Annotated in this window: 51 protein-coding genes and 1 tRNA gene (1 of these 52 running past the window's edge); 30 read left to right on the plus strand and 22 right to left on the minus strand. The window is 74.3% G+C overall.

What is annotated here, in order from left to right:
* Positions 1–1496 carry the 3' portion of a hypothetical protein gene (locus HDA33_RS11790; RefSeq protein ID WP_246416956.1) on the plus strand. Its footprint begins 97 nt before the window's first position, so 1496 of the gene's 1593 nt are visible here — the last part of the coding sequence; its start codon lies beyond the left edge, outside the window; it ends in the stop codon at positions 1494–1496.
* Between the two features lie 117 nt (positions 1497–1613).
* On the opposite strand, the gene HDA33_RS11795 is transcribed toward HDA33_RS11790, so the two are convergent.
* A complete protein-coding gene (locus HDA33_RS11795) occupies positions 1614–3527 on the minus strand; it encodes an FAD-binding monooxygenase (RefSeq protein WP_184173437.1) in 1914 nt (637 codons plus the stop codon).
* Positions 3528–3724: 197 nt separating this feature from the next.
* Here HDA33_RS11795 and HDA33_RS11800 point away from each other — a divergent pair, with 197 nt between their 5' ends.
* The 9 genes from HDA33_RS11800 to pcaC all read left to right on the plus strand — a co-directional run bounded on the left by HDA33_RS11800 (position 3725) and on the right by pcaC (position 12115).
* Positions 3725–4459, plus strand: coding sequence for an IclR family transcriptional regulator (locus tag HDA33_RS11800; RefSeq protein WP_184173439.1), 735 nt, complete (start codon positions 3725–3727; stop codon positions 4457–4459).
* Between the two features lie 68 nt (positions 4460–4527).
* Positions 4528–5658 carry a histidinol-phosphate transaminase gene (locus HDA33_RS11805; protein ID WP_184173441.1) on the plus strand — a complete coding sequence of 377 codons (1131 nt, stop codon included), beginning with the start codon at positions 4528–4530 and terminating at the stop codon, positions 5656–5658.
* A gap of 9 nt (positions 5659–5667) precedes the next feature.
* Positions 5668–6468 carry an IclR family transcriptional regulator gene (locus HDA33_RS11810; RefSeq protein WP_158494023.1) on the plus strand — a complete coding sequence of 267 codons (801 nt, stop codon included), beginning with the start codon at positions 5668–5670 and terminating at the stop codon, positions 6466–6468.
* Positions 6469–6595: 127 nt separating this feature from the next.
* On the plus strand, positions 6596–7804 hold the full coding sequence (locus tag HDA33_RS11815; protein WP_184173443.1) for a 4-hydroxybenzoate 3-monooxygenase: 1209 nt from the start codon (positions 6596–6598) through the stop codon (positions 7802–7804).
* 134 nt (positions 7805–7938) lie between these two features.
* On the plus strand, positions 7939–8664 hold the full coding sequence (gene pcaH, locus HDA33_RS11820) for a protocatechuate 3,4-dioxygenase subunit beta (RefSeq protein ID WP_476703399.1): 726 nt from the start codon (positions 7939–7941) through the stop codon (positions 8662–8664).
* A complete protein-coding gene (gene pcaG, locus HDA33_RS11825) occupies positions 8664–9311 on the plus strand; it encodes a protocatechuate 3,4-dioxygenase subunit alpha (protein ID WP_184173444.1) in 648 nt (215 codons plus the stop codon). Before pcaH ends, pcaG begins: the two co-directional genes overlap by 1 nt.
* Before the next feature lie 8 nt (positions 9312–9319).
* A complete protein-coding gene (locus HDA33_RS11830) occupies positions 9320–10738 on the plus strand; it encodes a lyase family protein (protein ID WP_338104353.1) in 1419 nt (472 codons plus the stop codon).
* A gap of 88 nt (positions 10739–10826) precedes the next feature.
* Positions 10827–11642 (plus strand): alpha/beta fold hydrolase, encoded by an 816-nt coding sequence (locus HDA33_RS11835; protein WP_184173448.1) that lies wholly within the window; start codon positions 10827–10829, stop codon positions 11640–11642.
* Positions 11643–11704: 62 nt separating this feature from the next.
* Complete coding sequence (gene pcaC / locus HDA33_RS11840) at positions 11705–12115, plus strand: 4-carboxymuconolactone decarboxylase (protein WP_184173959.1); 411 nt, start codon at positions 11705–11707, stop codon at positions 12113–12115.
* Positions 12116–12173: 58 nt separating this feature from the next.
* Here pcaC and HDA33_RS11845 read toward each other — a convergent pair whose 3' ends face one another.
* Both HDA33_RS11845 and HDA33_RS11850 read right to left on the minus strand, forming a co-directional pair.
* On the minus strand, positions 12174–12713 hold the full coding sequence (locus HDA33_RS11845) for an HPP family protein (protein WP_246416957.1): 540 nt from the start codon (positions 12711–12713) through the stop codon (positions 12174–12176).
* A gap of 98 nt (positions 12714–12811) precedes the next feature.
* Entirely contained in the window at positions 12812–13642 is an 831-nt protein-coding gene (locus tag HDA33_RS11850) for an IclR family transcriptional regulator domain-containing protein (protein WP_184173450.1), read from the minus strand.
* Positions 13643–13773: 131 nt separating this feature from the next.
* On the opposite strand from HDA33_RS11850, the gene HDA33_RS11855 reads away from it, so the two are divergent.
* Genes HDA33_RS11855 through HDA33_RS11865 form a run of 3 tightly spaced genes read left to right on the plus strand, consistent with a single transcriptional unit; the run spans position 13774 to position 16546 of the window.
* Positions 13774–15051 (plus strand): thiolase family protein, encoded by a 1278-nt coding sequence (locus HDA33_RS11855; protein WP_184173452.1) that lies wholly within the window; start codon positions 13774–13776, stop codon positions 15049–15051.
* 50 nt (positions 15052–15101) lie between these two features.
* Positions 15102–15866: a 3-oxoacid CoA-transferase subunit A gene (locus HDA33_RS11860; RefSeq protein ID WP_184173454.1), complete on the plus strand. Its 765-nt coding sequence runs from the start codon at positions 15102–15104 to the stop codon at positions 15864–15866.
* A gap of 8 nt (positions 15867–15874) precedes the next feature.
* Positions 15875–16546 (plus strand): 3-oxoacid CoA-transferase subunit B, encoded by a 672-nt coding sequence (locus tag HDA33_RS11865; protein ID WP_184173456.1) that lies wholly within the window; start codon positions 15875–15877, stop codon positions 16544–16546.
* 178 nt (positions 16547–16724) lie between these two features.
* Here HDA33_RS11865 and HDA33_RS11870 read toward each other — a convergent pair whose 3' ends face one another.
* A complete protein-coding gene (locus HDA33_RS11870) occupies positions 16725–18845 on the minus strand; it encodes a LysM peptidoglycan-binding domain-containing protein (RefSeq protein WP_184173458.1) in 2121 nt (706 codons plus the stop codon).
* Positions 18846–19229: 384 nt separating this feature from the next.
* Between HDA33_RS11870 and HDA33_RS11875 the strand changes: the two genes are divergently transcribed.
* Both HDA33_RS11875 and HDA33_RS11880 read left to right on the plus strand, forming a co-directional pair.
* Positions 19230–19559 carry a bifunctional 3-phenylpropionate/cinnamic acid dioxygenase ferredoxin subunit gene (locus HDA33_RS11875; RefSeq protein WP_017489161.1) on the plus strand — a complete coding sequence of 110 codons (330 nt, stop codon included), beginning with the start codon at positions 19230–19232 and terminating at the stop codon, positions 19557–19559.
* The gene (locus tag HDA33_RS11880; protein ID WP_184173460.1) at positions 19556–20845 is read left to right on the plus strand and encodes an NAD(P)/FAD-dependent oxidoreductase; all 1290 of its coding nucleotides are present in this window, start codon (positions 19556–19558) and stop codon (positions 20843–20845) included. The genes HDA33_RS11875 and HDA33_RS11880 overlap by 4 nt, the downstream gene beginning before the upstream one ends.
* A 174-nt stretch (positions 20846–21019) precedes the next feature.
* Here the strand turns inward: HDA33_RS11880 and HDA33_RS11885 are convergent, their stop codons facing one another.
* The 3 genes from HDA33_RS11885 to hpaH form a co-directional block, all read right to left on the minus strand.
* Positions 21020–22564, minus strand: a complete 1545-nt coding sequence (locus HDA33_RS11885) for a protein adenylyltransferase SelO (protein WP_184173462.1) — start codon at positions 22562–22564, stop codon at positions 21020–21022.
* Positions 22565–22649: 85 nt separating this feature from the next.
* The gene (locus tag HDA33_RS11890; protein ID WP_184173481.1) at positions 22650–23507 is read right to left on the minus strand and encodes an HpcH/HpaI aldolase family protein; all 858 of its coding nucleotides are present in this window, start codon (positions 23505–23507) and stop codon (positions 22650–22652) included.
* Between the two features lie 11 nt (positions 23508–23518).
* A complete protein-coding gene (gene hpaH / locus HDA33_RS11895; protein WP_158492627.1) occupies positions 23519–24304 on the minus strand; it encodes a 2-oxo-hept-4-ene-1,7-dioate hydratase in 786 nt (261 codons plus the stop codon).
* Between the two features lie 197 nt (positions 24305–24501).
* On the opposite strand from hpaH, the gene HDA33_RS11900 reads away from it, so the two are divergent.
* Positions 24502–25137, plus strand: a complete 636-nt coding sequence (locus HDA33_RS11900) for an NADPH-dependent F420 reductase (RefSeq protein WP_017489466.1) — start codon at positions 24502–24504, stop codon at positions 25135–25137.
* Between the two features lie 72 nt (positions 25138–25209).
* Here the strand turns inward: HDA33_RS11900 and HDA33_RS11905 are convergent, their stop codons facing one another.
* The 8 genes from HDA33_RS11905 to HDA33_RS11940 all read right to left on the minus strand — a co-directional run bounded on the left by HDA33_RS11905 (position 25210) and on the right by HDA33_RS11940 (position 33955).
* On the minus strand, positions 25210–25443 hold the full coding sequence (locus HDA33_RS11905) for a hypothetical protein (protein WP_184173483.1): 234 nt from the start codon (positions 25441–25443) through the stop codon (positions 25210–25212).
* 46 nt (positions 25444–25489) lie between these two features.
* On the minus strand, positions 25490–25861 hold the full coding sequence (locus HDA33_RS11910) for a cupin domain-containing protein (RefSeq protein ID WP_184173485.1): 372 nt from the start codon (positions 25859–25861) through the stop codon (positions 25490–25492).
* A gap of 91 nt (positions 25862–25952) precedes the next feature.
* Entirely contained in the window at positions 25953–27119 is a 1167-nt protein-coding gene (hpaD, locus tag HDA33_RS11915; protein WP_184173487.1) for a 3,4-dihydroxyphenylacetate 2,3-dioxygenase, read from the minus strand.
* A 470-nt stretch (positions 27120–27589) separates the two neighbouring features.
* The gene (hpaE, locus tag HDA33_RS11920; RefSeq protein WP_184173489.1) at positions 27590–29125 is read right to left on the minus strand and encodes a 5-carboxymethyl-2-hydroxymuconate semialdehyde dehydrogenase; all 1536 of its coding nucleotides are present in this window, start codon (positions 29123–29125) and stop codon (positions 27590–27592) included.
* A complete protein-coding gene (locus tag HDA33_RS11925; protein WP_184173491.1) occupies positions 29122–29820 on the minus strand; it encodes a GntR family transcriptional regulator in 699 nt (232 codons plus the stop codon). Before HDA33_RS11925 ends, hpaE begins: the two co-directional genes overlap by 4 nt.
* A 2-nt stretch (positions 29821–29822) precedes the next feature.
* On the minus strand, positions 29823–31463 hold the full coding sequence (locus HDA33_RS11930; RefSeq protein ID WP_184173493.1) for a fumarylacetoacetate hydrolase family protein: 1641 nt from the start codon (positions 31461–31463) through the stop codon (positions 29823–29825).
* A gap of 159 nt (positions 31464–31622) precedes the next feature.
* Positions 31623–32837, minus strand: coding sequence for an aminotransferase-like domain-containing protein (locus HDA33_RS11935; protein ID WP_184173495.1), 1215 nt, complete (start codon positions 32835–32837; stop codon positions 31623–31625).
* A gap of 89 nt (positions 32838–32926) precedes the next feature.
* A complete protein-coding gene (locus tag HDA33_RS11940) occupies positions 32927–33955 on the minus strand; it encodes a hypothetical protein (RefSeq protein WP_246416958.1) in 1029 nt (342 codons plus the stop codon).
* Positions 33956–34107: 152 nt separating this feature from the next.
* On the opposite strand from HDA33_RS11940, the gene HDA33_RS11945 reads away from it, so the two are divergent.
* The 4 genes from HDA33_RS11945 (at position 34108) to pdxT (ending at position 37176) form a co-directional block, all read left to right on the plus strand.
* Positions 34108–34953, plus strand: a complete 846-nt coding sequence (locus HDA33_RS11945; RefSeq protein ID WP_184173496.1) for an HpcH/HpaI aldolase/citrate lyase family protein — start codon at positions 34108–34110, stop codon at positions 34951–34953.
* A 51-nt stretch (positions 34954–35004) separates the two neighbouring features.
* Complete coding sequence (locus tag HDA33_RS11950) at positions 35005–35490, plus strand: DedA family protein (RefSeq protein WP_041102620.1); 486 nt, start codon at positions 35005–35007, stop codon at positions 35488–35490.
* Positions 35491–35605: 115 nt separating this feature from the next.
* Positions 35606–36550, plus strand: coding sequence for a pyridoxal 5'-phosphate synthase lyase subunit PdxS (gene pdxS, locus HDA33_RS11955; RefSeq protein ID WP_036313496.1), 945 nt, complete (start codon positions 35606–35608; stop codon positions 36548–36550).
* On the plus strand, positions 36547–37176 hold the full coding sequence (gene pdxT / locus HDA33_RS11960) for a pyridoxal 5'-phosphate synthase glutaminase subunit PdxT (RefSeq protein WP_184173498.1): 630 nt from the start codon (positions 36547–36549) through the stop codon (positions 37174–37176). The genes pdxS and pdxT overlap by 4 nt, the downstream gene beginning before the upstream one ends.
* 24 nt (positions 37177–37200) lie before the next feature.
* Here pdxT and ald read toward each other — a convergent pair whose 3' ends face one another.
* Complete coding sequence (ald, locus tag HDA33_RS11965; protein WP_017489380.1) at positions 37201–38343, minus strand: alanine dehydrogenase; 1143 nt, start codon at positions 38341–38343, stop codon at positions 37201–37203.
* Between the two features lie 141 nt (positions 38344–38484).
* Here ald and HDA33_RS11970 point away from each other — a divergent pair, with 141 nt between their 5' ends.
* A complete protein-coding gene (locus HDA33_RS11970) occupies positions 38485–38922 on the plus strand; it encodes an Lrp/AsnC family transcriptional regulator (RefSeq protein WP_184173963.1) in 438 nt (145 codons plus the stop codon).
* Positions 38923–38989: 67 nt separating this feature from the next.
* Entirely contained in the window at positions 38990–39487 is a 498-nt protein-coding gene (locus tag HDA33_RS11975) for a DUF456 domain-containing protein (RefSeq protein ID WP_184173500.1), read from the plus strand.
* Positions 39488–39529: 42 nt separating this feature from the next.
* Here the strand turns inward: HDA33_RS11975 and HDA33_RS11980 are convergent, their stop codons facing one another.
* Both HDA33_RS11980 and HDA33_RS11985 read right to left on the minus strand, forming a co-directional pair.
* Positions 39530–40300: a FadR/GntR family transcriptional regulator gene (locus HDA33_RS11980; RefSeq protein ID WP_158492643.1), complete on the minus strand. Its 771-nt coding sequence runs from the start codon at positions 40298–40300 to the stop codon at positions 39530–39532.
* Between the two features lie 260 nt (positions 40301–40560).
* The gene (locus HDA33_RS11985; RefSeq protein WP_184173965.1) at positions 40561–42225 is read right to left on the minus strand and encodes an L-lactate permease; all 1665 of its coding nucleotides are present in this window, start codon (positions 42223–42225) and stop codon (positions 40561–40563) included.
* 265 nt (positions 42226–42490) lie between these two features.
* Between HDA33_RS11985 and HDA33_RS11990 the strand changes: the two genes are divergently transcribed.
* Genes HDA33_RS11990 through HDA33_RS12000 form a run of 3 tightly spaced genes read left to right on the plus strand, consistent with a single transcriptional unit; the run spans position 42491 to position 45626 of the window.
* Entirely contained in the window at positions 42491–43345 is an 855-nt protein-coding gene (locus tag HDA33_RS11990) for a (Fe-S)-binding protein (protein ID WP_017487979.1), read from the plus strand.
* Positions 43342–44928 (plus strand): LutB/LldF family L-lactate oxidation iron-sulfur protein, encoded by a 1587-nt coding sequence (locus HDA33_RS11995; protein WP_184173502.1) that lies wholly within the window; start codon positions 43342–43344, stop codon positions 44926–44928. The genes HDA33_RS11990 and HDA33_RS11995 overlap by 4 nt, the downstream gene beginning before the upstream one ends.
* A complete protein-coding gene (locus HDA33_RS12000; protein WP_221433001.1) occupies positions 44925–45626 on the plus strand; it encodes a LutC/YkgG family protein in 702 nt (233 codons plus the stop codon). The genes HDA33_RS11995 and HDA33_RS12000 overlap by 4 nt, the downstream gene beginning before the upstream one ends.
* A 111-nt stretch (positions 45627–45737) precedes the next feature.
* Here the strand turns inward: HDA33_RS12000 and HDA33_RS12575 are convergent, their stop codons facing one another.
* The 3 genes from HDA33_RS12575 to HDA33_RS12010 all read right to left on the minus strand — a co-directional run bounded on the left by HDA33_RS12575 (position 45738) and on the right by HDA33_RS12010 (position 48961).
* Complete coding sequence (locus HDA33_RS12575; RefSeq protein ID WP_017487981.1) at positions 45738–45866, minus strand: putative transporter small subunit; 129 nt, start codon at positions 45864–45866, stop codon at positions 45738–45740.
* A gap of 34 nt (positions 45867–45900) precedes the next feature.
* Complete coding sequence (locus HDA33_RS12005) at positions 45901–47607, minus strand: sodium:solute symporter family protein (protein WP_184173504.1); 1707 nt, start codon at positions 47605–47607, stop codon at positions 45901–45903.
* Between the two features lie 319 nt (positions 47608–47926).
* Entirely contained in the window at positions 47927–48961 is a 1035-nt protein-coding gene (locus tag HDA33_RS12010) for an aminoglycoside phosphotransferase family protein (protein WP_221433002.1), read from the minus strand.
* Positions 48962–48992: 31 nt separating this feature from the next.
* Here HDA33_RS12010 and HDA33_RS12015 point away from each other — a divergent pair, with 31 nt between their 5' ends.
* The 5 genes from HDA33_RS12015 to HDA33_RS12035 all read left to right on the plus strand — a co-directional run bounded on the left by HDA33_RS12015 (position 48993) and on the right by HDA33_RS12035 (position 52876).
* On the plus strand, positions 48993–49454 hold the full coding sequence (locus HDA33_RS12015; RefSeq protein ID WP_184173508.1) for a VanZ family protein: 462 nt from the start codon (positions 48993–48995) through the stop codon (positions 49452–49454).
* 36 nt (positions 49455–49490) lie between these two features.
* A tRNA-Ala gene (locus HDA33_RS12020) sits at positions 49491–49563 on the plus strand.
* An 80-nt stretch (positions 49564–49643) separates the two neighbouring features.
* Positions 49644–50045: a nuclear transport factor 2 family protein gene (locus HDA33_RS12025; protein ID WP_184173510.1), complete on the plus strand. Its 402-nt coding sequence runs from the start codon at positions 49644–49646 to the stop codon at positions 50043–50045.
* Positions 50046–50609: 564 nt separating this feature from the next.
* Positions 50610–51665 (plus strand): glycosyltransferase, encoded by a 1056-nt coding sequence (locus tag HDA33_RS12030; protein WP_184173512.1) that lies wholly within the window; start codon positions 50610–50612, stop codon positions 51663–51665.
* Positions 51662–52876 (plus strand): glycosyl transferase, encoded by a 1215-nt coding sequence (locus HDA33_RS12035; protein ID WP_246416959.1) that lies wholly within the window; start codon positions 51662–51664, stop codon positions 52874–52876. Before HDA33_RS12030 ends, HDA33_RS12035 begins: the two co-directional genes overlap by 4 nt.
* 132 nt (positions 52877–53008) lie before the next feature.
* Here the strand turns inward: HDA33_RS12035 and HDA33_RS12040 are convergent, their stop codons facing one another.
* Positions 53009–54997, minus strand: coding sequence for a glycosyltransferase (locus HDA33_RS12040; protein ID WP_184173514.1), 1989 nt, complete (start codon positions 54995–54997; stop codon positions 53009–53011).
* Between the last annotated feature and the right edge of the window lie 123 nt (positions 54998–55120).

Consider the following 55120-nt stretch of genomic DNA (forward strand, 5'->3'; position numbering starts at 1 on the left):
TGGCGGCGGGGCACGACCGCGCGGCCGGCGAGGCCCTCCGGGTGGCCGGCACCGCCGAGTCCGCCGGGGCCGGGCTGGTGCGCGCCCCGCGGGTGAGCCCCGCCGCGGCCGTGCTGCAGGCCCGGCTGTGGGAGGGGCTCGAGCGGGTGCGGGCCCTCTCGGACCGCTGCGCCCGGATGGACCGGGACCTGCGGGCGGCCGCCGTCCGCTACGAGGAGGCCGAGCGGGCCGCCGCCGGCATCGTCGCGGCCGAGGACGTGGGTCTGGGTGCACTGCCCCTGGAGGCGTGGCGTCGCGGCCGCGACGGTCTCACCACGCGGGAGGCGGAGCGGCTCGGCGAGGTCGCCGTGCAGGCCGTGCCGGAGGCCGTGGCCTCCGCCGTGCTCACGGCGGCGGGGTTCCCCGCGCTGGCCGCCCTGGCGCGCATCGACCTGAAGAAGCTGTCCTGGTGGCAGCGGAAGACGCTGAAGAGACCCGTCTCGCGGGGGGCCTCGCGGCTGGTGGAGGAGGCATCCGAGGGCACCGAGCTGCTGCGGGTCTCCCCGGACGAGGCCTGGACGGCCGTGGGGGCGGTCGCCCGGGCGCTGAGCATCGCCGCGGACCGGGAGGTCGCCGTGGCCGGACCGCCCGAGGACCGCCCGGACGCGCCGGCGCGCCTGGACGGCTCGGCCGCGGACCTGCTGGGGTTGATCCCGCGCGGCGGCGTCGAGGGGGAGCTGACGGTCACGCGGGTCGAGCGGGAGCGCGGCGGCCCGGCCTGGGTGGTGGGGCTGCCGGGGACCCAGGGCGGGTTCGCGCCGGACCACGCCTCTCGGAACCCGTGGGACGCCTCCGGGCTCGCGGACGCCCTCACCGCCGACTCCGCCGCCACGGCCCCCGCGGTGCGGGCCGCGCTCGAGGCCGCGGGCGTCCCGCACGGCGCGCCCCTGGTGCTCGCCGGCTACTCCCAGGGCGGCGTTCACGCGGTGAACCTGGCCGGGGACGCCGGGTTCACGGCCGCCTACCCCGTGGCCGGGGTGGTGACGGTGGCGGCCCCCTCGGGCAACGCCGCGCGGACCGGCGGCGCCGCCGTGCTCGAGTTCTCCTCGGACGCGGACCTGGCCACGGCCGTCGACGGCGCGCCCGTGCCCGCCTCCCGGCACCGGGCCGAGGTGGTCTTCCACCCGGGCGGGCAGGGCTGGGGCCCGCCCCCGGCACCGGGGGAGGAGCCCGGAGCGGCGCCGGCCGGCGGCTTCCGCACCGCGGGCCCGGACGCCGTGGGCGAGGACCTCACGGCCGCCCACGACTTCGACGGTCACCTCGCGATGGTCCGCCAGTTCGAGGCCGCCGACCCCGCGGCCCGCGCCGAGGTCGCCGGCCTCTCGGCCACGCTCGCCGGGCTCAGCGCGGGCGCCGTCGCCTCGAGCCGCAGCGTGCGGCTGCGCCGGGCGCCGGCCCCGCGGGAAGCCGCCGGGTCGACCTCGCCCGTGGCCCCGGGCGGGCCGGGACGGCGCTGAGCCACCGTGGCGGGGGCGCGGAGCGGCGTCGCCCCCGGACGACGAGAGCCGCCGGGGGCCCGAGCGTGATGCTCGGACCCCCGGCGGCTCGGTGCGGGCCCGCCGCCCCTGACGGGGTCAGGAGGCGTCGAGCAGCACGCCCGCGAAGAACTCGTTCAGGCGCTCCACCTCGTCCAGGCCGAAGACGCCGGAGACGTAGTGGTCCGGGCGGACCACCACCACGGCGCCGTCGCGGCTGATGCCGCGGGCCTCGAAGATGTCCTCGCCGTGCTTGGGCTGGCACGTGGCGAAGATGTTGTTCAGGTCCAGCAGGCGCAGGTCGCCCGACGTCGGGCGGAACACGGCCGGCACGTCCGGGTGCGCGAACTCGGTCTGCTTCTGCTGGTAGACCACCTTGACGTCGAAGCGCGCGTCCTGCGGGCCGTCGGCGGGGGTGTGGCGGTTGCGGAAGGAGTGCGGGTCCTCCTCGACGGCCTTCGCCCAGGCGGCGACCTTCGAGTCGGCCGAGCGGGGGGAGGCGGCGTCGGCGAAGACGTACACGCGCCAGCGGCCGTCCGCGCGGTGCAGGTGGCCCAGGTGCTTGACGTTGGTGTCGCACGAGCGCTCCACCAGCGCGGACTTGAAGCGCTTGCCGATCGGGAAGCCCGCGGCCAGGGACTGGCCCGTGGCGTCCGTGGTCAGGATCGAGGGCTTGTACTCCGTCATGAAGCCGGCGGGGAACTCGGCGGTCTTCGTGTAGAAGTCGGCCACCTCGTTGGGGTCGCCCAGCTCGGAGGTGGGCTTCGCCATGAGCGTCGACCACTCCTTGTCGAAGTCGATCAGGTTCTTGGCGATCTCCTTGCGCTCCTCCGCGTAGGTGGGCACCAGCTCGGCCGGGGCCACGCCGGAGAGCACCTGGCCCAGCTTCCAGCCGAGGTTCCAGCCGTCCTGCATGGACACGTTCATGCCCTGGCCGGCCTTCGCGGAGTGGGTGTGACAGGCGTCGCCGAGCAGGAACACGTTGGGGTGGGCCACGCGCTCGCGGTTGTCGAAGCCCGAGGTGAGGCGGTGGCCCACCTCGTACACCGAATGCCAGGCGACCTCCTTCACGTCCAGCGTGTAGGGGCGCAGGATCAGCTGGGCCCGGCGGATGATCTCCTCGATCGGGGTCTGGCGCACCTTGTGGTCGTCGTCCGCCGGGACCTCGCCGAGGTCCACGTACATGCGGAACAGGTGGCCGCCCTCGCGGGGGATCAGGAGGATCGAGCCGGTGCTCGAGTGGATGGCGCACTTGGTGCGGATGTCCGGGAAGTCGGAGACGGCCAGCGCGTCCATCACGCCCCAGGCGTGGTTGGAGGCGCCGCCGGAGAGGGAGTGGCCGATCGCCTTGCGCACGCGGGAGCCGGCGCCGTCGGCGCCGACCACGTACTTCGCGCGGACCTGGCGGGTCTCGCCGGACTCCGGGTCGGCCAGCGGCTCGCCCTGGGCGTCCACGGTGCGGCGCAGCGTCACGAGCACGGGGTACTCGCCGTCGTTCGTGTCCTCGAGGGTCTCGAATGCCCAGCCGTAGTCCGGCCGTGCGCGGGTGGGGGAGTTCTTCATGTACTCGGCGAACCAGTCCAGGATGCGGGCCTGGTTCACGATCAGGTGCGGGAACTCGGAGACGCCCGCCGGGTCGTCCTCGGCCAGCGAGGTGCGCACGATCGTGTCCGCGTCGTCCTCGGCCGGGTTCCAGAACGCCATGGAGGTCAGGTCGAAGGCCTCGTCGATGATCTCGCTCGCGAAGCCGAAGGCCTGGAAGGTCTCGACGGAGCGGGCCTGGATGCCGTCCGCCTGGCCGATCTCGAGGCGGTGGGGGCGGCGCTCGATGATGCGGGTGTGGACGTCCGGGAACATGGCGAGCTGGGCGGCGGCGATCATGCCGGCCGGCCCGGTGCCCACGATCAGCACGTCCATCTCGTCCGGCAGCTCGGCGGGGCGGTCGAGGCCGATGCCGGCGGCGGGCTGGACGCGCGGGTCCGTGGAGACGTAGCCGTGGTGGTGGAAGAGCATGGGGTCCTTTCGCTGCGGGGGAGTCGCGGCGCGACGCGTGCTGCCCCATGTGGTGTTCTTTGAGAGAACACGGTGTTCCCAGGGGGAACTTGATGTGACAGACTGTACGACGACGTGACCCCGTTCACAACAGGTGGGCGTGTCCGTGACGCGCCCCGCGCGTCGCGCTTTCCAGGCGGACGAGGAAGAGGTGCGGCATGGCAGAGGACGACGGCAGCCCCGCGCCCGCCCGGGAGGGCGCGCCCTCCCAGACACTCTCCCGCGCGCTCGCCCTGCTCGAGGCGGTGGTCGAGGCCGCCGAGCCGCCCACCATCGCCGACCTCGCCGACGGTCTCGGCGTCCATCGCTCGGTCGCCTACCGCATGCTGCGTACCTTCGAGGCCCACGGCCTGCTGCGCCGCGACCCCCTCGGCCGCGTCCACAGCGCCCCCGGCCTGGCCGTCCTCGCGCGCCGCGTGGAGCAGGACCTGCGCACCGCCGCCATGCCGCACCTGTCCGCCGTCTCGGCCGACCTGGGCATGACCGCCTTCCTGGTGGTGGGGGACGGCTCCACCTGCCTCACCCTGGCCACGGTGGAGCCGCCCCGCGGCAACCTCGTCACCCAGCGCCCCGGCACCCGGCACCCGCTGGGCATCGGCGCGCCGGGCATGGCGGTGGCCCTCGCCCTGCCGGAGCAGGAGTGGGAGCAGCGGCGGGACGACGCCGCCCCGGAGCGCCCGGAGCTGGGCGAGGCCCGGGAGCGGGGCTGGGCGGTCAGCCGCGACGAGGTCATCACGGGGGTCTCCTCGGTGGCGGTGCCGCTGAGCGTGCCGGGGCAGCTGCCGGCCGCCCTCGCCGTCGTCTACGCCACGCGCCCCGAGGACCCGGAGCGCCTGGGCGGGCGCCTGAAGGAGGCGGCCCAGGCCGTGGCCGCCTCGCTCGGCGCGGCCTGAGCCGCGCCCCCTCCCGCCCCGGTCCGGCCGCCGCGCCCGCGCGTGCGGCCGCGACTACCCTGTGACGCATGACTGATGACGCCCAGCCCACGCCCGCCGCGGTCGCGCCGCACAAGAAGGTGGGCATGCTCCCGCCCTATGCCGCCGGCAAGCCGCCCGTGGCGGTCCCGGGCCTGCGCCCCTACAAGCTGTCCTCCAACGAGAACCCGCACGCGCCGGTGGCCGGCGTCATCGAGCGGGTGCGCGGGGTCGTGACCGGCCCCGAGGACGCGCCCAGCACGCTCTGCCGCTACCCGGACACCCTGTCCACGGGGCTGCGCGAGGCCCTGGCCGCGCACTTGGACGTCCCGGCGGACGACGTCGTCACCGGCGCCGGCTCCCTCGGCGCCCTCTCCCAGGTCATCACCGCCTTCGCCGGCCACGGCGAGGCCGGCCGCGGCGACGAGGTGATCTTCGCCTGGCGCAGCTTCGAGGCCTACCCGATCGTGGTGCGCACCGCCGGCGCCGTGGACGTGCAGGTGCCCCTCACCGCGGACCACCGCCACGACCTGCCGGCCATGCTGGCCGCGATCACGGACCGCACCCGCGTGATCCTGCTGTGCACCCCCAACAACCCGACCGGCCCGGTGCTCACCACCGCCGAGGTCGAGGGCTTCCTGGCCGAGGTGCCCGAGCACGTGCTCGTGGTCATCGACGAGGCCTACGTGGAGTTCGTCCGGGACGAGGACGCCGTGCGCGGCCTGGACATGTACCGCAAGCACGCCAACGTGGTGGTGCTGCGCACCTTCTCCAAGGCCCACGGCCTGGCGAACCTGCGCGTGGGCTACTCGGTGTCCCGCCCGGAGATCACGAAGGCCCTGCGCACCGTGGCCACCCCGTTCGCCGTGTCCACCGTGGCCGAGGAGGCCGCGATCGCCTCCCTCGAGCACCTCGACGAGGTCCTGGAGGGCGTGCAGCTCGTGGTGGACGAGCGCGAGCGCGTGGCCGCCGCCCTGGCCGAGGCCGGCTGGGACGTGCCCGCCTCCCAGGCCAACTTCGTGTGGCTGCCGCTGGGCGAGCGCACCGCCGACTTCGCCGCGGCCGCCCAGGCCAAGGCCCTGTCCGTGCGCGCGTTCGCGGGCGAGGGCGTGCGCGTGAGCATCGGCGAGCAGGAGGCCAACGACCGTTTCCTCGAGGTGGCCCGCGACTTCCTGAAGTGAGCCGGTGACGTGAGCGGCACCCTGGACCGGCTGATCCGGATCCTCAGCTCCTTCGACGCCGAGCGGCCGGCCATGACCGTGGCCGCGCTGGCCCGGCGCGCCGACCTGCCCCTGCCCACCGCCTACCGGTGGGTGGAGCGGCTGGTCGGCGCCGAGCTGCTGCAGAAGGACGACGACGGCCTCGTGCGGCCCGGCCTGCGCCTGTGGGAGATGGCCTCCCGCAGCGCCCCGAGCATGTCCCTGGCGCGGACGGCCATGCCGTTCCTGGTGGACGTGCAGTCGGTGCTGCGCCAGAACACGCAGCTGGCCGTGCTGGACGACGAGGGCGTGCTCGTGCTCGAGCGGCTCTCCTCGCAGGGGGCCGTGGTGAACCAGGCCGCCGTGGCGGGGCGGCTGCCCCCGTTCACCACCTCGCTGGGGCTCGTGCTGCTGGCACACTCCCCGGCCGACGTCGCCGAGCGCTTCATCGCCCGGCACCGCCGCCAGCTGGGCGTCGCCGTCGAGCACCACCCCAGCGAGGCCGGCGGCGCCGCGCCGGCGGGCGCGAGGGTGCGGGTGACCGCGCCCACGGAGCCGCACCTGCGGGCCCTGCTGGCGGGGATCCGCCGCGAGGGCTACGCGGCCGTGGACGGGGCGCTGGACGAGGAGGCGCGCGGCATCGCGGTGCCCGTCACGCGGGCGGACGGCACCGTGGTGGCCGCCCTGGGCGCCGTGGTCCCGTGCGAGGCGCCCTACACGCCGGGCGTGCCGCCGCTGCTCATGACGGCGGCCCGCGGCATCGCCCGGGCGGTCGGCGGGGATTCTCACTGAGTGAGAACGCCCGCCCGCCGACCGTGGCGGACGCCACACGATGGGTGGGACCACGTCCGGCCGAGGCACCCCTGCGCGGACCGACCGTGGCCGGCCGGACAGGTGACGCCCCCGTCGAAAGGACGCCATGACCCAGCAGCCCGTGACCCGCACCCGCGTCGGCATCGTCGGCGGCGGCCCCGCCGGGCTGATGCTCTCCCACCTGCTCTCGAAGCAGGGGATCGACAACGTGGTCCTCGAGTCCCGCGACCACGAGACCATCGCGAACACCCACCGCGCCGGCATCCTCGAGCAGCCCAGCGTGGACATGCTCACCGGCACCGGCGTGGACGGCCGCGTGAAGACGGTCGGCGACGAGCACCGCGGCATCTTCCTGCGCTTCGACGGCGAGTCCCACGCCCTGGACTTCCCCGAGCTCGTGGGCGCCACCGTCACCCTCTACGCCCAGAACGAGGTCTTCGTGGACCTCGCCGCGGCCCGGGAGCGCGACGGCGGCGACGTGCGGTTCGAGACCGAGGTCGTCGAGGTCCTGGACATCGACTCGGACACCCCCGGCGTGCGCTTCCGCTCCGTGGCCGGCGGCGAGCAGGGCCCCGTGGAGGAGCTGCGCTGCGACATCCTCGTGGGCGCGGACGGCTCCCGCTCCACCGTGCGCAAGGCCCTGCAGGCCGGCACCGAGGGCAAGGACTACTTCACCGCGTACCCGTTCGCGTGGTTCGGCATCCTCGCCGAGGCCCCGAAGTCCTCGCCCGAGCTGATCTACGCCCGCTCCGAGCACGGCTTCGGCTTGATCTCCCAGCGCTCCGAGACCGTGCAGCGCATGTACTTCCAGTGCGACCCCGCCACCCGCGTCGAGGACTGGTCCGACGACCGGATCTGGGAGCGCCTGCAGAAGATCGTGGCCGGCCCGGACGGCCTCACCCTCAAGACCGGGCCCATCATCGACAAGACCGTGCTGGGCTTCCGCTCCTTCGTGCGCACGCCGATGGACCACCGCAACGTCTTCCTCGCCGGCGACGCCGGGCACACCGTCCCGCCGACCGGCGCCAAGGGCCTGAACCTCGCCTTCGCGGACGTGCGGGTGCTGTTCGAGGCGCTGGACTCGTGGGCCTCCACCGGCTCCCGCGACCTGCTGGACGCCTACTCGGACACCGTGCTGGCCCGCGTGTGGAAGGCCCAGAACTTCTCGTCTTGGATGACCACCATGCTCCACGCCCGCCCCGAGGCCTCGGAGTTCGAGGACATGCGCGTGCGCGGCGAGCTGCTCAACGTGGTCAGCTCCCGGTTCGGCCAGCAGTACCTGGCCGAGCAGTACACCGGTTGGCCGCACCGCTGAGCCGCCTCCACCACCCCAGACCCTCGGAAGAGAGAGGAGCCCACGTGAGCGACCCCGTGCAGAAGCAGGACGACGACACGTTCGACAACGCCCGCGTGCTCGACCCCGCGGCCACCCAGGACTCCCAGGAGCAGATCAGCGAGGAGATGGCGGCCGTCCACGGCCAGGCCTCGGGCGAGACCCAGCCGCGCCTGGACTTCCCGCCGTACCGCTCCTCCGTGTTCCGCCACCCCACCAAGTCGATGGCGCACGCGGACCCGGAGAGCATCGAGCTGTGGTCCCCGGCCTTCGGCCACCGGGACGTGCACCAGCTCGAGTCCGACCTCACGGTGGGCCAGAACGGCGAGCCCATCGGCGAGCGCATCAAGGTGCGCGGCCGCGTGCTCGACGGCCAGGGCCGCCCCGTGCGGGGCCAGCTCGTGGAGATCTGGCAGGCCAACGCCGCCGGCCGGTACGTGCACAAGCGCGACCAGCACCCGGCGCCGCTGGACCCGAACTTCACCGGTGTGGGCCGCACCATCACGGACGACCGCGGCTTCTACGAGTTCACCACCATCAAGCCGGCGCCGTACCCGTGGAAGAACCACCACAACGCGTGGCGCCCGGCCCACATCCACTTCTCGCTGTTCGGCACGGACTTCACCCAGCGCATGATCACCCAGATGTACTTCCCGGGCGATCCCCTGTTCTCGCTGGACCCGATCTACCAGGGCATCACGGACCAGAAGGCCCGCGACCGCCTGGTGGCCACCTACGACCACTCGGTCTCCGAGCACGAGTGGAACACCGGCTACTACTGGGACATCGTGCTCACGGGCAGCCACCGCACCTGGATGGAAGACGAGGAGGGCGATCACTGATGCGGATCGACGAGAACAGCGAGCGCGACGCGCAGGGCCGGCTCATCCCGACCCCCGGCCAGACCATCGGCCCGTTCTTCGGCTACGCCGACGGCTACGAGCAGGTCCACCTGCCCTTCCGTGACGGCCAGAACCTGGTGCCCCCGGGCCGCGCGGACGCGCTGCGCCTCACCGGCACCGTGTACGACGGCAACGGGGACCCGATCCCGGACGCCATGCTGGAGATCTGGCAGGCGGACGCCCAGGGCGTCATCTCCCAGGAGGACGGCTCCCTCGTGCGCGACGGCTTCACCTTCACCGGGTGGGGCCGCGGCACCGTGGACAACGTGGGCACCTACACCTTCTCCACGGTGGAGCCCGGCGCCACGGGCGAGGGCAAGGCACGGTTCATCAGCCTCGTGGTCTTCGCCCGCGGCCTGCTGAACAAGCTCCACACGCGCGTCTACCTGCCGGAGGACACGGAGGCCCTCGCGGCCGACCCCCTGCTGCAGTCCCTGCCCGAGGAGCGCCGCCGCACCCTGATCGCCGAGCGTCTCGACGACGGTTCGCTGCGGTTCGACGTGTGGATCCAGGGCCGCGGGGAGCACGCGGACAGGGAGACCGTGTTCCTGCAGTTCCCCGGCATCGAGTACCCGCAGCACGACTGATGCCGGACATGGACGACCTGGACCTCAGCGCCGACGCCGGCCTGCTCAACCCCGCCTGGGCGGGCAGGCCGGTGGCCCGCGCCACCGCGGACCGCGCGTTCCTGCAGCGCATGCTCGAGGTGGAGGCCGCCTGGGTGGCGGTCCTCGCCGCGCACGGGCTGGCCACCGACGAGCAGGCCCGGCAGGCCGAGGAGGCCTGCGACCCGGCCGGCTACGACCTCGTGGCGCTCGCGCGCGCCGCGCAGGGCGGCGGCAACCCGCTGATCCCCGCGCTCAAGGCGCTGCGTGAGCGGCTGCCGGCCGGCTCGACCGCCGTGCACATGGGCGCCACGAGCCAGGACGTCATCGACACCGCGCTCATGGCCATGGCGGCCGAGGTGGGCCGGGACCTCGGCGAGGACCTGCGCGGCCTCGCCGCGGCCCTGGCAGGGCTCGCGCGCGAGCACCGGGGCACGCCCATGGTCGCCCGGTCCCTGGCGCAGCACTCGCTGCCGTCCACCTTCGGGCTGCGCGCGGCGAACTGGCTCGACGCCGTCGGGCAGGCCGCGCAGCGCCTCGAGCGCGCCACCGCGGCCCTGCCCGTGCAGTGGGGCGGCGCGGCGGGCACCATGGCCTCGCTCGCCGGCCACGTGGACCGAGCGCACCGCGCCGGCCGCCTGGACGAGTCCGTCACCGTGTTCACGCTCGTGGAGGACCTCGCCGCCCGCCTCGGGCTCAGCGCCCCCGCCGGCCCCTGGGACACCAACCGCATGGCGGTGACCGGCGTGGCGGCCGCGCTCGCGGACGTCGCGGCGGCGTGCGGCAAGATCGCCAACGACGTGCTGCTCTCCTCCCGGATCGAGAACGGCGAGCTCGGCGAGCCCCTCGCGGCCGGCCGCGGCGGCTCCTCGGCCATGCCGCACAAGCAGAACCCCGTGCTCTCCGTGCTCGTGCACTCCGCGGCGCTGTCCGCGCCGGGGATGCTCGCGCAGGTCTACACGGCCGCCGGCGCCGCCAACGACGAGCGCCCGGACGGCGCGTGGCACGCCGAGTGGCCGGCCCTGCGCCAGCTGCTGCGCGTGGCCGGCGGCGCCGCCTCCCTCACCCGCGAGCTCGCCGAGGGCCTGCGCGTGAACGCGGACCGCATGGCGGAGAACCTCGCCCGGACCGGCCCCGTGCTCGTCTCCGAGCGACTCATGGCCGAGCTGGCCCCGGCGATCGACGAGGCGTCCGGGGATCCCGGCGCGGGCAAGGCCGCGATCCAGGGCGCCGTGGACGACTCCCTCGCCGGCCGCGGCGACTTCCGCGCGCTGCTGCGCGAGGCCGTGCCGGACACCGTCTCGGACGACCGCCTCGACGAGCTGCTCGACCCCGCCGGGTACACCGGCGAGGCCGGCGCGCTCGTGGACCGCATCCTCGCCGCCCACGCCGAGCTGATCGACGCCTGACCGGCGCGCCCGGCGTGCGCGTCCCCCGGCCAGGCCGGAGACGCCGCGCCGGGCCCGCCCCCGACCCTCCAGAGGAAGGACCCTCCCCATGGCCCAGCCCACCGTCACCACCACCCTCCTGAAGGCGGCCGAGTCGTCCGCGCGCGTGCTCCTGGTCGGCGCCGGCCTCGGCACCGGCGTGCACGCCCTGTGGTCCCTCGCCGCGCAGCGGATGGCCGAGGACACCCTCGTCATCGGCTACGACCTGCCCGGCCACGGCGCCTCCGCGCCCCACGCCGAGCCGTTCACGATCGCCGAGCTGGCCGACGCCGTCGTCGCCGCCGTGGCGCGCCTGAAGGACGAGGGCGCGATCCCCGCCGACGTGCCCCTGGCCTACGCGGGCGTGTCCCTCAACGGCTGCGTGGCCCTGCAGCTCGCCCTCGAGCACGCGGACGTGGTCTCCGGCGTGGCCGTGGTCTGCTCCGCCGCGAAGATCGGCGAGGCGAAGGCCTGGCACGAGCGCGCCGAGCTCGTGGAGAAGGCCGGCACCCCCACCATGGTGGCCGGCTCCGCCGAGCGCTGGTTCGCCCCCGGGTTCATCGAGCGCCACCCCGAGCGCACCACGGACCTGCTGCACACGCTGCAGGAGGCCGACCGCCACTCCTACGCCCGCCTGTGCGAGGCCCTCGCCGGCTTCGACGTGCGCGAACGCCTCGGCGAGATCCGCGTGCCCGTGCTGACCGTCCACGGCGCGCACGACGCCGTCACCCCGCCGGCCGCCGGCGAGGAGATCGCCGCCGCCGTGCCGGGGACCACCGTCGTCGCGCTCGACGACGCCGCCCACCAGGCCCCGCTCGAGCAGCCCGTGGCCACCGCCGAGGCGCTCGCCGCGTTCCTGACGACCGTGCAGGAGGCGGCCAAGTGAGCGGCGGGCGGACGGAGCACGCCGGCGGCGCGGACGCCGGGCAGACCCCCCTCGGCCACCAGATGGAGCGCACCTCCCAGGAGATCCTCGACGCCGGCATGGCCGTGCGCCGCGAGGTCCTCGGGGACGCCCACGTGGACCGCGCCGAGGCGAAGAAGGACGCGACCACCGAGGACTTCCAGAACCTCATCTCCCGGTACGCGTGGGGCACCATCTGGACCCGCCCCGGCCTGGACCGGCGGATGCGCTCGGCCGTGACCATCACGGCCATGGTCTCCGGCGGCTACTGGGAGGAGTGCGCCATGCACCTGCGCGCCGCCCTGCGCAACGGGCTGAGCCGGGACGAGATCAAGGAGATCCTGCTGCAGACGGCGATCTACTCCTCGGTGCCGGCCGCGAACGTCGCGTTCAAGCTGGCCCAGGAGGTCTTCGCGCAGGTGGACGAGGACCTGGCGGCCGGCCGGCCGCTCTGAGTCCCGCGAGGACCACCGCGACGCACCGCCCCCGGCTCCGGCCGGGGGCGGCGCCGTCTCAGGCCGGGGGCGGCGGGGGCCCGATGACCCGCCACATCAGGCGGCGGTAGAGCAGGGCGCACGCGGTGAGCACGAGCGCGCCGGAGAGGATCGGGGCGAGCAGGTAGTCCCAGCCGGCCTCCACGAGCATCACGGCCAGCGCCGTGGCCCCTGCCGGGGCGTGGATGACCCGCAGCCCGGCCATCACCCCCATGGCCAGCCCCATCCCGGCCGCGAGCGAGTACCAGGCCAGCGGCAGGACCGAGGACACCGCGATCCCGCACGCGGCGGCGGCCACGTGCCCCACGAGCACGTTGGCCGGGTGCGAGTGCGGGCCGTGCGGCACGAGGAACACCAGCACGCAGGACGAGCCGAACGCGCCCACGAGCAGGGGCACGGAGGTCAGGTCCTGCCCGATGCTGAGCGTGGCGATCGTGGCGGCGCCGGCCAGGGACGCGGCCAGGATGACGTGCCAGGGCAGGCGGGGCAGCAGCGGACGGCGCCACGGGTCCAGGAGCCGGGGGCGGCGCAGGCCCGGCACGCGGGACAGGCGGGACATCCTGGCTCCTTCTCCTCGGCGGTGGGCCCCTCCAGGGTAGGTCGCGGGCGCGGCCGAGGCCGGTCCCGGGGCGGGCGGGACCGACTGTGACGGCCGGATCAGCGGCGCAGTGCGACGAGCGCGTCCTCGGCGTCCCGCGCCGCCTCGCGCAGCACCGGCAGGGCCTGGGCGACGGCGGCGCGCGTCTGCTCGTCGGCGCTCGGCTCGGCCGCCCCGGGGGTGCGGTGGGGCAGCGCCGTGTTGATCGCGGCGACGACGGCGCCGTCCGGCCCGCGCACCGGCACGGCCACGGAGCTGAGGTGGTCGTCCAGCTCGGCCGTGACCACGGCGTGGTCCTGCCGGCGCACCCGGGCGATCTCCTCGAGCAGGGCCTCCACGTCCGTGACGGTCCGCGGGGTCCGCGGGGTGCGCGGTGCGGCCTCGAGCACGCGGCGCACCGTGGCCGGGGGCAGGTCCGCGAGCAGGACGCGCCCCATGGAGGTGAGGAACGCGGGCATCCGCGTGCCGACGTCGAGGTTCACCCGGATGATCCGCTCCGTGTGCACGCGTGCGATGTAGAGCAGGAACGGCCCGTCCAGCACGGCGGCCGAGCAGGACTGCTCCAGCTCCTGCGAGGCGCGGGTGAGCACCGGGCGCAGGATCTCGGCCAGGGACGTGCCCGTCCAGTAGCCGTGGCCGAGCTCGAGGACGCGGGGGGTGAGCCGGAAGTCGCGGCCCTCCTGGACGGCGTAGCCCTCGTGGACGAGGGTGTGCAGGACCCGGCGGGCGGTGGCCCGGGTGGTCCCGGCGGCCGCGGCGGCGTCCGAGACCGTGAGCGACGGGCGGTCCGGGGTGAAGGAACGCAGCACCGCCAGGCCGGTGGCCAGGGCGCGGACCGGCGGCTCGGGGCGGGCCGGGGCGGCGTCGTCGTGCGGGGGAGCGGGGGCCATGCGGCCACCCTAGCGTTCGCTGTGCGAACGGACGTGCGCATGGCGCACATCCCTGGTTCCGCGTCCGGGGCCCGGCCTAGCGTGGCCAGAGAGACCCGAGACCGGGACCCGACCGAAGAGGAGACCCCGCCATGACCCTCGCCGACGCCTACGTCTTCGACGCCGTCCGCACCCCGTTCGGCAAGATCGGCGGCAAGCTCGCCGGCACCCGCCCGGACGACCTCGCCGCCCACGTGATCCGCACGATCGTGGACCGCGCCCCCGGCCTGGAGGGCCTGCGCAACGAGACCGCGCAGGAGACCGCCGACGCGCTCGCGGGGAAGCCGATCGAGGCGGGCACGGACCGGGCGCGACCGGACCGGATCGATGAGGTCGTGTTCGGCAACGCCAACGGCGCCGGCGAGGAGAACCGCAGCGTCGGCCGTATGGCCTCCCTGCTGGCGGGCCTGCCCGTGACCATCCCCGGCACCACCGTGAACCGCCTCTGCGGCTCCTCGCTGGACGCCGCGATCATCGCCTCCCGCCAGATCAACACCGGCGAGGCGGACGTGATGCTCGTGGGCGGCGTGGAGTCCATGTCCCGCGCCCCCTGGGTGCTGCCCAAGACCAGCCGCCCCTTCCCCCTGCACAACCTCGAGGCCGTGAACACCACCCTCGGCTGGCGCCTGATCAACGACGCGATGCCGAAGGACTGGACCATCTCCCTCGGCGAGTCCACCGAGCGGCTGCGCGAGCGCTTCGGCATTACCCGTGAGCGCCAGGACGAGTTCGCCGCGCGATCCCACCAGCTGACCGCGAAGGCCTGGGACGAGGGCCGCTACGACTCCCTCGTGGCCGCCGTCCCCGGCACGGACCTGGAGCGGGACGAGACCGTCCGCCCGGACTCCACCCCCGAGACCCTCGCGGGCCTGCGCACCGTGTTCCGCAAGGAGGACGGCACCGTCACCGCAGGCAACGCCTCGCCCATGAACGACGGCGCCTCGGCCGCGCTGCTGGGCTCCGAGAAGGGTGCCGAGATCCTCGGCCTGCAGCCGATCGCCCGCATCGCCGGCCGCGCCACCGCCGCGAACGAGCCGGACTTCTTCGGCTACGCCCCCGTCGAGGCCGTGAACCTGGCCCTGAAGCGCGCCGGCATCGGCTGGAAGGACGTGGCCGCCGTCGAGCTCAACGAGGCCTTCGCCGCCCAGTCCCTGGCCTGCACGGACGCGTGGGGCGTGGACCCGGAGATCGTGAACGCCTGGGGCGGCGCGATCGCCGTGGGCCACCCGCTCGGCGCCTCCGGCACCCGTGTGCTCGGTACGCTGGCCCGCCGCCTGCAGGCCACCGGCGAGCGCTGGGGCGTCGCCGCCCTGTGCATCGGCGTGGGCCAGGGCATCGCCGTCGTCCTGGAGAACGTGGACGCCCGCTGAGTTGGCCGCCCCGAGACCTCTTCCGTCTCCCTCACACCCAAGGAGTCCCCATGCTGGAGTTCGTGGACACGGCCGCGCAGGCCGTCTCCCAGGTCACCGACGGCGCCACGGTGCTGATCGGCGGGTTCGGCAACGCCGGCCAGCCGATGGAGCTGGTCGACGCGCTGCTCGAGTCCGGGGCCACCGGCCTCACGGTGGTCAACAACAACGCGGGCCAGGCCGACGCCGGCCTCGCCCTGCTCATCAAGGAGCGCCGGGTCGCCAAGATCATCTGCTCCTTCCCCCGTCAGTCCGACTCGTGGCACTTCGACGAGGCCTACCGCGCCGGCGAGATCGAGCTCGAGCTCGTGCCGCAGGGCAACCTGGCCGAGCGCCTGCGCGCCGGCGGCGCCGGCATCGGCGGCTTCTTCACGCCCACCGGCTACGGCACCCAGCTCGCCGAGGGCAAGGAGGTCCGTGAGATCGACGGCAGGCACTACGTGCTGGAGTCCCCGATCCGCGGCGACGTCGCCCTGATCAAGGCGTACGCGGCGGACCGGTACGGCAACCTCGTCTACCGCAAGACGGCCCGCAACTTCGGTCCCGTCATGGCCGCGGCGGCCGAGCACACGATCGTGCAGGTGGACGAGATCCGCGAGGAGCCCATCGACCCGGAGCACGTGATCACGCCCGGCATCTACACGGACGTGATCGTGCGGATCGAGACCGAGTCCGGTGTGAAGGAGCGCGAGGAGCGCGAGGCCCTGGCCGCCGGCAAGCCCAAGCCGTGTGCGGCCACCAAGACCGCGGCCGAGAAGGCCGCAGAGGGGAAGTGAGGAGCGCCATGAGCTTCATCCAGACCGACACCCCGCTGACCCAGGACGAGCTGGCGAAGGTGATCGCCGCGGACATCGCCCCCGGCTCCTTCGTGAACCTGGGCATCGGCCAGCCCACCACGGTCTCCAACTACCTGGAGGCCGAGAAGAACGTCACCCTGCACACCGAGAACGGCATGCTGGGCTTCGGCCCCGAGGCCGAGGCCGAGGGCGAGCAGGTGGACGAGGACCTCATCAACGCCGGCAAGATCCCGGTCACCGAGCTGCCCGGCGCCGCGTACTTCCACCACGCCGACTCGTTCGCGATGATGCGCGGCGGCCACCTGGACGTGTGCGTCCTCGGCGCCTACCAGGTCTCCGCCACCGGCGACCTGGCCAACTGGTCCACCGGCAAGCCCGGCGCCATCCCCGCCGTCGGCGGCGCGATGGACCTGGCCATCGGCGCCAAGGACACCTACGTGATGATGGACCTCTTCACCAAGAAGGGCGATCCCAAGCTCCTTGCCGAGTGCACCTTCCCGCTCACCGGCGTCGGCTGCGTCTCCCGCATCTACGCGGACAAGGGCGTGTTCCTGCTGGACGAGACCGGCGTGGTCAAGGTCCGCGAGCTGCACGGCATCACCTGGGACGAGCTCGAGGAGGGTCACCCCGGGGTGCGCTTCGAGAAGGTCGAGGGCTGACGAGGCCTGCCGGACGCCGACGGGGGCGGGGAGGGGTGACCCTCCCCGCCCCCGTCGCCTTCGTGTGGGAAACGGGAGCCTCCCGGGGTGCTTTCGTGTGGGAAACGGGAGCCTCCCGGGGTGCTTTCGTGTGGGAAGCGGGAGCCTCCAGCGGCGCCTCCGGGCGGGAGACGGGAGCTCAGGCGATGCGCAGGACCATCCCCGGGTGCAGCAGGGTCGAGGCGGTCATGCGGTTGAAGCGCTGCAGCTCGGCCATGGAGACGCCGGTGCGGTCGGCGATGATCCACCAGCCGTCGTTCGGCCGCACCGTGTAGGTGGCGGGGGCCAGCGCGGGCGCCGCCGCAGTGGCGTTCTGGCCGGTGACCAGGACCATCCCCGGGTGCAGCAGGGTGTCCGCGGTCATCCCGTTGAGGCGCTGCAGGGTCTCCATGGTCACGCCGGTGCGGTGGGCGATGACCCACCAGCCGTCGCCGTCGCGCACGGTGTAGGTGCCCGGGGCCGGAGCGGGAGCCGGCGCCGGCGCGGGAGCGGGCGCCGGGGCCGTGGCGGCCGTGATCAGCACCATCCCCGGGTGGAGCAGGGTGTCCGCGGCCATGCCGTTGAGGCGCTGCAGCTCCTCCGCGGGCACGCCGGTGCGCCGGGCGATGACCCACCAGCCGTCGTTCGGCTGGACGGTGTACGTGCCCGTGGTGACAGGGGTGGGGGCCGGGGCGGAGACGTCGGCCACCAGGCGCAGCACCATGCCCGGGTGCAGCAGGGTGGACTCGGTCATGCCGTTGAGCTCCTGGATGGTGGCCGCGGGCACGCCGGTGCGCCGGGCGATGACCCACCAGCCGTCTCCGTCCTGGACCGTGTAGGTCGTCGGCGTCGTGGGCTCCGGCGTGGGGATCGGCTCGGGCTCCGGCGTCGGGGTCGGCTCGGGCTCGGGCGTGGGGGTCGGCTCGGGCTCGGGGGCGGGGGCCTCCTGTCCGGCGGCCGCCGCGATCGTCGCGGCCCGGTCCCGGACGTCGTCGAACCGGGCCATCAGGTGCCGGCCCGGGCAGGCGGTGTTCGACGTCGTGCGGTGCGGGAAGATCGTGTCCACCGTGACCGGCGTCCCCGCGGCGTACTTGGTGCTGCCGCCGGAGGTGAGGGTGACGCGCCCGTAGGGATCGAGTCCGTCCCGGTACAGGTAGTAGGCGGTGGCGCGGGCCATCGCGTCGACGACCTCCTCGGAGGGGGCCACGACGTCGTAGTTGCCCATCGTCGAGATGCCCATGGTGCCGGTGTTGAACCCGCCGGCGTGCGTGCCGAGGGGGTTGGCGTCGAGGGCGCCGCGGCGGCCCTCGTAGATGTTGCCGAACCGGTCGGTGATCAGGTGGTACGGGAAGTCGCCCCAGTCCAGGGTCTTCGTGTAGTACGCGTAGATCGCGCGCATCTGCTCCACGGCCTGGGCGCGCGTGTAGTCGTTCGTGCCGGCCGAGTGGTGGATGGTCAGGGCGCGCGCCTGCTCGAACTGCGGGGAGGCCTGCGCCCAGGACTCGTCCGCGCCCCACTGGGCGCGCGTGATCACGTCCGGCAGGATCCGGGTCCGGGCCTCGGAGGCGGTGGAGACCGTGCGGGCCGTCGCGGGCTCGGCGCCCCCGACGACGGCGCTGGACTTCACGCCCCGCGGCAGGGCCGCGTCCTGGGCGGCCTGGCCCGTGGAGACGGCGGGGTGGGCGCTGGCGACCGCTTCGTCCGTGGCGGCGGTGCCCGGGTCGACCAGGGACAGCTCGAGGCCGGCCGGGGCCGCGCCGTCGGCGGTGGTGAGGCGCAGCTGGGCGCCGTCGGCCCCGAACGCGACGAAGGGGTCCGTGCCCGTGCGGGTCACCGCGGCGCCCTCGGGCAGCACGGCGCGCTCCAGGATCTGCCACGGGCCCCACGCGCCGTCCTGGCGGACGCGGATCTCCACGCGCTCCACGGCGTGGTCCGCGGCGGCGTCCCAGACGGCGGCGGCCATGGTGAACGGGCGGTCCACCACGGGCTCGCCGAGCACGACGCCGGCGGGCGCGTCCGCGAGGGCCTCGCCCTCCTGGGGCACGGCGGCCACGGCGGCCCCGCGCACCTCGGAGGCGGCCGCCGGGGCCTGGCCGGAGCCGGCGGAGGCGAGGGTGCGGAGGGCGGCGGCGTCGCCGGCCTCGGAGGCGGGGGAGGGGGCCGCCGTTGTGGGGACGGGCTGCTGCGGGAGCAGGCCGCCGACGAGGACGGACAGGGCCGCCACGACGACGGCGGGGGCGAGCGGGCGGGGGGACGCGGAGCGCGGCGCGGAGAGCTTCATGCGGGTGCCTTCGGAAGGTGTGGAGCCCGGGGCGGGAGGGAGGCGAGACGGCGTGCCCGGGGCGAGGACGGCGGCGGACCTGCGGGGAATCCGGCCCGAGCCTCGGCGATCGTAGCGTGAAGGGGCATTGCGGGAGGCCATTTCCCACTGTGGATTCGGTCTATTCCACGGGTACGGGGCGTCCATTTTCCGAGTTCACAGCGCAAGCGCATTCCGCGCGGAGGAAACGCACAGCAACGGGGCTCCTCGGGCCGGTGGCGCCCGCCGGACGCCGGCCCGCCGCACGCCGTCCGCGAACCCGCGTGCGGCGTCCGGGGCGGGCGCTACCGTGGCGGGAGACGAGCACGGACCGGCGAGGCCGGCGGAGCACAGGAGGAGCAGGTCATGGCGGAGCCCATCCACATCGGCGCAGCGGCGGACATCCCGGAGGGGGAGGCCGTCGTCGTCCCTGCGGCCACGGCCGGGACGAGCGACGACGTCGCCGTGTTCCACGCCGAGGACGGCGCGTTCTACGCGATCGACGACACCTGCACCCACGAGGACGCCTCCCTCGCCGAGGGCTGGCTCGAGGGCACGCAGGTGGAGTGCCCGCTGCACTCCGCGCAGTTCTGCCTCAAGAGCGGCGAGGCGCTCTGCCTGCCCGCCACCCGGCCCGTGGGCACCCATCCGGTCCAGGAGCGGGACGGGCAGCTCTACCTCACCCCCGGCGCATGAGCGGCGACGTCGACGCGCGGGCGGGCGCGCCCGCCTCGGTGGTCGTGGTGGGCGGCGGCGTGGCCGGGTTCGGGGCGGTCCGCGAGCTGCGCCGCCGCGGCCACACCGGGTCCCTCGCGCTCGTGGAGCCGCAGGGCGTGCCGTACGACCGGCCCCCGCTGAGCAAGGACTACCTGACGGGGGAGACGGACGCGCACCGGCTGCTGTTCGCGCCGCCGTCCTGGTTCGCCGAGCACGACGTGGAGCTGGTGGAGGAGGCCGCCGTGCGCCTGACGCCCGGCGGCGCCCACCCCGACGGCGACCCCGTGCCGCACCGGGTGGAGCTCGCCTCCGGGCGCGTGCTCGAGGCCGAGGCCGTGGTGCTCGCCACGGGCGGCCGCCCCCGGCCCCTGGACGTCGAGGGCGCGACGCACCCGGGCCTGATCACGCTGCGCACGCGCGCCGACGCCGACGCGCTGCGCGAGCGGCTGCACTTCGGGGCGGAGGTGGCCGTGGTCGGCGGCGGGTTCACCGGCGCCGAGGCCGCCTCCTCCGCGCGGCAGGCCCTCGCCGCCGTGACCCTCGTGACCGCCACGGACGCGCCCGCGCTGCGTGCCGTGGGGCCCGCGCTCGCGGCCCGGCTGCACCGGATGCACGCCGAGCACGGCGTGGCCGTCGAGGTCGGCCGGGTGGCGCGCATCGAGCACCGGGACGACGACGGCGGCGCCGCGCTGCCGGCCGCCCACCGCCTGCACCTGGGCGACGGGCGGACCGTGGACGCCGACGTCGTGGTGCTGGCCGGCGGCACCGTGCCGGACACGGCGCTCGCCGAGGAGGCCGGGCTGGAGGTGGCGGACGGGATCCTCGTGGACGAGGCCGGCCGCACGAGCGTGCCCGGGATCCTCGCCGTGGGCGACGCCACCCGGGCGACCGACTCGGCGTGGGGGCCGTCGCCGCACTGGGAGCCGGCCCTGAGCTCCGGCGCGGCGGCCGCCGCGGCGCTCCTGGGGGAGGAGCCCGAGCCGCCCGGCGCCCCCTGGCTCTGGTCCGACCGGCACGGCTGCCACGTGGAGGCCGTGGGGGACATGGCCGTGCCCGCGGGCGGGGCGAGCGTGGACCGCGAGGCGCGCGGCGCCGCGGTGGCGAGCTTCGTCCTCGACGCCGAGGGGCGGATGCGCGGGGCGGCGTCGATCGACGACCCCATGGCCGTCAAGGCGGCCCGCCGCATCATCGACCGCGGGATCGTGGTGGACCCGCAGGCCCTCGCCGACCCGACGGTGCCGCTGAAGTCGCTCGCCCGGGGGTGAGGGGGCGCGCCCCACCACACCCCCGGGTGAGGAGGAGCTTTCGTCCCTCATCCCTTTCGTGTGGGAAACGGGAACTCCCGTTTCCCACACGAAAGGGGTGGGAAGGCTCCCGTTTCCCACAAGAAAGCGGTGGGGCGGGGAGCGGGAGTGGGGGAGCCCCCTGCCGCCCCCGCCTCACGTCCCGCAGTACGTCACGAACGGGGCCGCGTCCGACGGGCCCGGCTCGGCGTACCGCTCGAGGCCCGGGCGCGGGGTGAACGGGTCGGTGACGGCCTCCAGGAGGCGGCGCACCGGCCCCAGGTCCCCGTCCTCGGCGGCGGTGAGGGCGTCGTCGAGCAGGTGGTTCCGCGGGATGTAGACGGGGTTCGCCGCCCGCATCCGGGCCGCGTCGGGGCCCAGCGACTGCCAGTCGCGCAGCCACGCGACGACGGCGGCCGGGTCGGCCGCGCCGGGGACGAGCATCTGCGCCTCGGCCAGCTTGCTGGCGCTTGCCTCAGCATTTCCCCGCCCGGCGCCCGAAGCCACGTGCTCCGCCAGCCGCACCCAGAAGCCCGTCCAGTCGGTCCGCGCGGCGGCCAGCACGGGGAACAGGCGGTCGGTGAGCGCCGCGACGTCGGCGTCCGTCACCTCCTCGCCGAGCCCCAGCTTGGCGCGCAGCCCGCCCCGCCACGCGGCCAGGTGCGTCGCCTGGAAGCCGCCGAGCGCCTCCTGCGCGAGGTCGACGGCCCGGCCGGCGTCGTCGTCGAGCACGGGCACGAGCGTCTCGCCGAGGCGCGCCAGGTTCCACGCGGCCACGGGCCCCTGGTTGCCGAACGCGTACCGGCCCTGCGTGTCGATCGAGGAGAAGGACGCCGCGGGGTCGAAGGCGTCGATGAAGGCGCACGGCCCGTAGTCGATGGTCTCGCCGGAGAGGGTCATGTTGTCCGTGTTCATCACGCCGTGCACGAAGCCCACGAGCATCCAGCGGGCCACCAGCTCGGCCTGCGCGGCGATGACCGCCTCGTACAGCGCGAGCGCCGGGTTCTCCGCCTCGGCGGCGTGCGGGTGGTGGCGGAGGATCGCCTCGTCCACGAGCCGGCGCAGCACCGCGACGGGGTCGGCCCGCTCGGGCAGCGCGGCGGCGTACTGGAACGAGCCCACGCGCAGGTGGGAGGCCGCGGTGCGGGCGAGGAGGGCACCGGGCTGCCACCCCGCCCGACGCACGGGGCGCCCCGTGGCGACGACGGCCAGCGCGCGCGTGGTCGGCACGCCGAGGGCGTGCATCGCCTCGGACACCGCGTACTCGCGCAGCATGGGGCCCAGGACCGCCTGCCCGTCCGCGTCACCGCGGGCGAACGGGGTGCGGCCGGAGCCCTTCAGGTGCAGCTCGCGCCAGGTGGGCAGGGCCTGCGGGGCGTCGTCGGCGTCGCGGGTGCGCCGCGGCGGGACCAGCTCGCCCAGCAGCAGCGCGCGACCGTCCCCGAGGCGGGGGGAGTAGTGGCCGAACTGGTGTCCGGCGTAGGCCTGCGCCACCGGCTTCGCCTCCGGGCCCGGCCGCTCGCCCGTGAGGAGGCGGAGGCCGTCGTCGGAGGCGAGCCAGTCCGCGTCCAGGCCGAGCTCCTCGGCCAGCCCGGCGTTGAGCAGCACCAGCTCGGGACCGTCGGTCTCCTGGGCCTGCCAGGGCAGGGCGAGTTCGGGGAAGCGGTCGGCGAAGCGGTGGTGCAGGGTGGGCGCGGGCATGGGCCCCACGCTACGGCCCGCCCGCCGGCGGGACACGCGTCGAGCGGCCGCCGGGTAGGAGGCGAGGGTGAGGCGGCCGCGGCCCTCAGTACGACGCGCGGGGGGCGGCCGCGCCGTCCGCCGCGGCATCGCCGTCGGCCTGCGGGGCCGGGCACCAGCGGTCGGCGAGGGCCTCGGCGCCGCGGGCCATGAGGGCGACGTCGGCGCCCACGTTCACGAAGTCCGCGCCGGCGTCGGCGTAGGCCTGGGCCTGGTCCGTGGCGAACGCGTTGACGCCCACGGTGGTGCCCGCGGCGTTACACGCCTCGATCACGCGCCGCACGGCCGCCACCACGTCCGCGTGGCTCTGCTGGCCGATCAGCCCCATGGAGGCCGAGAGGTCCGAGGGGCCGACGAACACGCCGTCCACGCCGGGCACCGCGGCGATCGCGGCCGCGTTCTCCACGCCGCGCACCGTCTCGATCTGCACGAACAGGCTGACGTGCTCGTCGTCGTGCTGGAGGTAGCCCTCGATGCGGTTCCACCGGCCGGACCGGGCCAGCGCGGAGCCCACGCCGCGGTCCCCGTGCGGGGGGTAGCGCAGCGCCCGGACGGCCTTGGCGGCCTGCTCGGGGGTGTCGATCATGGGCACGAGCAGGGTCTGGGCGCCGAGGTCGAGGTACTGCTTGATGCTGATCCAGTCGAGGAACGGCACGCGGGTCATCACCGGCACGCCGTAGCCGGCGATCGTGCGCAGCTGGGCCTGCACGTTCTCCAGGCTCAGGGGGGCGTGCTCGCCGTCGATCAGCAGGTAGTCCAGGCCGGCGCCGGCGCAGATCTCGGCGGCCGTGCAGTCGCCGGAGGAGAGGAACATGCCGGCGGCGGGGCGTCCGCCGCGGGCGGCCTTGGCCTCGGTGGTGAACAGGTCACGGACGAGCGGCTGGGTGTTGTGGCGGACGGGCATCGGGAGTCCTCTCAGGCGAAGTGGCAGGTCACGGTGCCCAGGGGCCCGTAGTCGGCGGTGACGGTGTCGCCGGCGCTGACGTGCATGGGGCGCGTGAACGAGCCGGCGAGCACGATCTCCCCGGCGGCGAGGGCGTCGCCGTGGTCGGCGAGGCGGTTGGCGAGCCAGTGCACGCCGTTGCCGGGGTGGTTGAGCACGCCCGCGGCCACGCCGGTCTCCTCGATGGTCTGGTTGCGGGAGAGGGTGCCGGCCACCCAGCGCAGGTCCACGGCGTCCGGGGCCACGGGGCGGCCGCCGAGCACCATGGAGCCCAGGGCGGCGTTGTCCGCGATGGTGTCCACGATCGTGCGGCCGGCCAGCTCCACGTGGGCGTCGAGGATCTCGAGGGCGGGCACCACGTACTCGGTGGCGCGCAGGACGTCGAAGAGGTTCACGTGGGGGCCGCGCAGCTCGTCCTTGAGGACGAAGGCCAGCTCCATCTCGATGCGCGGGTTGGTGATGCGCGCGGTCTCGTACTCGTGGCCGGACTCGAAGACCTGGTCGTCGAAGATCACCCCGTAGTCCGGCTCGGTGATCCCGGTGGCGGCCTGCATGGCCTTGGAGGTCAGGCCGATCTTGTGCCCGACGACGCGGCGGCCCGCCTCCACCTGGCGCTGCGCCCAGATGCGCTGCACGGCGTAGGAGTCCTCGATCTCCATGCCCTCGTACCGGGCGGTCAGCAGCGGCACGGGGGTGCCGGTGCGGCCGGCCTCGTGCAGCTCGTCGGCGATCTTCACGTGGGTCTCGTGGTCCAGCATGGCGGTCTCCTTCTCGACGGCGGGCGGGCCCCTGGGCTCGATCGTATACGATACGGGCGGCCGGAGTGGCGGGCGTCACCCTCATGACGCCGCGGGTCGCGGCGCGGCACCGGCGTACGACCCGTCCATCGTGGCATCACCCCTGGTGAGACGCACCTCTCGGAATACCCGGCCACCCGCGGCCTGTTGCTTCAGACATGAACGACATCCTCACCGTCGGTCTCGTGGGCGTCGGGCGGCTCGGCAGCGCCGTCGGCCAGCTCGTGGCCGAGGCGGGCCACCGCCTCCTCGTCGCCGACCGCCCCGGCAGCCGCGTCTTCCGCTCCGTCGTCGAGACCCTCCTGCCGGCCGCGGACGCCGTGCCGCTGGCCGACGTCGTGGAGCGCGCCGACGTCGTGATCCTCGCCCTGCCCCAGCCCGCGCTCGCGGACCTGGACCTGGCGCGCGCCCGCGGCGTGCTCCTGGACGCCACCAACGCGTGGGAGCACACGGACGGGCCGGACTCGATCCACCGCATGGACCCCCTCGCCTGGACCGAGCGCGTGCCCGGCGTGCCCGTGGTGAAGTCGCTCAACCACGCCGGCTATGGCGAGCTGCTGATGGACGCCCGCCCGGCCGGCGCGCCGGGGCGTCGCGCGTTCGCGGTGGCCGGCGACGACGGCGCGGCGGTGGACCTGGTGGCCTCGCTCGTGGACTCGATGGGCTTCGACGCCGTGCCCACCTCCGCGGCGGACGCGCCCCTGCTCGAGCCGGACGGCGCCGTGTTCGGGCGCCGGTTCGACGAGGCCGGCCTGCGCGAGGCCCTGCCGCACGCCGCCGCCCGCGTGGGCTGAGCCCGGGACGATCACCGCGTCAGCGGGGTGCCGGGGCGGCCTCAGTAGGGCGCCCGCGCGTGGCCGATCGCGTCAGCGGGGGTGCCGGGGCGGCCGCTGGGCGCGGCTCCCGCGCCACTCCTGCCAGGCGAACTGCGCCGCCCACACCAGGCCGAGGGCGACCACCATGAACACCACCGTGGACACCGGGGACGAGTCCTCGCCGCCGATCAGCAGATCGCCCAGGCCGGAGAACAGCGCCGTGGGGATCGCGATGACCATGCTGCCGAGCAGCACGGCGAGGGCGATGGCGAGCTTCTTGCGCATGGGCAGATCCTGCCACGAGGGCTGCCGATGTGCCGGGCCGGTGCCGTCAGGCCTCCGGGCGGCGGCCGATGCCCAGGCCGGGCTTGCGCCGGTGCACCGTCAGCCAGGCCAGCCCCTCGGGCCCCGCGGTGAAGCCGCGCCGCGACTGCCGCGGCAGCCACAACACCTGGCCGGCGCGGATCGGCACGTCCTGATCGGCCGTGTGGAGCAGGCCCGAGCCGGCCACCACGTGCACCAGGATGTCCAGGGCGGGGCCGTCGAAGGGCTCGTTCCGTCCGCCCGGCGGCAGGCGCACGACGTTGGCGTCGAGGTCGCGCGGTTCCTGCTCCAGGCGCCAGGCCGCGCCGGGCGCGGCGCCGGCCGGGTCCGCCGTGAGCTCGGCGACGTCGGCGAGGATCCGCGGGGTGGTCTCATCCATGCCGCCAGGCTAGCCAGCGCCTCGCCGGGCGCACTACTGCCAGGTAGTCCTGGATTTACTTGGCAGTAGTGCGCCCGGCCCGGCGCAGGCGTCAGAGCTGGTTGCCCAGCTTGTACTCGCCCTTCTTGTACTCCGGCATGGAGTCCTCGCCCTCCTCGGCGCGGGTGTAGGAGAACCCGTCGGCACCGATGGTCACGGCCATCTCGGAGTCGTCGGTGCGGGCCACGACCTCCTTGACGTTGCCGTCCAGGTCCAGCACGAGCGAGGCGTCGGTGTACCAGGACGGGACGACCGGGGTGCCCCACCAGTCGCGGCGCTGGTTGTCGTGCACGTCCCAGGTGACCACGGGGTTGTCCGGGTCGCCGGTGTAGTAGTCCTGGGTGTAGATCTCGACGCGGTGGCCGTCCGGGTCGCGCAGGTAGAGGTAGAAGGCATTGGACACGCCGTGGCGGCCGGGGCCGCGCTCGATCGCGTCGGACATGCGCAGCGAGCCGAGCTTGTCGCAGATGGCGAGGATGTTGTGCTTCTCGTGCGTGGCGAAGGCGACGTGGTGCATGCGCGGGCCGTCGCCGCCGGTCATGGCGGTGTCGTGCACGGTGGGCTTGCGGCGCATCCACGCGGCATAGACGGTGCCGTTCTCGTCCTGGATGTCCTCGGTGACGCGGAAGCCCAGGTCCTGCATGTAGCGGGCGGCGCGGGGCACGTCCGGGGTGACCTGGTTGAAGTGGTCCAGGCGCACCAGGGCGCCGGGGGAGTAGAGGTCGTAGCGCCAGGCCAGGCGCTCCACGTGGTCCACCTCGTAGAAGAACTCGTACGGGAATCCCAGCGGGTCCTCGACGCGCACGGAGTCGCCGACGCCCTTCACGAAGCCGTCCTTGTTGCGCTCCACGCGGCAGCCGAGCTCGGTGTAGAAGGCCACGGCCTTGTCCAGGTCCTCGGGGGCGCGCACGCGGTAGGAGAACGCGGCGACGGCGGCGGTGTCGCCCTTGCGCAGGATGAGGTTGTGGTGGATGAACTCCTCCATGGAGCGGAGGTAGACGGTGTTCTCGTCCTCCTCGGTGACCACGAGGTCCAGGACGTCCACGTAGAACTGGCGCGACTTCTCCAGGTCCGTCACCACGAGCTCCATGGAGGCGCAGCGCAGCACGTCCGGCGCCTCGGCCTTCGGGGTGGGGATGGGGTTGTCCGTCTTGACGGGGCCTTCCTGGCCCACGTAGGTGCCGACGGAGGTCTTGGTACGGCCTGCGTAGTTGCTCATGCGTGTCTCCTGAACGAGAGGGTGGCCGCGGGGACGGCCGGGGCAGGTGTGCTGTGGAACACCTTCTGCACCGATCGTATACGATCCCGGCGGCCGGGGGAAAGGGCGGATCGGGCGCCGTGCTCCCCGGCGCGTACCGCGTGCAGCAGGGGCGCGTTTCGGGCGACTTTCCGGGGGTGCTCCGCCCCGACACCTCCGAGAACACACCCCGAACGGTTGGGGTGGGTTATGGGAGGTACTGGGCGCCGGGACCTCCGACAAGTCACCCGAAACGCCTGGGGTTGGGGCGGAGTGGGGTGGGGGCGGGGCGCTCGCATCCCCGTACGACGACGGCGCCCGCACCTTCGCGCGGAAGGTGCGGGCGCCGTCGTCGTGCGTTCCCGGGAGATTCGGGTGACTTGTCGGGGGTCAGAGGCCTCCTGACCCCCGACAAGTCACCCCAATCTCCCGGCAGGGCAGGGAGAGGGGTCTCAGCCGTCCAGCTTGGCGGCAGCCTCCTCCTGCTTGCCGAACACCGGGTTGTGGACCTCGCCGAGGTTGATGTGCACGGCCTGCTGATCGGTGTAGAAGTCGATCGAGCGGTAGCCGCCCTCGTGGCCCAGGCCGGAGGCCTTCACGCCGCCGAACGGGGTGCGCAGGTCGCGCACGTTGTTCGAGTTCAGCCACACCATGCCGGCCTCGACGTTCTGCGCGAAGTTGTGGGCGCGCTTGAGGTCGTTGGTCCAGATGTAGGCGGCCAGGCCGTACTTGGTGTTGTTGGCCAGCTCCAGGGCCTCCTCGTCCGAGTCGAACGGGGTGATGGCCACGACCGGGCCGAAGATCTCCTCCTGGAAGATCCGGGCGTCCGGGGCGACGTCGGCGAACACGGTGGGCTGCACGAAGTTGCCCTCCGGGAAGCCCTCCGGGCGGCCGCCGCCGGCCACGAGGCGGGCCTCGGACTTGCCGATCTCCACGTAGGACATGACCTTCTCGAAGTGCTCCGGGTGCACGATCGCGCCGACCTCGGTGGTCTCGTCGTTCGGCATGCCGACCTTCACGCGGGAGGCCTGGGCGGCGTAGCGCTCGACGAACTCGTCGTAGACCTCGCGGGCCACGAGGATGCGGGAGCCGGCGGTGCAGCGCTCGCCGTTGAGGGAGAACACGCCGAAGATGGTCGCGTCGATCGCCGCGTCCAGATCCGCGTCCGCGAAGACGACGGCGGGGGACTTGCCGCCGAGCTCCATGGACAGGCCCTTCAGATGCGGGGCGGCGTTGCCGAAGATGATCTGGCCGGTGCGGGACTCGCCCGTGAAGGAGATCAGCGGCACGTCCGGGTGCTTGACCAGCGGGTCGCCGGCGAAGCCCTCCTCGCCGAAGCCGTGGACCATGTTGAACACGCCCTTGGGCAGGCCGGCCTCCTCGAAGATGCCCGGCCACAGGGAGGCGGAGAGCGGGGTGAACTCGGCCGGCTTGAGGACCACGGAGTTGCCGGTGGCGATGGCCGGGGCCAGCTTCCAGGACTCCAGCATGAACGGGGTGTTCCAGGGGGTGATCAGGCCCGCGACGCCGATCGGCTTGCGGTTGACGTAGTTGATCTGGCGGCCGGGCACCTTGAAGGTGTCGTCGTGCTGGGCCACGATCAGGTCCGCGAAGAAGCGGAAGTTCTCGGCGGCGCGGGCGGCCTGGCCCTTGGCCTGCTTGATCGGCAGGCCGGTGTCGAAGCACTCCATGGCGGCCAGCTGGTCGCCGCGGGTCTCCATGATGTCGGCGATCTTGTGCAGCACGCGGGAGCGCTCGCGGGGCAGGGCCTGGGACCAGACGCCGGACTCGAAGGCGGCCTTGGCGGCGGCCACGGCCTTGTCCACGTCGGCGGTCTTGCCGGAGGCGGCCTCGATGTAGGGCTGGTTGGTCACCGGGTCCAGGACGTCGAAGGTGTCGCCGTCCACGGAGTCCACGGACTGGCCGTCGATGTAGTGGCGGATGACGTCGGGCAGACCCTCGGGCTTGCGGTCGTTGATCTCGGTCATGAGAGCTCTCCTTGGTGGGCGAGGTAGGCGTGCAGGGTGTTCAGGCGGTGGGCGCGGGCGGCGGCCTCGATCTCCTCGAAGCGCGCCCCGTCCTCGATCAGGCGCAACAGGTGCTCGTGCTCGTCCACGGAGGCCACGGCGCGGCCGGGCACGTACGCGAACGTGGACGAGCGCAGCGCGGCCAGGCGGTTCCAGCCGCGGTGCACCAGGTCGTGCACGTGCTCGTTCTGGTGATGCTCGAACAGGATCGAGTGGAAGCGGCGGTTGAGCTCGGTGAACGCCACCGGGTCCCAGGCCTTCTCCGACGCCGTCATCGCGCGCATGGTCGCGTTCACCTCACGGGCCGCCGAGAGGTCCTCGGCGGTCACGTGCGGGGCGCACTGGGCGGTGGAGAACCCCTCCACCAGCGCCAGCGTCTCCATGGTGTGGCGGTACTCGACCGGGTCGATGCCCACGACGGTGGCGCCCACGTTGCGCTCGTAGGCCACCAGCTTCTCGGACTGCAGGCGGCGGATCGCCTCCCGCACGGGCACCACGGACATGCCCAGCTCCGCAGCGATCTGGGACAGCACCAGCCGGTCGCCCGGCTCGTGGCGCTGGTCCCTGATCCCCTCGAGGATCGCCTGGTAGGCGCGGTCGGCCTTGGAGACGGGGGTGCCGGCGAGGCCGACCGTTCCGATGTCCGTCCGACGCATGGTCAGGCGTCGCCCTCCGGGGCCGGGGCGTCCGGCAGGGTCTTGCGGTACTCGTCGAACGTAGCCTTCCACTCGGCGTTCGGGGGGAACATCCCGTCCACCGGGTGGCCGGCCTTGACCTGCTCGTACGCCCAGGCGTCCTGGAGCTCCTGCTCGTAGGCGTCGTCCACGACCTCCTGGAGCAGGGACGGCGGGATGACCACCACACCGTCGTCGTCACCGACGATGATGTCCCCGGGCTGCACGGTGGTGCCGCCGCAGGCGATGGTGCCGCCGACCTCCCACGGGATGTGACGGCGGCCCAGCACGGCCGGGTGCGTGGCGCCGGCGTAGACCTGGAGGCCGACCTCGGCCACGGCGGCGGAGTCGCGGATGCCGCCGTCCGTGATCACGGCGTTCGCGCCGTTCACCTGGGCGCGCAGGGCCAGGACGTCCCCGAGGGTGCCGGTGCCGTGCTCGCCACGGGCCTCCATGACCACCACGTCGTCCGGCTGCACCGAGTCGATGGCCCGCTTCTGGGCGTTGAATCCGCCGCCGAACTCCTTGAACAGGTCCTCGCGCTTGGGCACGTAGCGCAGGGTCTTGGCGTAGCCGAGGACGCGCCGACCCTGGTGGATCGGGCGCGGGCCGTCGATCGTCGCGTTCTGGATGCCGCGCTTCTGCAGCTGGGCGGTGAGGGTGGCCACCGCGACGGCATCGATCTTGGCGCGCAGCTCCGGGGTCAGCAGGGAGCGGTCCGGCTGCGGGGCGCTCGCGACCCAGTGGCCGTTCTCGTCCACCGGGCCGGGCTGGGAGCCGGCCGCCGGCTGGGAGGCGGCGGCGCCGTCGTCGGCCTGGGCGTCCGAGGCGGCGGGCAGGCCCGCGGCCTCGCGGGAGCCCCAGGCCTCCTCGCGCTGCACGTCGTCCACCTTGGGCTGGGCGCCGAACGGGGCCATGGCGTGCTCGGACTCGGTCACGCGGGTGACCAGGCGGCCGGTGGTGGGGGCGCCGGGCGCGGTGGGGGCGTCCACCTCCACCTCGACGACGTCGCCCGGGCGGGCCACGGACGAGCCGGCGGGGGTGCCGGTGAGGATGACGTCGCCCTCCTCGAGGGTCATGAGCTGGGAGAGGTCCGCGACGAGCTGGCCGAAGGGGAAGACGAGGCCCTCGGTGGTGTCGTCCTGGACGATCTCGCCGTTGACCCAGGTGCGCACGCGCAGGGCGGCCGGGTCCAGGCCCTCGGCGGAGATGACCGCGGGGCCGAGCGGCGTGTAGCCGTCCCCGGACTTGTTCTTCACGTTGGAGCCCTTGTCCGCGTGGCGGAGGTCGTAGAGGCCCCAGTCGTTGGCGGCGGTGATGCCGGAGACGTGCGACCAGCCTTCCTCCGGGGTGACCCGGCGGGCGGTGCGGCCGATGATCAGGGCGATCTCGCCCTCGTAGGCGAGCAGCTCGGTGCCGGCGGGGCGCTCGACGGCGTCCCCGGAGCGGGCGATCGACGTGCCGGCCTTGATGAAGTAGCCCGGCGCCTGCGGGGAGCGGCCGCGCTGGGCGATCCGCGAGGGGTAGTTCAGGTGCAGGGCGAGGACCTTGCCCGGCCGGTTCTCCCGGGCGGCGAAGTCGTGCTCGGTGACGGTGGGCGTGGTGTCCGGTGTGCTCTGCGTCATGCTGTGGATCGTATACGATCCAGCGGGCCGGGGGAAGGGGTCACGCTCCAGGCGGACGCCGGACCGTTCGGCGGGGGCTGGCGAGGCGTCGTCGGGGTGCGCGTCCCGCTGGAAGGGAGGGGATCACGCACCAGGCGGACAGGTGGACGGCCGCCCTCCTCAGCGGGCGCGGGCCACGGCGTCGTTGACCACGGGGGCCAGGCGTCGCACGCCCTCGACCAGCCGCTCCGCCTCCACGAACGGGTAGGCCAGGCGCAGCGTCGAGTGGACGCCCTCGACCGGGGTGAACGCGCCGCCGGGCACGAACACGGCGCCGGCCGCGATGCCCCGGTGCATCAGCTCGATGGTGTCCACGCCGCCGGGCAGCGTGGCCCACAGGAAGAAGCCGCCGCGCGGGGTGATGAACTCGACCCCGGGGTCCCAGTGCTCGCGCACCGCGTCCACGAGCACGCCGGCGCGCTCGCGGTACAGCCCGGTCACGTGGCGCACGTGGCCCTGCCAGTCGAGCTGCGTGACGAACGCCGTCGAGAGCATCTGCGAGTACGTGGAGGCGTGGATGAACGCGGACTCGGCGGAGAGGTAGAACTCCCGCTTGAGCTCGGCCGGCACGAGCGCCCAGCCGATGCGCACGCCGGGGGAGAAGATCTTGGACATGGTGCCGAGGTAGACCACGCCGTCGCGGTGCTCGGCGGCGATCGGGGCGACGGGGTCGCCGTCGAACGCGATCTGCCCGTACGGGTTGTCCTCCACGATGAGCACGCCGTGCCGCTCGCAGATCGCGGCCACCTCGGCGCGGCGGTCGGCGGGCAGCAGGGCGCCGGAGGGGTTGGCGAACGAGGGGATCGTGTAGAGGAACGCGACGCGGCGGCCCTCGGCGGCGAGGCGGGTCAGCGTCTCGTCGAGGGCGGCGGGGACCAGGCCGTGCTCGTCCGTGCCGGTGGCCACGGCGTCCAGCTCCCACGTGTTGAAGGTGGTCAGCGCGCCCACGAAGGTGGGGTCCTCCACCACGACGACGTCGCCCGGGTTGCCGAACGCCCGGCACGCGGTGTCGATGGCGGCCTGGGAGCCGGGGGTGATGACCACGAGCTCCGGGTCCGCGTCCGGGATGCCGTCGGCGGCCATGACGGCGGCCGCGGCGGCGCGCATCTCCTCCGTGCCCTGGCCCGGCCCGTACTGCAGGGACTCCGTGCCGAAGCGGGTCATCAGGTCCGAGGCGATGCGGCCCAGCTCGTCGAGGGGCAGGTCCGCGAGCCACGGGTTGCCGCCCGCCAGGGAGACGAGGTTCGGGTCCATGGCGATGTCGAAGACGTCGCGCACGGCGGACTGCTTCACGCCGACGGCACGGTGGGACAGGTGATCTCGCAGATGACGCACGCTCGGCACCTTATAGCACGGCGCGCGGGGGCACGAACGGGGGATGACGGACGACGACGGCGGTGCGCCCGGGGCCGGGCGCGCTCGGCTCAGGGGGCGCTCGGCTCCGTCGCGTCCGGATCGTCGACCCCGAGGTTCCCGGAGCCGTCAGCGCCGGCGTCCTCGGCGGGGGCGGACTCGTCGGCCGGGTCGGCCCCCTCGTCCTGCGCCGGCGGCTCCTCGACCTCGGCGGGGTCGTCCGTGGACTCGGACCCGTCGTCGACGGTCCCGTCCCACTCGGTCGGGGCGTCCTCCTCCGTGGGCGCCGTCTCGTCCTGCGGCTCCCCGGTCTCCTCAGCGGGCTCCTCCCACGCGGTGGGGGAGGGCTCGGCGGACTCCTCGGCCTCGGCCCACGGGTCCTCGGTCGGCTCCGACCAGGTGTCCTCCGTCGGCTCGGCCCAGGGGTCCTCGGCGGGCTCCTCCCAGGGTTCGTCGGCGGGCTCCGTGGGCGACTCGGACGGGGCGGCGTCCGACTCCGGGACGTCCACCTCGTCTCCGAGGGCCAGCGGGGCCAGGCCGAGCACGTCGTCGAGGGGGCGGCCGTCCACCTCGAGCCGGACCTGCCCGGCGGAGGTGTGCGCGGCGGCGGTCTCCTGCAGCTGGGCGCGGATCCGCTCGGCCTCGCACTCGCCCTCGGCGGTGACGGTGCCGGTGAAGGTGAAGACGTCCACGTCCCCCTCGAGGCGGTGGCCGGTGGGCGTGAGGCTCTCGCGCGTCTCGAACACCGCGTTCCACAGCGAGGGGTCGCCGTGCCAGCCGCGCTCGTCGGAGAAGAGGAAGTCCAGGGCGGCGTCCGCGTCGTCGGGGGCGTCGGCCGGCACCGTCTGCACCGGCACGAGCAGGTCGTCGCAGCCGTAGGGGCGGCCCGTCGAGCCCGGGACGGCCTCCGCGGCGGGCACCGTGAGCCACACGGTCAGCGGGGCGTAGCCGTCCACCTCGGGCCGGGGGAGGGCGTCGCCCTGGGTCGAGCCGTCGGTGGCGGCGGGCGCGCCCGGCTCCGCGGCGCAGCCGCCGAGCAGCCCGACGGCGGCCGCGGCCCCGACGAGCAGCAGGGCGCGGGAGGCGGGTCGCTGGCGCATGGGGGTCTCCTGGCGGTCGGGGGAGCACGGGGCTCGGACGGCGCGGCCGACCCGGGGGCGGGGTCGGCGGCCTCCTCCATGCTACGGCGCGGCGCCGCGCGGCCGGGCCCCTGCCCGGATCCCGCGGGCGCGGGCGGGCTAGGGTGGAGGCCATGCCCGTGAGGAACCGTCGCGCCGCCGCCCTGCCCGCCAAGCTCAGCCGCTCCTGGCTGCTGGTCAACGCGGCCCGCCCGGAGGACTTCGCCCCCGCCCTCGCCTCCGAGGCGGACTCGGTGATCTTCGACCTCGAGGCCGCCGTGCCGGAGGAGCACAAGGACGCGGCCCGGCAGCACGTCGTGGACGCGCTCTCCGGCGGCATGACGGCGTGGGTGCGCATCTCCGCGACCTCCACGGACCACTGGCAGCGGGACCTCGAGGCGCTCGCGGGCGTCGACGGCGTGCGCGGCGTGGTCCTGGCCGAGACCGAGGAGCCCGAGCAGGTCACCTTCACGGCGATGCGCCTGCGCGCCGGCACCCCCGTGATCGCCCTGCTGGAGTCGGCGCTGGGCATCGAGAACGCCACGGCCGTGGCCAAGGCGCCCGGCACCTTCCGCCTGGCTTTCGGCGTCAACGACTTCCGCAAGGACGTGGGCGTCGGCGAGGACCCGCTGGCCATGGCCTACGCCCGCTCCCGCATGGTGATCGCCTCCCGCGTGGGCGGTCTGCCCGGCGCGATCGACGGACCGCCCGGCAACACGGACGGCGAGGACGCGGTCGTCGACTCCAGCGCCGTCACCGCCTCGATGGGCATGACCGGCCGCCTCGTCCTGAACCGGGATCAGGTGGACTGGGTCAATCGGGCGATGTCCCCGTCCGAGGACGAGCTCGCGTGGGCCCGCGACCTGCTCGAGAAGCACGCGCAGGGGGCCGCCGTCGGCGACGGCTCGTACCTGCCCCGCGTGCTGCGTGCCCAGAAGATCGCGGACCTCGCAGACTCGTACGGGCTCTGGAACGCGTGAACACGGCCTGGGCGCGCGCATGAGTTCCCGCACCGACGGGTGGCTCCGCCCATGATGGCGTGGATCGACGGGCTGCCGCTGCTGTGGTCCATCGGGTTCTTCTGGATGCTGGCGATCCTGCGCACCCTGATCGTGTTCTCGCTCGGGCGGGGGCTGGCCTCCGGCGTCGAGCGGACCCGCTGGTTCGCCCGCGTGATGGAGGGGCCCGTCTATGTCCGGGCCCAGCGCTTCATCCAGCGCCACGGGGTGTGGGCCATCCCGTTCTGCTACCTCACGGTGGGAATCCAGACGGCGGTGATCGGTTCCGCCGGCGTCGCCCGCATGCCCTGGCGCCGGTTCCTGCCGGCGGCCGCGCTCGGCACGTTCCTGTGGGGCGTGGTGTACGGGACCGTCGGAATGGCCGTGGTGTGGGCCGTCATCGGCGCGGCGCTCGGAGAGGGCCGGGGCGTCCTCGCCCTCGTGCTGATCCTCGCGGCCGTGGCAGCGTTCGTCGTGTGGCGCCGTCGCCGCACGCTGCGCCGGCACGGGGCCGGGTGACGTCGTCGTCCGTGACGCGGGCCGGGGTCCGCCGCCGGGGGACTAGAGTTGACCGCGTCTTCGCCCCGGCCAGCCGCCCCGCGGCCGGGGCCGCCACCCCTTCGGAAGGACCCCCATGAGCGACGAGCGCGCCCGCAGCTTCTCCGCATCCACCGCCTCCGCCGCCGACGATGGCGCCCGCGGCACCGGCACGACCCGCGTCAAGCGCGGCCTGGCGGACATGATGAAGGGCGGCGTGATCATGGACGTCGTCAACGCGGAGCAGGCGCGCATCGCCGAGGACGCCGGCGCCGTGGCCGTCATGGCGCTTGAGCGGGTCCCGGCCGACATCCGCGCCCAGGGCGGCGTGGCCCGCATGTCCGACCCCGACCTGATCGACGGCATCGTCGAGGCCGTGTCCATCCCCGTGATGGCCAAGGCGCGCATCGGCCACTTCGTGGAGGCCCAGGTGCTGCAGGCGCTCAAGGTGGACTTCATCGACGAGTCCGAGGTGCTCTCCCCGGCGGACTACGTGAACCACATCGACAAGTGGGACTTCGACGTGCCCTTCGTGTGCGGCGCCACCAACCTCGGCGAGGCCCTGCGCCGCATCACCGAGGGCGCGGCCATGATCCGGTCCAAGGGTGAGGCCGGCACCGGCGACGTCTCCGAGGCCGTGAAGCACATCCGCACCATCCGCAAGGAGATCGCCCAGCTCCAGGGCCTGGCCCAGGATGAGCTGTACGTGGCCGCGAAGGAGCTGCAGGCGCCGTACGAACTGGTACGCGAGGTCGCCGAGACCGGCGCCCTGCCCGTCGTGATGTTCACCGCCGGCGGTGTGGCCACCCCGGCCGATGCGGCTCTGATGATGCAGATGGGCGCCGACGGCGTGTTCGTGGGCTCCGGCATCTTCAAGTCCGGCAACCCGGCCGAGCGCGCCCGCGCCATCGTGAAGGCCACCGCCCAGTTCGACGACCCGATGGCGGTCGCCGAGGCCTCCCGCGGCCTGGGCGAGGCCATGGTGGGCATCAACGTGGGCGACCTGCCCGCCCCGCACCGCCTGGCCGAGCGCGGCTGGTGAGCGCGCCCCTCGTCGGGGTCTTCGCCCTCCAGGGGGACGTCCGCGAGCACGTGCGCGTGCTCGAGGGGCTCGGCGCACGGACCCGCCCCGTGCGTCGGGCCGCGGACCTGACGGGGCTCGACGGGATCGTGCTGCCCGGCGGCGAGTCGTCCGTGATGGACCGGCTCGCCGGCCTCATGGGCCTCAAGGAGCCCCTGGCCGACGCGATCGGCGCCGGGCTGCCCGCCTACGGCACGTGCGCCGGGATGATCCTGCTCGCCCGCGAGATCCAGAACCCCGCGCCGGGGCAGGGGAGCCTGGGGGTCCTGGACGTCACGGTGCGCCGCAACGCGTTCGGGGCCCAGGTGGACTCCTTCGAGGCGGATCTGGAGGTCCCCGCCGTCTCGGCCGAGCCCGTGCACGCGGTGTTCATCCGCGCCCCCGCGGTGCTGCGCGCCGGAGGTGAGGTGGAGGTGCTCGCGAGCGTGCCGGCGTCGCGCCTGTCCGCGGCGCCGCCGGAGCTCGGGCTCGACGACGCCGCGCAGGTCCCGGTGGCCGTGCGCCAGGGGCGGGTGCTCGCCACGAGCTTCCACCCCGAGGTGACCGGCGACCACTCGTTCCACCGGGAGTTCCTGCGCGGGCTGTGACCCGCGGGGCTGTGACCTGCGGGCTCAGGCGGAGGCGAGCACGTCCGCCGTCGTGCGCGCGTCCTTCCGCGGGTCCAGGCCGAGCGGCCCGGCCATGGCCTCGGCCACGGAGGGCAGCGTGAGGGCGCCCTCGTGCGCGTTGAGGCCGGAGGCGAAGCCCTCGTCCGCGGCGAGCGCCTCGCGCCAGCCGAGGTCCGCGATCCGCTGGATGTAGGGGAGCGTGGCGTTGGTCAAGGCCGCGGTGGAGGTCTGCGGCACGGCGCCGGGCATGTTGGAGACGCAGTAGTAGATCTTGTCGCCCACCAGGTAGGTGGGGTCCTGATGCGTGGTGGGGCGGGAGTTCTCGAAGCAGCCGCCCTGGTCGATCGCGATGTCCACGAGCACCGAGCCCGGGCGCATCTGCTCCACCATCTCGGCGGTGACGAGCTTGGGCGCGGCGGCGCCCGGGATGAGCACGGAGCCGACCACGAGGTCCGCGTCCGCCACCGTTTCGGCGATGTTCAGGTGGGACGAGGCCAGCGTGCGGATCCGGCCCTGGTGGACGGCGTCCAGCTGTGCGAGCCGCTCGAGGGAGATGTCCAGGACGGTGACGTCCGCGCCCATGCCCGCGGCGATCACGGCGGCCGCCTCGCCGGCCACGCCGCCGCCGATCACGGCCACCCGGGCGCGGCGGGTGCCGGGCACGCCCCCCATCAGCACGCCCGAGCCGCCCTGCGGCTGGAGGAGGTGGTAGGCGCCCGCGGCGGGGGCCAGGCGGCCGGCCACTTGGCTCATGGGGGCCAGCAGCGGCAGGGCGCGACCGCGGGTCACGGTCTCGTAAGCGATGGCGGTGGTGCCGGAGTCGAGGATCGCGCGGGTGCACTCGGGGGAGGCGGCGAGGTGCAGGTAGGTGAAGAGGACCTGGCCGCGGCGCAGGCGGCCGTACTCCTCCGGCTGGGGCTCCTTGACCTTGAGGACCAGCTCGGCGCGCTCCCAGAGCTCGTCCGGGTCCTGGACGAGCTGCGCGCCGGCGTCGAGGTAGACCTGGTCCGAGATGCCGGAGCCGACGCCGGCCCCCGCCTGGACCAGGACCTCGTGGCCGCGGCGGACCAGCTCCAGCACGCCGCCCTGGGTCAGGGCCACGCGGAACTCGTTGTTCTTCACCTCAGTGGGGACTCCGATCAGCATGCGGCGAATCTAGTGGTGTGGGCGGCGCAAGTGGAGTTCGGCCGCAGGATCTGCGGCACGGGGCGCTAAACTAACGCGATCATTCACGACGGGCGTCACATCGGGGTGGGAACGGTGAATCTTCTGCACGGGCTGGACGGCATGGACCGGCGACTCCTCGAGCTGCTGCGCCAGGACGCGCGCCGCACGAACGCCTCCCTCGCCGAGGAGCTCGGCATCGCCGCGTCCACGTGCCTGGCCCGGCTCAAGGCCCTGCGGGCCTCCGGCGCGGTGCGCGGATTCACAGTGGACGTCGACCCGGCGGCCCTGGGGCACGGGCTCGTGGCCCTCGTCTCCGTGCGCATCCGCCCCGGCGCGCGCCACCGCATGGAGGAGCTCTTCGACCGGCTGCGCGGGCTCTCCGGGGTGCAACAGGTGTTCTTCCTCGGCGGCGAGGACGACTTCCTGCTCCACGTAGCCGTGGCGGACTCCGAGGAGGTCTCCCGGTTCGTGCTCAAGAACCTCTCCGCCGACCCGGCCGTCGCGGCCACCCGCACCTCGCTGGTGTTCCGCCACGAGGGCGGGGAGCGGCCGTGGTGAGGCGCTGACCGCCGCGGGGGTGAGCCCGTCCCGCCCCGCCGTCGGGGGGCGGGCGCATACTGGTCAGGTGACCCTCGCGATCGTCGTCTCCGTCCTGGCCGTGCTCCTGCTGATCGTCGGGGTGGTCGGGACCGTCTACCCGATCCTGCCCGGCTCCATGCTGATCCTCGTCACGGCGGTCGCCTGGGCGTGGATCCTCGGCTCGGGCGCCTCGTGGACCTTCGGGCTCATCGCGGCCGGCCTGGCGATCGCCGGCATGAGCGCCTCCGCTGTCCTCACCGGCCGGCGTCTGCTGCGGGAGAAGGTGACGCGGGGGCCGATCACGTGGGGCGTGATCGGCGCGATCGTGGGCTTCTTCGCCATCCCGATCGTCGGCCTGTTCATCGGCTTCGCCGCGGGCCTGTTCGGCTCGCAGTGGGCGCGCACCAAGGACGCGCGCGCGGCGCTGGCCAGCTCGTGGGGCGCACTGAAGGCCATGGGCCTGGGCATGCTCGTGGAGCTCGGCTGCGCGATGCTCGCCCTCGTCTCGGTGGGCGTGGGCATCCTGGTGCACTTCGTCTTCTGAGCCTGGGCCGCACGACGACGCCGGGCCCGTCCCGCGTCCGGTTCAGCCGCCCGCTGCGTCCGGGCCGGCGGTGGTGAACCGGGAGAACCAGTGGATGTGCTCGCGCACGGCCTGCGCCGCGCGGGGTCCGTCCCGCTCGACCGCGGCCGCCAGGATGTCCCGGTGCTGGCGCTGCAGCTCGTCGCGCACGGCGCCCCAGTCCTCGACGCCGGCCATCGCCTCCTCGACGTAGCCGATGGTGGCCTCGCGCAGGGACCGCAGGATGGTCTCGAGAACCACGTTGCCGCTGAGCGTGGACAGCAGCACGTGGAACTCCGCGTCCAGGCGGTGGAACTCGCGGGCAGGAAAATCTGGGACGTCCATGCGGTCCAGGTGCGCGTGCGCCGTCGCGAGGATCGCGCCGCGGCCGGGGACGTCGTGCTCCGCGGCCTCGAGGGCGGCCTCGGTCTCGAGCAGCACGCGGGTGGTGACGAGGTCCGCGACGGGCAGCGCCCGGGTCGCCACGTGCATGCGCAGCGCCCAGGCGAGCGCCGCGGAGGGCTCGGAGACCACGATGGCCCCCGCCCGCGGCCCCGAGCCGGTGGCCGAGCGCACCAGACCCATGGCGTCCATGACGCGTCCGGCCTCCCGGACGGAGGACCGGGACATCCCGAACCGCTCGGCCAGTGTGCGCTCGCTCGGCAGCTTGTCCCCCACCTGGATCCGCCCGGAGCGCAGCTCCCCCTCCAGCCAGTCCAGGATGACCGCGTGGCCGGGGGCACGGCGGCGGCCCGGCTCGGGTTCGGCGGGCGGGGTGGGCGGGCGGGCGGTCATGGGCTGCTCCAGCGGGGACGGGACGGACGGGGCCGTGGGTGAGCCTAGGCCCGACGGCGGCCGCGCCGCTCCTCGCGACCGGGCGGTCGGGACGAGGACCATCCCCACCCACGCGCGCGCCCACGCATGCGCCGAGCCACGCGCCGAGCCAGAGATATCCGCTGCGGAGACCGTGATCTCACGGCGGAAATCTCTGGCTCAGCGTCCTGGAGGGGCGGGAATCTCTGGCTCGGCGTCGGACGCCCGACCCGATCACCCGATCACGGCAGCATCCAGGACAGGACGTTGGACTGCAGGAACACGATGGTGCACACCATCAGGAGCAGCGCCACGGACCAGGGGAGCACGGTGCGCAGGATCTTGGACTCCTGCCCCTCCATGGACACGGCGGTGGCGGCGATGGCCAGGGACTGCGGGGAGATCATCTTGCCCACCACGCCGCCGGAGGTGTTGGCGGCCACCATGAGCGAGGGGTCGAGGCCGGCCTCCTCGGCCGCCGTCTGCTGCAGGGTGGCGAACAGGGCGTTCGCGGAGGTGTCCGAACCGGTGACGGCGGTGCCGAGCCAGCCGAGCACGGGGGAGAGGAACGCGAAGGCCGCGCCCACGCCGGCGACGGCGGTGCCCATGGCCAGGGTCTGGCCGGAGAAGTTCATGACGTACGCCAGGGACAGCACCAGCACGATGGTCAGCCCGGACCAGCGCATCTTCCAGAAGCACCGGCCGATCTCGGCGAGGGCGTCGCCGAAGCGCAGCGGGAACCGTCCGCCGCCGGTGAAGACCGAGTAGATCAACGCCACGAGCAGGCCGGTGATCAGCAGCAGGGTGCCGGGGGAGGAGAGCCACTGGAAGGAGTAGACGGTGCCGGTGATCGGCTCGCCCGCCGCGGTGACCAGGCGGCCGTCGAGGCCGGGCCAGGGGATGCGCACATTGGTGGAGGCGAGCCATCCGGCCAGGTCGAAGCCGAGGGTCCAGAGCTTGGCGATGCCGAAGACGGTGATGACCAGCAGGTAGGGGAGCACGGCCATCCAGATCCGCCCGGGGGTGAGGTCGCCGGCGGGCCGGGTGGGCGTGATCCCGAGGCGGGCGTCGGCCTCGGCGGCGCCCTTGGGCCGCCAGAAGCGCAGCAGCACCACGGCGGAGGCCATGGCCAGCAGGGAGGCGACGACGTCGGTCAGCTCGTACGAGAAGTGCGTGGAGGCCCACCAGATGCCGAGCGCGAAGGTGCCGCCGATGGTCAGCAGCGCGGGCCAGGTTTCGCGGATCCCGCGGAAGCCGTCGATGATCCACACGAGGAAGAACGGGACGAGCGCGGCCACGAACGGGGCCTGGTGCCCCACGATCGCCCCGATCTCGGCGGCGGGGATGTCGGTGAGCTGGCCGGCGGTGGTGATGGGGATGCCCACGGCGCCGAAGGCCACGGGGGCGGTGTTGGCCAGCAGCACCACCACGGCGGTCTTCAGGGGCGGCAGTCCCAGGGCCAGCAGCATGGTGGCCGTGATGGCCACGGGGGCGCCGAACCCAGCGAGGGCCTCGAGCATGCCGCCGAAGCAGAAGGCGATCAGCACGGCCTGGATGCGGATGTCCCCGCCGCCCACGGTGTCGAAGATGGCGCGCATGTCCTCGAACCGGCCGGAGAGGACGGTCACCTGGTAGAACCACAGCGCCATGACCACGATCCACACGATCGGGAAGAAGCCGAACACGGCGCCCTGCGAGGCGGAGAGCAGGGTGAGGTCCGCGGGCATGCCGAAGGCGAGGATCGCCACGAGCACGGCGGCGGTCAGGGAGACGAGGCCCGCCTGCCAGGCCTTGGCCTTGACCAGCAGGAGCATCACGAAGAAGGTCAGCAGCGGGATGGTGCCGAGGGCGGCGGAGAGCCCGAGGCTGCCGGCGACGGCGTCGGTGGTCGCGGTGAACGTGCCCACGGGGGCGCTGGCTTGGATGAGGGGGTCCACGGGGTCTCCTGGTGCTGGGGTGCGTGGTCAGACCACAGTCGTCTGTCCACGGACAGTAGATGGTGCACGTCACACTCGGCAACCTCCGTCCGGTGCGCGCATGCCCCGCGTCACCACGGCACGGCCGCGTGAGGGGGGTCACAGGCGCGGAGGGACTCTGCTATGGTCTGACCACACCTTGGGGCGACGCCCGTCCGCGCCCGCTCCACCACCCGTCGACCCCCGGAGGACGGACATGAGAGTCGCCCTGTTCGCCACGTGCATCGTGGACGCCATGTACCCGAAGGTCGCGCTCGCGACCGTGCGCATCCTCGAGCGCCTCGGCCACGAGGTGGTCTTCCCCCGAGGACAGGGCTGCTGCGCGCAGATGCACGTCAACAGCGGCTACCTCGACGACGCCCTGCCCGTGGTGAAGAACCACGTGCGCACCTTCCAGGGCGCGGACTACGACGTCGCGGTCGCACCCTCCGGATCCTGCGTCGCCTCCCTCGGCCACCAGCAGCCCATGGTGGCCCGCGCCGCGGGGGACGAGGCCCTGGCCCGCGACGCCGAAGAGGTCGCCGCCAACACCTACGAGCTCGCCGCCCTGCTCACGGACGTCCTGGGCGTCACGGACGCGGCCGCGCAGCTCGGCTCCTGGTTCCCGCACACCGTGACCTACCACCCCTCCTGCCACGGCATGCGGCTGCTCCGGCTGGGGGACCGGCAGGAACGCCTGCTGCGCTCGGTGGCGGACATCGACTACCGCGCCCTGCCGGACGCGGAGGAGTGCTGCGGCTTCGGCGGGACGTTCTCCCTGAAGAACCCGGACGTCTCCGGCGCCATGGCCGAGGAGAAGATCGGCAACATCGAGCGCACGCAGGCCCGGCTGTGCACCGGCGGGGACGCGTCCTGCCTGCTGCACCTGGGCGGGGTCATGTCACGGCGCGGGACCACCGCACCGGACGGCTCACCCGTCACCACCCTCCACTTCGCGGAGATCCTCGCCGCCACCCGCGAGAACCCGCTGGACGTCAGCGGCCCCGTGGACCTGTCCATCCCGGCGCAGGGACCCGCCCGCCGCCGTCGTCAGAAGGAGGCCACCCGATGACCCGCACCGCCCTGGGCATGCCCGCCGTCCGCCCCGCGCACGGCCACGGCAACATCGTCCTGGACGAGCCCTTCCCCTCCGCGGCCCGCACCCAGCTGGGCAACGCCCAGATGCGCGCCAACATCCACCACGCCACCCACACCATCCGCGGCAAGCGCGCACGCGTGGTGGGGGAGCTGCCGGACTGGGCCGAGCTGCGCCAGGCCGGCTCCGCCCTGAAGCAGCAGGTGATGGCGGACCTGCCCGCCCTGCTCGAGCAGTTCGAGCAGCGGGTCACCGAGCGCGGCGGCGTGGTCCACTGGGCCCGGGACGCCGAGGAGGCCAACCGGATCATCACCGGGCTCGTGAAGGCCAAGGGCGTGGACGAGGTCATCAAGGTCAAGTCCATGGCCACCCAGGAGATCGACCTCGAGCACGCACTGCAGGCGGAGGGCATCGCCGCCGTGGAGACGGACCTGGCCGAGCTGATCGTGCAGCTGGGCCATGACAAGCCCTCCCACATCCTGGTCCCGGCCATCCACCGCAACCGGGAGGAGATCCGGGAGATCTTCGTGCGGGAGATGCCGGAGACCGACGAGTCCCTGACCTCGGACCCCTCCGCGCTCGCGGACGTGGCCCGCGTGCACCTGAGGGAGAAGTTCCTCACCACCTCGGTGGCCATCTCCGGCGCCAACTTCGGCGTGGCGGAGACGGGCACGCTGACCGTGGTGGAGTCCGAGGGCAACGGCCGCATGTGCCTGACCCTGCCGGAGACCCTCATCACCGTGATGGGCATCGAGAAGATCGTCCCCACGTTCCAGGACCTCGAGGTCTTCCTCCAGCTGCTGCCCCGCTCCTCCACCGGCGAGCGCATGAACCCCTACACGTCCATGTGGACGGGGGTCACCCCCGGCGACGGACCGCAGGAGTTCCACCTGGTGCTGCTGGACAACGGCCGCTCCGCGGTGCTCTCCGACCCCGAGGGCCGCTCCGCCCTGCACTGCATCCGCTGCTCCGCGTGCATGAACGTGTGCCCCGTCTACGAGCAGACCGGCGGCCACGCGTACGGCACCGTCTATCCGGGACCGATCGGCGCCATCCTCTCCCCGCAGCTCACGGGCGTGCAGGAGGGGGCCAACGGCAGCCTCCCGTACGCGTCCTCCCTGTGCGGGGCCTGCTACGACGTCTGCCCCGTGGCCATCGACATCCCCTCGATCCTGGTGCACCTGCGCGATCAGGACGTGCGCGCCACCCACGCGCGCAAGAAGGAGGAGTCACGGGTGCCCCTGCCCTCGCAGATGGACCTGCTCATGGCGGGTGCCCGCACCGTGATGTCCTCCGGCACCCTCATGGGCATGGCCGAGCGCGGGCTGCCCGCGGGCCGGGTGGCCGCGGGCCGGGACGCCACCCTCGGGTGGCTGCCGGGGATCGCCGGCGGCTGGACGGACCAGCGGGACGTGCCCGCGCCCCCGCGCCAGTCCTTCCGCAACTGGTGGCGCGGCAACGCCGAGCACACCGAGGAGCGGGTGGCGCGCGACGGCGGACGCCGCGACGTCGCCGCCGAGGATGAGACCACGACGACGGACGGACAGGAGCAGCGATGAGCGAGGCCACCCCCACCACCGTCCCGGCCACCCCGACGCCGGGCCCGGGCGGGCCCGGAGGCGAGGCCCGGGCCGCGATCCTCGACCGGATCCGGCAGGCCCTGCAGGACGGCCCGACGCCGGACCCGGTGGAGCGGACCTACCGCCGCACCTCCGAGGCAGCACCGGGCGACGTCGTGGAGCAGCTGGTGGACCGCCTCGTCGACTACAAGGCCGGCGTGCACCGCGAGGACCTGAGCACCGTGGCGGACCGGGTCGCGGACCTGCTGGGAGAGGGCGCCCGCTACGTGGTCCCGCCGGGTCTGGACCCGGCCTGGCTGCCCGGGGACGGGCAGGGCCGGGTGCGGGTCACCGAGCCCACCACCGCCGACGCGGGGGCCCTGGGGGTGCGCGAGCTGGACGGGATGGACGCGGTGGTGACCGGCTCCACCGTCTCCTGTTCCGAGACGGGGACCATCTTCCTCACGGGCCGCCCCGAGGAGGGCCGGCGCGCCATCTCCCTGGTGCCGGACCACCACGTGTGCATCGTCCCGCTGGACACCGTGGTGGAGCTGTTCCCCGAGGCGCTCGCCCGGGTGGAGCCGACCGCCGCGATCACCATGATCTCGGGCCCCTCGGCCACCAGCGACATCGAGCTCGAGCGGGTCGAGGGAGTGCACGGGCCCCGGCGGCTGGACGTGATCCTCCTGGACCGCTGAGCCCTCCGGGACCGACGCGGCGGGGGAGGTCGCCGACCACGACGCCGGGCCGCGCCTTCCTGGGGAAGGTGCGGCCCGGCGTCGGGCAAGGGGCGGACGTCCGCCCGGCCGTCAGATGATCGAGCGGCCCTCACGGCGCGCCTCGCGCCAGTCCTTGAAGAACGCGGCCGCGATGCTGGCGAGGACGGCCAGCACGAGCACCGGCCACATGAGGACGTACAGGGTGAGTCCGAGGGTCATCGGGGTCTCCTTCGGGGTCGGATCGGTCAGTCGGTCACGACGCGCGGGCGCCGGCGGGCTGGGCCACGGGGCGGTCGGCGGCGTCGTCGGTCGCGGGGTCGAAGTCGCCGGTCACCCGGGCGATGCGGTCGAAGTCGAAGTCCTGGCCGGAGCGGACGGACATGCCCCAGCAGACCAGGAACGAGACGGCGTAGGCCACGAGCGAGCCGGACAGCGTCGCGTAGTCGCGCAGGAAGCCGAAGCCGACGAACGCCGTCGCCGCGGTCGCGAGCGCACCCACGACGACGGCGGCACGGAGCCCGAAGAAGCCGAAGGCCATGATCCCGAGGACCACGCCGACGCCGAGGATCGCCAGGGCCTCCACCACGAGCGCCCAGGCGCCGGTGAGCGGGATCCACTCGAAGCGCACGGGCAGGAACACGGCCAGGGCCGCGAGCACGCCCACGGTGAAGGCCGCGTTGGTGACCTTGCGCCAGTAGAAGGACGCGATCACGGGGAACACGAGGCAGCCCCAGAGGGCGCCCACGAACACGAGCAGGTCCAGGATGTTGAACCGCGCGGTGGCGAAGTACAGGGCGGCGGCGGTGGCCACGATCATGGTGACGCGGCCGATCAGCAGCATGGTCTTCGGGTTCGCGTTCTCACGGCCCACGGACTGGCCGTAGACGTCCGTCATCACGATCGAGGACAGCGCGGACAGGTCGGAGTCCGCCGTCGAGGACAGCGAGCCGATGATCATGAGGAACGCCAGGGCGACGACGGCCACCGGCAGGTACGTGGAGACCATCTGCGGCAGCAGGTTGTTCATGTCCCCGCCGACGGGCTCGACGCCCAGGTACAGGGCCATCACGCCGATCATGCCGACGCCGATCACGGTGCCGCCGTAGCCGACGGTGGCCGTGATGAAGGTCGGCTTGATGAGGTCCTCGCGCACCGCGAAGAGGCGCTGGGCGATGGTCTGGTTGCCGATCGCGTAGGCCAGCACGGCCGCGATGTACGGGGCGCCCTGGTTCATGAACGCCTCGGAGGAGAAGAAGTCCTGCTGCTGGGCGGTCACGTTGCCGGCCTGCACGCCGGCCTCGAACATGCCGGGGCCGCCGGCGGCGAAGAACACCGCGGGGATGATCACCACGGTGGCGCCGAGCATGGCCACCACCTGGGCGAAGTCCGTGAGCACGGAGGCGCGGAAGCCGGACCACAGCGTGTACAGCAGCACGCCCGCGGCCACGATCAGGATGCCCGCCCCGAAGGACAGCGGGGAGAGGATGGCGATCAGGGCGCCGCCGGCGATGAAGTTGGAGGTCAGCGAGATCACGGAGCCGAGCACGTTGGACCCGGCGAGCATGAGCTGCGAGGAGCGGCCGTGGCGGGCGTACATGACCTCGGCGAGCGTGTGGGCGCGCGGGGCGACCTTGCGGATGCGCCGGCCGAACGGGTAGATGAACAGGATCATCAGGGCGCCCCACAGGCCGTAGTGGATGGGCCCGGAGACGCCGTAGGTGTAGCCGGCGGTGACCGATGCGTACATCGAGGACGCCCAGATCCAGGTGGCCGTCATGGAGGCTGCGGAGACGCCGAAGCCGATCTTGTTTCCGGCGGTCATGTAGGCGTCGGCGTTCTCCTTCCTCCGGGAGATCGCCAGCGACATGAGCATGGTGCCGCCGTAGAAGAACACGACGAGCACGATCACGCCGATCACGCCGAGCTGGACCAGCTCGGCTCCGTCCTGGGAGGGCGGCATGGGACTTCCTTTCGCACGGGGACTGCGGTCGGTCCGGTCCGCAGGCGTGCCGGCATCAGGGCGCGGCTCCGCAGGGCGGAGGAGGCGTTCTGATCCCGACGCGGCGGGGGCCGGGTGGTGGAGGGCATCCCGCCGGGTCCCGAGTCCACGGACGGCGAGCTCACTGCTCAAGCCGTCGCGGCCCCTCGGCCCTGTGCGGCGCTGTCAACACCGGTGCCACCGGCGGCCGTGGGCGCACCGGGGACCCAGCGACCCTCACATGTTTCGGAGCGGAAAGGCAAACCCGGTGACCCGCCTCACGCCCGCGCCGCCGTCGCGGTCAGCTGGCGAAGTGCCCGGCGAGGGCGATCATCCGGGCGCGCCACGCGTCCGCGGACGGCCCCTCGTGCGCCGCGTCCACGGCGTTGAGCACGAGCCGCACGAAGGTCCACGCCCGCACCCGCTCCTCGTCCAGCCCGGCGGCCTCGGCCACGACGTCGGCGCGCAGCCGCACGTGGATCCGCGCGTTGTGCGCGGCGGCGGTGACCTCGGGCCGGTTCCACACGATCGGAGCGACGGCGTACGCGCCCTCGCCGGCCACGGGCTTGGGGTCGATGGCGAGCCACCGCCCGCGCCTGGCGACGTGCCCGCGTCTCGCGTCGGGCGCGGCCCCTGATGGTCCGTCGTCGGGCAGGGGCGCCAGGACGTTGCCGTCGTGCAGGTCCTCATGGACGAGCCGCGGCTCGGGGGCGCTGTCCACCAGCCGGCGCAGGTGGGACCGGGCCTGCACCTGGAGGCGCCGGGGCACCGCGGCCACGGGCGCGGCGAGCGTGCCGTCCCAGCGCTCGGCCTTGACCGCGACGGCGTCGAACTGGGGCGTGGCTGGGCGGTCCAGGGCGCGCAGCAGCCCGCCCACCGCCTCGCACGCGTCCAGGACCGGCTCGAGCGTGAGGGGCCGGTCGGCGTCGAGGCGCTCGAGCAGCAGGGCGCCGTCCGGCGGGCTCGCCGCGTGCAGGCGGACCGCGCCGGCGCCGTCCCACAGGCGCAGGGCGAGGTGCTCGTGGCGCGCCTCGAGGTGCGGCCAGGTGAGCTTGAGGACGGCCGGGCGCAGGGTGTGCCGGCGCACGGGCAGCACGAGCGCGCCGTGGCCAGTCCACGGGGCGCCCGGGGCGTCCGGGTCCAGGGTGAGGTTCCAGGCGGCCAGCCGCTCCTCCACCAGGTGCGGCAGCCGGGCCAGCCAGGCCTCGCCGGAGACGGCCTCCCCGCCGGCGGCCGCCAGCAGCGGGTCGGCAGGCCGCCGCGCGATCCGCTCCGCGAACGCGCGCGGGACGAGCTCGGACGGGGCGGCGCCGGGCGGCGCGGGGGAGTCGGGCATGGCGGGCACGCTACCGGGCCAGAATGGGGGGATGCCCGCCTTCGCGTCCCCGTCCGCCCCCGCCTCCCGACGGCGGCGCCGCGCGCTGGCGGCGCTGCTGGCCGTCGTCGTGGTGGTGCACCTGGTGGTGCTGTACCTGCCCGGGAACGACGTGCCGCAGACCGGCTTCGAGGTCCCCGGGCTGGACAAGGCGATCCACGTGCTCGCGTTCGCGGTGCCGACGTGGGCGGCCGTGCGGCTGGGATCATCGTGGTGGTGGGCGCTGCCGTTCGCGGTGCATGCCCCCGTGAGCGAGGCGGTGCAGCACGCGTGGGTGCCGCTGCGCACCGGCGACGCGTGGGACATGGTCGCGGACCTGGCCGGCGTCGTGCTGGGCGCGGCGCTCGCGTGGCGGGCGGTGCGGCGCGAGGTCGAGGCGCCCGGGGAGGTCGGGGAGGTCGGGGAGGTCGGGCGAGGCGACCGGATTGGAGGATCGGGCCGGCCGGGCGTATGATGTCCGGGTGCCCTTCCCCCGGGAAGTGCATGACCTGGGGCTATAGCTCAGTTGGTAGAGCGTTTCGTTCGCAATGAAAAGGTCAGGGGTTCAATTCCCCTTAGCTCCACATCCGGCGAAGGGCCGAGGGCATCAGCTCTCGGCCCTTCGTCATGTCTGGGGGTGTCCGGGGGTCGCTACGGTGGATCGATGACCGATGCCGCTGCCGTGCTGGGGGCCTTCTTCGCTGCGGAGGACGCCCGGGACTGGGAGACCTACAGGTCGTTCCTCCACCCCGACGTCGAGTGGGTCCTCGGTGACCGGGTGATCCGGGGGATCGACCGCTACGTCGAGGCGATGCAGGCGGCGTACGGGGACGACGACGTCCGGTTCCGCTGCGAGTGGAGCCACGTGTCCGAATCCGGCTCGCTGGTCGCGGCACTGCTCGTGGACGACGCGGGGCGCCGCTCGCTGGACGTGTTCGAGTTCAAGGACGGACTCGTCTGGAAGGAGCACGAGTTCCTCCTGGGTCGGACGGCCTCGGCCGTGGAGCCTCGGTCCCTGCCGACGCAGGGTGAGCCGCGATCGACGGAGGCGACCGAGCGCCAGTGAGGTCGACATGCGCCTCCTGAGTTCCCCACCCGGCCCAGGGCCGAGAGCAGATGCCCTCGGCCCTCCTTCATGCCCGGGGCGTCATGGCGGCGGCGACGCCCCGCCGGCTCAGTGCGAGGCCGTCGTCGCCGTGGAGAGCGCGAGCCGGGACCGGCCCAGGTCCACCTGGCGGGCGTCGCGGAGCTCGACGCCGTCCCAGACCGGGGCGCCGTCCAGCGCGTGCCACGCTCCACCGTGCCGGACTGGCCCGGTGTCGTGACCCTTCGGATCGACGGAAACGGCCGGGATCGACGGGCGTTCCGTCGATCCCGACCGTTTCCGTCGATCCGCCGGGTGGAGGGGTCCGAGCGAGTGGGGACGGCGCCACCCCCCCCCCGCGCCCACCCCCCCCGCCCCACCGCCCCCCCGCCCCGGACACACGGCGCCTTCAGGCTTTCCGGATCCGGGGTTCCGGGTCTATGGTCTCCGGGTACCGCCGCGCGGGATCGCCCCAGGTCAGCCGCGCTTCACCCGTCCGCTCGCCGCGGACGGCCCCGGAACGGGGCCAGACGAGAGGGGCTGCCGATGCGCATCAGCGTGCTCACCCACATGCTGCATCCGATCCGCTCCCCGTACGCCGGCGGCCTCGAGATGCACACGGCCATGACCGTGGAGCACCTGGTCCGCCGCGGCCACGAGGTCACCGTGTACGCGCGCGAGGGCACGCGGCTGCCGGCCGACGTCGTCCCCGTGCTGCCCGCCGAGGGCGCCGGGCCCGGCAAGGAGGGCGACCGGCTGCGCGAGGAGGCCACGCGCCGCGCGTGCGAGATGGTCCTCGCGGACGGCTCCGACGCCGTCCTGAACAACAGCCTCTCCCCGGCGCCGCTGCAGCTGCTGCGCGAGCGCCCCATGGTCACCGTGCTGCACACGCCGGCCACGCTGGCGGAGGTGCTGGCCGTCGTCGACCACCCGGACTGGCGCGCCCCGCAGCACCACCGGTGGGCCTGCGTCTCCGCGTCGAACGCGCTGGCCTGGCAGCATCGGCTGCCGCGCGTGGACGTGGTGCCCAATGGGATCGAGCTGCACCACTGGGTCTCGGACGCCGCCCCCGTGCCCGGCCGCGCCGTGTGGTCCGGGCGCATCACCGCGGAGAAGGGGCTGCACGTGGCAATCGACGCCGCCCGCCTGGCTGGCATGGAGCTGCACTTCGCCGGGCCGATCTCGGACGAGGCCTACTACGCCCAGGAGATCGTCCCGCGCCTCGGCCCGGACACCGTCCACCACGGCCACCTGGACCACGCGACCCTGCCGCACATGCTCGCCACCGGCGAGGTCTTCCTCGCCACGCCCCTGTGGGCCGAGCCGTTCGGCCTGGCCACGGTGGAGGCCATGGCCCTCGGCGTGCCGGTGGCCGCCCTGCTCTCCGGCGCCATGGGGGAGATCGTGGCCCCGCAGGCCGGCGCGCTGGCCGTGCACCACACGGCGGAGGCGCTGGCCGTCTCCATCCGCCACGCCCGCCGCAAGGACCGCGGGCGCGTCCGAGCGTGGGCCTGCCGATTCAGCGCGGAGACCATGGTGGAGGGCTACGTGGACCTGCTCGAGCAGGCCGCGGAGGACGCCCGCGACGGCGAGCTCGTGTGAGCGACGGCGCGGCGGTGGTCTCGCGGCCGGGCGCATCCGCGCGGCCCTCCCGACGACGGCGCGTCCTCTACTACGCGCACCAGCACGGCTCGGGGCACGTGCGGCACGCCGCGAACCTGGCCGCCACCGGGGCGTTCGACGTGACGGTGGTCAGTGCGCACCCGGACGCGGCGCGCATGCTGCCGGCCGGCACCCCGGTGCTCCCGCTGCCCTCGGACGTCGTGCCCGGGCACGTCCAGCCGGAGCGATCGCCCCTGCACTGGACGCCCGTGGGTCCGCAGATCCGCGACCGCTTCGCCGCCCTGCACGACGCCGCGCGGGACGTGCGCCCGGACGTGTGCGTCGTGGACGTCTCCGTGGAGGCGGCCCTGTTCCTGCGCCTGGCCGGCTGGCCCGTGCTGCACCGCCGGATGCACGGTGAGCGCACCGACCCCGCCCACGCGCTCGTCTACGCCGAGGCCGACGGCCTGTTCGCCCACTACGCCGAGGAGCTCGAGGACCCCGCCTGGCGGGAGGCGCACGCCGGCCGCACCGCGTTCCTGGGCGTCCCCGACGTCACCGGGCGCCTCGGCGCGCGGGCCACGACCACCACGGCCACGACGACGGCGGCCGGCGGCTCCGCCCCGCGGGTCGCGGTGATCGCGGGCACCGGCGGCGGCGGGGTGCGGGCCGCGGACCTGGCCCGGGTCGCCGCGGCCGTGCCGGAGGCGACGTGGGAGGTGTACGGGCCGGTGGCCGGTGCGGACGAGCTGCAGGCGCCCGGCGGCGCCGCGGGATCCCGCAGCTCCGACGCCGACGCGACGACCGGGACCGCGCCGACTGCCGGCGTCGCCCTGCCCGCCAACGTGACCCTGCACGGCTGGGTGGAGGCGCCGGCGAGCCGGGCCGCGGAGGCCGACGTCGTGGTGGTCTCCGCCGGGCACAACGCCGCCGTGGACGCCGCCCGCTCGGGCCGGCCGGTGGTGCTGGCGCCGGAGCCGCGGCCCTTCGACGAGCAGCACGTGTTCGCCCGCGAGGCGCGCCGGGCCGCCGGCGTGCCGTGGTGCGCGTGGGAGGACCCCGACGCCGACTGGGCCGGCGCCGTCCGCGGCGCCCTCGCCGACCCCTCCGCCGCCGACCGCCTGGCCGCCCTGTTGCTCGTGGAGCCGGGGGAGTACCGGCGTCGCTGGGAGACCGCGGTCGAGACGGCGCTGGAGGCCACTCAGGGCTGACCGCCGCCTGCTGGGCGCACTACTGCCAGGTACGCGTCGATCTACGTGGCAGTACTGCGCCCAGCTCGCCCCGGCCAGCTCGCCCCGCCCAGCTCGCCCCGGCCAGCCCAGCCCCAGCCCGCCCGCCCCCGCTCAGTACGCGGCGTCGTCGCGCCGTGCCGCGGCCAGCTCGTCCGCCGAGGGGTGACGCAGCAGCTCGAGCCGCTCGCCCTCGGGGTCCCACGCGATCAGCCCCGCGTCCGCGAACGCGCGCAGCCACCCCTCCATGGCCCACCGCCCGTGCACGGCGCGGAAGCGCCGCGCGTTGACCAGGATGTCCTCGAGGTGGTGCAGCGGCGGGGTCATCACCCCGTGGTGCTGGTGGAACGCCTCGGCGGGGCTGAACCGCAGCGTCAGGCCGGCGTCGCGGGCGCGGAAGGCCAGGTCCGTGTCCTCGGCGCCGTAGCCGGTGAAGCCCGCGTCGAAACCGCCGATGCGAGCCAGGTCCGCGCGGTGCAGCGCCAGGATCAGCGTCCACACGAGGTGCCACTCGTCCGAGGGCCCGGCGGTCAGGTGCGCGCGCGCCCGGTGGGGCACGGAGAGGCGGCGCAGCAGGGCGTCGGCACGGTGCGAGGTCAGGTCGGCCTCCTCGACGGCGCGGGTCCAGCCCGGCCGCAAGTAGCGGGGCCGGCCCATCACCACGGACCCGGGGTGGGCCGCGACCTCGGTGGCCAGCACGCCGACGGTCTCGGCCGCCGGGATGCAGTCCACGTCGAGGAAGACGAGGATCTCGCCGGTGGCGAGCTCGGCGGCGCAGTTGCGGGCCTGCGCCAGCGGCAGGCCGGCCTCGGCGGCCACGTGCCCCACCGTGACGGGCAGGCCCGTGGCCGGCACGCGGCCGTCCGGCTGGCCCATGAACACCACGACCACCTGGTCCGGGCGGCGGTGGGAGCGTTCCAGCCCGGCGATCACGCGTGCCAGGTGCTCGTCCCGGTGCCCCGTGATGACCAGCACGGACACGCTCGGCAGCGCCCCGCGCGCCCGGGCGAGGGCCTCGCGGTAGACGGCCACGTGGGCGGCGGCCACGCGACGGCGCTGTCGGGCCCGGGCGGCCGGGTCGGCGGGGGCCGTGCGCGCGCGGGCGCGCACCAGCGTCTCGAGCGCGTCGGCGAGGGAGTCGGGGTCCTCCGGGTCGAACGCGGCGAGCGAGTCGGGGCTCAGCCAGGCGCCGGACTGGTCCGCGATGTGCCCGATGTCCGCGACGGCCACCGGCACCCCCAGATCCCGGCACATCTCCACCCAGCCCGAGTGGGTGCCGATGCGGTACGGCAGCACGGACACGTCCACGTCGCGCAGCAGCGCGTGCAGGGCGGGGTCGTCGAGCCGGTCGTGCTGCCACAGCTCGAAGCCGTGGTGGGCGCAGCCTGCGCGCAGCGCGGCCAGGGCGTCCTCGTCCTGCACGGTGGCCTGGACCTCCACGGTCACCCGCGCGTCGACACCGCGCTCGGCCAGCGTCCCGACGGCGGCGGCGAGCACCGGCAGCAGCGCCACCGGGGCCACCTGGGCCCGCAGGTCCTTGGCGTGCACCAGCAGGCGGGCGGGGGCGGCCGCGCCGTCGTCGGACGCGTCGGGGGGCAGCAGGCCGGGGGCGTCGTCGGCGCCCTGCGCCGCGAGGTCCTCGAGCGGGACGATGTGCGGGTGGGGGACCACGAGGGCGCGCACGCCGTAGTCGCGGGCGAGGGTCGCCGCGGCGCCGGGGGTGAGCGTGAGCACGGCGTCCGCGCGGCCCAGCAGCACGGCCAGGCGGTCCCGGTGGGGGCCCTGGTCCGTCAGGTGCGGGTTCTCGAGGTCGTGCACGGTCACGACGACGGCGCCCCCGTGCGCGTGCTGCGCGCCCAGGGCGGCGGCCAGCTGGGCGGGGCTGAAGTGCTCGAAGCCGAAGTGCACGTGCAGCACGTCCGGGCGGTGCTCGGCCAGCCACTCCGCGTCCAGGGCCCGGGGCGGCCACCACTGGTGTGCGGGCGCGCCCGGCACCGTCGGGTCCGGCAGGAACTCCACGTCCGGCGCGGCGCCCGGGTCGAGGGGGCGGATCGCACGGGTGTACGGGTGCTGCGCGGGCACGTGCTGGACGGTGATGCTCACGGGGGAGGGCCTCCTGACCTGGGGATGCGATGCCGCGCGGGCGGCGTGTCCCCGGCTGAGAACGGGGTGGCGAAAACTAGTCTGACAGGGCAGGATCACAGAACCGGCACCATGGCGTCCGGT

Origin of the sequence: Micrococcus endophyticus, from assembly GCF_014205115.1 — a bacterium.
GTDB lineage: Bacteria > Actinomycetota > Actinomycetes > Actinomycetales > Micrococcaceae > Micrococcus > Micrococcus endophyticus.

Excerpts from the sequence above, each read along its gene's own strand:
- HDA33_RS11905 (WP_184173483.1), bottom strand. The coding sequence starts at position 25,443 with ATGCGCAAGAAGCTCGCCATCGCCCTCGCCGTGCTGCTCGGCAGCATG.
- pcaG (WP_184173444.1), top strand. The coding sequence starts at position 8,664 with ATGCGGATCGACGAGAACAGCGAGCGCGACGCGCAGGGCCGGCTCATC.
- HDA33_RS11885 (WP_184173462.1), bottom strand. The coding sequence starts at position 22,564 with ATGCCCGCGCCCACCCTGCACCACCGCTTCGCCGACCGCTTCCCCGAA.
- HDA33_RS12010 (WP_221433002.1), bottom strand. The coding sequence starts at position 48,961 with ATGCCCGACTCCCCCGCGCCGCCCGGCGCCGCCCCGTCCGAGCTCGTC.
- HDA33_RS11805 (WP_184173441.1), top strand. The coding sequence starts at position 4,528 with ATGACTGATGACGCCCAGCCCACGCCCGCCGCGGTCGCGCCGCACAAG.
- HDA33_RS12000 (WP_221433001.1), top strand. The coding sequence starts at position 44,925 with ATGAGCGAGGCCACCCCCACCACCGTCCCGGCCACCCCGACGCCGGGC.
- hpaE (WP_184173489.1), bottom strand. The coding sequence starts at position 29,125 with ATGACCGAGATCAACGACCGCAAGCCCGAGGGTCTGCCCGACGTCATC.
- HDA33_RS11845 (WP_246416957.1), bottom strand. The coding sequence starts at position 12,713 with ATGTCCCGCCTGTCCCGCGTGCCGGGCCTGCGCCGCCCCCGGCTCCTG.
- hpaD (WP_184173487.1), bottom strand. The coding sequence starts at position 27,119 with ATGAGCAACTACGCAGGCCGTACCAAGACCTCCGTCGGCACCTACGTG.
- HDA33_RS11875 (WP_017489161.1), top strand. The coding sequence starts at position 19,230 with ATGGCGGAGCCCATCCACATCGGCGCAGCGGCGGACATCCCGGAGGGG.
- HDA33_RS11900 (WP_017489466.1), top strand. The coding sequence starts at position 24,502 with ATGAACGACATCCTCACCGTCGGTCTCGTGGGCGTCGGGCGGCTCGGC.
- HDA33_RS11980 (WP_158492643.1), bottom strand. The coding sequence starts at position 40,300 with ATGACCGCCCGCCCGCCCACCCCGCCCGCCGAACCCGAGCCGGGCCGC.
- pcaC (WP_184173959.1), top strand. The coding sequence starts at position 11,705 with ATGGAGCGCACCTCCCAGGAGATCCTCGACGCCGGCATGGCCGTGCGC.
- HDA33_RS11945 (WP_184173496.1), top strand. The coding sequence starts at position 34,108 with ATGCCCGTGAGGAACCGTCGCGCCGCCGCCCTGCCCGCCAAGCTCAGC.
- HDA33_RS12030 (WP_184173512.1), top strand. The coding sequence starts at position 50,610 with ATGCGCATCAGCGTGCTCACCCACATGCTGCATCCGATCCGCTCCCCG.
- HDA33_RS11940 (WP_246416958.1), bottom strand. The coding sequence starts at position 33,955 with ATGCGCCAGCGACCCGCCTCCCGCGCCCTGCTGCTCGTCGGGGCCGCG.
- HDA33_RS11815 (WP_184173443.1), top strand. The coding sequence starts at position 6,596 with ATGACCCAGCAGCCCGTGACCCGCACCCGCGTCGGCATCGTCGGCGGC.
- HDA33_RS11925 (WP_184173491.1), bottom strand. The coding sequence starts at position 29,820 with ATGCGTCGGACGGACATCGGAACGGTCGGCCTCGCCGGCACCCCCGTC.
- HDA33_RS11880 (WP_184173460.1), top strand. The coding sequence starts at position 19,556 with ATGAGCGGCGACGTCGACGCGCGGGCGGGCGCGCCCGCCTCGGTGGTC.
- HDA33_RS11835 (WP_184173448.1), top strand. The coding sequence starts at position 10,827 with ATGGCCCAGCCCACCGTCACCACCACCCTCCTGAAGGCGGCCGAGTCG.
- hpaH (WP_158492627.1), bottom strand. The coding sequence starts at position 24,304 with ATGCTGGACCACGAGACCCACGTGAAGATCGCCGACGAGCTGCACGAG.
- HDA33_RS12005 (WP_184173504.1), bottom strand. The coding sequence starts at position 47,607 with ATGCCGCCCTCCCAGGACGGAGCCGAGCTGGTCCAGCTCGGCGTGATC.
- HDA33_RS11860 (WP_184173454.1), top strand. The coding sequence starts at position 15,102 with ATGCTGGAGTTCGTGGACACGGCCGCGCAGGCCGTCTCCCAGGTCACC.
- ald (WP_017489380.1), bottom strand. The coding sequence starts at position 38,343 with ATGCTGATCGGAGTCCCCACTGAGGTGAAGAACAACGAGTTCCGCGTG.
- HDA33_RS11830 (WP_338104353.1), top strand. The coding sequence starts at position 9,320 with ATGGACGACCTGGACCTCAGCGCCGACGCCGGCCTGCTCAACCCCGCC.
- HDA33_RS11800 (WP_184173439.1), top strand. The coding sequence starts at position 3,725 with ATGGCAGAGGACGACGGCAGCCCCGCGCCCGCCCGGGAGGGCGCGCCC.
- HDA33_RS11970 (WP_184173963.1), top strand. The coding sequence starts at position 38,485 with ATGGACCGGCGACTCCTCGAGCTGCTGCGCCAGGACGCGCGCCGCACG.
- HDA33_RS12025 (WP_184173510.1), top strand. The coding sequence starts at position 49,644 with ATGACCGATGCCGCTGCCGTGCTGGGGGCCTTCTTCGCTGCGGAGGAC.
- HDA33_RS11855 (WP_184173452.1), top strand. The coding sequence starts at position 13,774 with ATGACCCTCGCCGACGCCTACGTCTTCGACGCCGTCCGCACCCCGTTC.
- HDA33_RS11870 (WP_184173458.1), bottom strand. The coding sequence starts at position 18,845 with ATGAAGCTCTCCGCGCCGCGCTCCGCGTCCCCCCGCCCGCTCGCCCCC.
- HDA33_RS12015 (WP_184173508.1), top strand. The coding sequence starts at position 48,993 with ATGCCCGCCTTCGCGTCCCCGTCCGCCCCCGCCTCCCGACGGCGGCGC.
- HDA33_RS11995 (WP_184173502.1), top strand. The coding sequence starts at position 43,342 with ATGACCCGCACCGCCCTGGGCATGCCCGCCGTCCGCCCCGCGCACGGC.
- HDA33_RS11795 (WP_184173437.1), bottom strand. The coding sequence starts at position 3,527 with ATGCTCTTCCACCACCACGGCTACGTCTCCACGGACCCGCGCGTCCAG.
- HDA33_RS11910 (WP_184173485.1), bottom strand. The coding sequence starts at position 25,861 with ATGGATGAGACCACCCCGCGGATCCTCGCCGACGTCGCCGAGCTCACG.
- HDA33_RS11990 (WP_017487979.1), top strand. The coding sequence starts at position 42,491 with ATGAGAGTCGCCCTGTTCGCCACGTGCATCGTGGACGCCATGTACCCG.
- HDA33_RS11890 (WP_184173481.1), bottom strand. The coding sequence starts at position 23,507 with ATGCCCGTCCGCCACAACACCCAGCCGCTCGTCCGTGACCTGTTCACC.
- HDA33_RS11865 (WP_184173456.1), top strand. The coding sequence starts at position 15,875 with ATGAGCTTCATCCAGACCGACACCCCGCTGACCCAGGACGAGCTGGCG.
- HDA33_RS11950 (WP_041102620.1), top strand. The coding sequence starts at position 35,005 with ATGATGGCGTGGATCGACGGGCTGCCGCTGCTGTGGTCCATCGGGTTC.
- HDA33_RS11850 (WP_184173450.1), bottom strand. The coding sequence starts at position 13,642 with ATGGCCCCCGCTCCCCCGCACGACGACGCCGCCCCGGCCCGCCCCGAG.
- HDA33_RS12575 (WP_017487981.1), bottom strand. The coding sequence starts at position 45,866 with ATGACCCTCGGACTCACCCTGTACGTCCTCATGTGGCCGGTGCTCGTG.
- HDA33_RS11930 (WP_184173493.1), bottom strand. The coding sequence starts at position 31,463 with ATGACGCAGAGCACACCGGACACCACGCCCACCGTCACCGAGCACGAC.
- pdxS (WP_036313496.1), top strand. The coding sequence starts at position 35,606 with ATGAGCGACGAGCGCGCCCGCAGCTTCTCCGCATCCACCGCCTCCGCC.